The 56,210-nt window shown below is 54.2% G+C and carries 54 protein-coding genes, 12 tRNA genes and 1 riboswitch (1 of these 67 running past the window's edge); of the genes, 56 read left to right on the forward strand and 10 right to left on the reverse strand.

Going from position 1 to position 56,210, the window contains the following annotated elements; translation table 11 throughout:
* Positions 1 to 17 precede the first annotated feature (17 nt).
* The 20 genes from J2X61_RS31155 (at position 18) to J2X61_RS31250 (ending at position 7,377) form a co-directional block, all read left to right on the forward strand.
* Positions 18 to 93 (forward strand) — tRNA-Asn (locus J2X61_RS31155).
* Between the two features lie 27 nt (positions 94 to 120).
* A tRNA-Ser gene (locus J2X61_RS31160) sits at positions 121 to 212 on the forward strand.
* Between the two features lie 39 nt (positions 213 to 251).
* A tRNA-Glu gene (locus J2X61_RS31165) sits at positions 252 to 326 on the forward strand.
* Positions 327 to 354: 28 nt separating this feature from the next.
* Positions 355 to 427: transfer RNA gene (locus J2X61_RS31170), tRNA-Val, on the forward strand.
* A gap of 16 nt (positions 428 to 443) precedes the next feature.
* A tRNA-Met gene (locus J2X61_RS31175) sits at positions 444 to 520 on the forward strand.
* A 29-nt stretch (positions 521 to 549) separates the two neighbouring features.
* Positions 550 to 626 (forward strand) — tRNA-Asp (locus J2X61_RS31180).
* A 15-nt stretch (positions 627 to 641) separates the two neighbouring features.
* Positions 642 to 714, forward strand: a tRNA-Lys gene (locus J2X61_RS31185).
* A 12-nt stretch (positions 715 to 726) separates the two neighbouring features.
* Positions 727 to 811: transfer RNA gene (locus J2X61_RS31190), tRNA-Leu, on the forward strand.
* A gap of 146 nt (positions 812 to 957) precedes the next feature.
* Entirely contained in the window at positions 958 to 1,209 is a 252-nt protein-coding gene (locus J2X61_RS31195) for a DUF1450 domain-containing protein (protein WP_274473429.1), read from the forward strand.
* A 118-nt stretch (positions 1,210 to 1,327) separates the two neighbouring features.
* Complete coding sequence (locus tag J2X61_RS31200; RefSeq protein WP_274473427.1) at positions 1,328 to 1,837, forward strand: ferritin; 510 nt, start codon at positions 1,328 to 1,330, stop codon at positions 1,835 to 1,837.
* 138 nt (positions 1,838 to 1,975) lie between these two features.
* A complete protein-coding gene (locus J2X61_RS31205; protein ID WP_310193743.1) occupies positions 1,976 to 2,605 on the forward strand; it encodes a GyrI-like domain-containing protein in 630 nt (209 codons plus the stop codon).
* A gap of 35 nt (positions 2,606 to 2,640) precedes the next feature.
* On the forward strand, positions 2,641 to 3,093 hold the full coding sequence (locus tag J2X61_RS31210; RefSeq protein ID WP_274473425.1) for a hypothetical protein: 453 nt from the start codon (positions 2,641 to 2,643) through the stop codon (positions 3,091 to 3,093).
* Between the two features lie 11 nt (positions 3,094 to 3,104).
* A complete protein-coding gene (locus J2X61_RS31215; RefSeq protein WP_310193745.1) occupies positions 3,105 to 3,803 on the forward strand; it encodes an AIM24 family protein in 699 nt (232 codons plus the stop codon).
* Positions 3,804 to 3,906: 103 nt separating this feature from the next.
* Positions 3,907 to 3,981 (forward strand) — tRNA-Gly (locus J2X61_RS31220).
* A gap of 6 nt (positions 3,982 to 3,987) precedes the next feature.
* A tRNA-Arg gene (locus J2X61_RS31225) sits at positions 3,988 to 4,064 on the forward strand.
* Positions 4,065 to 4,088: 24 nt separating this feature from the next.
* Positions 4,089 to 4,162 (forward strand) — tRNA-Pro (locus J2X61_RS31230).
* 9 nt (positions 4,163 to 4,171) lie between these two features.
* Positions 4,172 to 4,242 (forward strand) — tRNA-Gly (locus J2X61_RS31235).
* A gap of 200 nt (positions 4,243 to 4,442) precedes the next feature.
* A complete protein-coding gene (locus J2X61_RS31240; RefSeq protein ID WP_310193747.1) occupies positions 4,443 to 5,375 on the forward strand; it encodes an aldo/keto reductase in 933 nt (310 codons plus the stop codon).
* A gap of 121 nt (positions 5,376 to 5,496) precedes the next feature.
* Positions 5,497 to 5,644, forward strand: a riboswitch (cyclic di-AMP (ydaO/yuaA leader).
* A gap of 1 nt (position 5,645) precedes the next feature.
* Complete coding sequence (locus tag J2X61_RS31245) at positions 5,646 to 6,548, forward strand: C40 family peptidase (RefSeq protein WP_310193749.1); 903 nt, start codon at positions 5,646 to 5,648, stop codon at positions 6,546 to 6,548.
* A 169-nt stretch (positions 6,549 to 6,717) separates the two neighbouring features.
* Positions 6,718 to 7,377 (forward strand): hypothetical protein, encoded by a 660-nt coding sequence (locus tag J2X61_RS31250; protein ID WP_274473419.1) that lies wholly within the window; start codon positions 6,718 to 6,720, stop codon positions 7,375 to 7,377.
* A 64-nt stretch (positions 7,378 to 7,441) separates the two neighbouring features.
* On the opposite strand, the gene J2X61_RS31255 is transcribed toward J2X61_RS31250, so the two are convergent.
* A complete protein-coding gene (locus J2X61_RS31255) occupies positions 7,442 to 8,626 on the reverse strand; it encodes a glycosyltransferase family 2 protein (protein WP_274473418.1) in 1,185 nt (394 codons plus the stop codon).
* Between the two features lie 144 nt (positions 8,627 to 8,770).
* Between J2X61_RS31255 and yyaC the strand changes: the two genes are divergently transcribed.
* The 3 genes from yyaC to J2X61_RS31270 all read left to right on the forward strand — a co-directional run bounded on the left by yyaC (position 8,771) and on the right by J2X61_RS31270 (position 12,730).
* Positions 8,771 to 9,262: a spore protease YyaC gene (gene yyaC / locus J2X61_RS31260; RefSeq protein ID WP_396135526.1), complete on the forward strand. Its 492-nt coding sequence runs from the start codon at positions 8,771 to 8,773 to the stop codon at positions 9,260 to 9,262.
* 12 nt (positions 9,263 to 9,274) lie between these two features.
* Positions 9,275 to 11,083, forward strand: a complete 1,809-nt coding sequence (locus J2X61_RS31265; protein ID WP_379241340.1) for an ABC transporter ATP-binding protein — start codon at positions 9,275 to 9,277, stop codon at positions 11,081 to 11,083.
* Between the two features lie 669 nt (positions 11,084 to 11,752).
* Positions 11,753 to 12,730: a phosphotransferase enzyme family protein gene (locus J2X61_RS31270; RefSeq protein WP_310193756.1), complete on the forward strand. Its 978-nt coding sequence runs from the start codon at positions 11,753 to 11,755 to the stop codon at positions 12,728 to 12,730.
* Between the two features lie 40 nt (positions 12,731 to 12,770).
* On the opposite strand, the gene J2X61_RS31275 is transcribed toward J2X61_RS31270, so the two are convergent.
* On the reverse strand, positions 12,771 to 12,914 hold the full coding sequence (locus J2X61_RS31275; RefSeq protein WP_310193758.1) for a hypothetical protein: 144 nt from the start codon (positions 12,912 to 12,914) through the stop codon (positions 12,771 to 12,773).
* A 225-nt stretch (positions 12,915 to 13,139) separates the two neighbouring features.
* On the opposite strand from J2X61_RS31275, the gene J2X61_RS31280 reads away from it, so the two are divergent.
* The 11 genes from J2X61_RS31280 (at position 13,140) to J2X61_RS31330 (ending at position 27,808) form a co-directional block, all read left to right on the forward strand.
* Positions 13,140 to 14,027 (forward strand): LysR family transcriptional regulator, encoded by an 888-nt coding sequence (locus J2X61_RS31280; RefSeq protein WP_310193761.1) that lies wholly within the window; start codon positions 13,140 to 13,142, stop codon positions 14,025 to 14,027.
* A 107-nt stretch (positions 14,028 to 14,134) separates the two neighbouring features.
* Positions 14,135 to 14,572: a rhodanese-like domain-containing protein gene (locus tag J2X61_RS31285; RefSeq protein WP_310193763.1), complete on the forward strand. Its 438-nt coding sequence runs from the start codon at positions 14,135 to 14,137 to the stop codon at positions 14,570 to 14,572.
* A gap of 429 nt (positions 14,573 to 15,001) precedes the next feature.
* Positions 15,002 to 16,951 (forward strand): helix-turn-helix domain-containing protein, encoded by a 1,950-nt coding sequence (locus tag J2X61_RS31290; protein WP_310193767.1) that lies wholly within the window; start codon positions 15,002 to 15,004, stop codon positions 16,949 to 16,951.
* A gap of 33 nt (positions 16,952 to 16,984) precedes the next feature.
* Positions 16,985 to 17,461 carry a helix-turn-helix transcriptional regulator gene (locus J2X61_RS31295; protein ID WP_310193768.1) on the forward strand — a complete coding sequence of 159 codons (477 nt, stop codon included), beginning with the start codon at positions 16,985 to 16,987 and terminating at the stop codon, positions 17,459 to 17,461.
* A gap of 141 nt (positions 17,462 to 17,602) precedes the next feature.
* Positions 17,603 to 18,970 (forward strand): aspartate aminotransferase family protein, encoded by a 1,368-nt coding sequence (locus tag J2X61_RS31300; protein ID WP_274473407.1) that lies wholly within the window; start codon positions 17,603 to 17,605, stop codon positions 18,968 to 18,970.
* A gap of 20 nt (positions 18,971 to 18,990) precedes the next feature.
* Positions 18,991 to 20,754 carry an IucA/IucC family protein gene (locus tag J2X61_RS31305; RefSeq protein ID WP_274473406.1) on the forward strand — a complete coding sequence of 588 codons (1,764 nt, stop codon included), beginning with the start codon at positions 18,991 to 18,993 and terminating at the stop codon, positions 20,752 to 20,754.
* 10 nt (positions 20,755 to 20,764) lie between these two features.
* Entirely contained in the window at positions 20,765 to 22,003 is a 1,239-nt protein-coding gene (locus tag J2X61_RS31310) for an MFS transporter (RefSeq protein ID WP_274473404.1), read from the forward strand.
* Positions 22,004 to 22,013: 10 nt separating this feature from the next.
* Positions 22,014 to 23,837 (forward strand): IucA/IucC family protein, encoded by a 1,824-nt coding sequence (locus J2X61_RS31315; protein WP_310193774.1) that lies wholly within the window; start codon positions 22,014 to 22,016, stop codon positions 23,835 to 23,837.
* Positions 23,834 to 25,783 (forward strand): IucA/IucC family protein, encoded by a 1,950-nt coding sequence (locus J2X61_RS31320; RefSeq protein ID WP_310193776.1) that lies wholly within the window; start codon positions 23,834 to 23,836, stop codon positions 25,781 to 25,783. The genes J2X61_RS31315 and J2X61_RS31320 overlap by 4 nt, the downstream gene beginning before the upstream one ends.
* Before the next feature lie 45 nt (positions 25,784 to 25,828).
* Complete coding sequence (locus J2X61_RS31325; RefSeq protein WP_274473399.1) at positions 25,829 to 26,443, forward strand: RraA family protein; 615 nt, start codon at positions 25,829 to 25,831, stop codon at positions 26,441 to 26,443.
* Between the two features lie 27 nt (positions 26,444 to 26,470).
* Complete coding sequence (locus J2X61_RS31330; RefSeq protein WP_379241334.1) at positions 26,471 to 27,808, forward strand: LLM class flavin-dependent oxidoreductase; 1,338 nt, start codon at positions 26,471 to 26,473, stop codon at positions 27,806 to 27,808.
* Positions 27,809 to 27,930: 122 nt separating this feature from the next.
* On the opposite strand, the gene J2X61_RS31335 is transcribed toward J2X61_RS31330, so the two are convergent.
* Positions 27,931 to 28,203, reverse strand: a complete 273-nt coding sequence (locus tag J2X61_RS31335) for a hypothetical protein (RefSeq protein WP_274473397.1) — start codon at positions 28,201 to 28,203, stop codon at positions 27,931 to 27,933.
* A gap of 161 nt (positions 28,204 to 28,364) precedes the next feature.
* Complete coding sequence (locus tag J2X61_RS31340; protein WP_310193778.1) at positions 28,365 to 28,922, reverse strand: CcdC protein domain-containing protein; 558 nt, start codon at positions 28,920 to 28,922, stop codon at positions 28,365 to 28,367.
* Between the two features lie 162 nt (positions 28,923 to 29,084).
* On the opposite strand from J2X61_RS31340, the gene J2X61_RS31345 reads away from it, so the two are divergent.
* The 4 genes from J2X61_RS31345 to J2X61_RS31360 all read left to right on the forward strand — a co-directional run bounded on the left by J2X61_RS31345 (position 29,085) and on the right by J2X61_RS31360 (position 31,103).
* Positions 29,085 to 29,381 (forward strand): hypothetical protein, encoded by a 297-nt coding sequence (locus tag J2X61_RS31345; protein WP_274473395.1) that lies wholly within the window; start codon positions 29,085 to 29,087, stop codon positions 29,379 to 29,381.
* The gene (locus J2X61_RS31350) at positions 29,375 to 30,007 is read left to right on the forward strand and encodes an HAD hydrolase-like protein (RefSeq protein ID WP_274473393.1); all 633 of its coding nucleotides are present in this window, start codon (positions 29,375 to 29,377) and stop codon (positions 30,005 to 30,007) included. Before J2X61_RS31345 ends, J2X61_RS31350 begins: the two co-directional genes overlap by 7 nt.
* 161 nt (positions 30,008 to 30,168) lie before the next feature.
* Positions 30,169 to 30,639 carry a signal peptidase II gene (lspA, locus tag J2X61_RS31355; RefSeq protein ID WP_274473391.1) on the forward strand — a complete coding sequence of 157 codons (471 nt, stop codon included), beginning with the start codon at positions 30,169 to 30,171 and terminating at the stop codon, positions 30,637 to 30,639.
* 104 nt (positions 30,640 to 30,743) lie between these two features.
* Positions 30,744 to 31,103, forward strand: coding sequence for a hypothetical protein (locus tag J2X61_RS31360; RefSeq protein ID WP_274473390.1), 360 nt, complete (start codon positions 30,744 to 30,746; stop codon positions 31,101 to 31,103).
* A 684-nt stretch (positions 31,104 to 31,787) separates the two neighbouring features.
* Here the strand turns inward: J2X61_RS31360 and J2X61_RS31365 are convergent.
* The gene (locus J2X61_RS31365; RefSeq protein ID WP_310193781.1) at positions 31,788 to 33,938 is read right to left on the reverse strand and encodes a DNA topoisomerase III; all 2,151 of its coding nucleotides are present in this window, start codon (positions 33,936 to 33,938) and stop codon (positions 31,788 to 31,790) included.
* Positions 33,939 to 34,125: 187 nt separating this feature from the next.
* On the opposite strand from J2X61_RS31365, the gene J2X61_RS31370 reads away from it, so the two are divergent.
* From J2X61_RS31370 to J2X61_RS31395, 6 genes are all read left to right on the forward strand, one after another.
* Positions 34,126 to 35,730, forward strand: coding sequence for a sensor domain-containing diguanylate cyclase (locus J2X61_RS31370; RefSeq protein WP_310193783.1), 1,605 nt, complete (start codon positions 34,126 to 34,128; stop codon positions 35,728 to 35,730).
* Positions 35,731 to 35,842: 112 nt separating this feature from the next.
* A complete protein-coding gene (locus J2X61_RS31375) occupies positions 35,843 to 36,877 on the forward strand; it encodes a hypothetical protein (protein WP_310193786.1) in 1,035 nt (344 codons plus the stop codon).
* Positions 36,870 to 37,526 (forward strand): DUF4129 domain-containing protein, encoded by a 657-nt coding sequence (locus J2X61_RS31380; protein ID WP_310193789.1) that lies wholly within the window; start codon positions 36,870 to 36,872, stop codon positions 37,524 to 37,526. The genes J2X61_RS31375 and J2X61_RS31380 overlap by 8 nt, the downstream gene beginning before the upstream one ends.
* Positions 37,507 to 38,682 (forward strand): DUF4350 domain-containing protein, encoded by a 1,176-nt coding sequence (locus tag J2X61_RS31385; protein ID WP_310193792.1) that lies wholly within the window; start codon positions 37,507 to 37,509, stop codon positions 38,680 to 38,682. The genes J2X61_RS31380 and J2X61_RS31385 overlap by 20 nt, the downstream gene beginning before the upstream one ends.
* A gap of 6 nt (positions 38,683 to 38,688) precedes the next feature.
* Complete coding sequence (locus tag J2X61_RS31390) at positions 38,689 to 39,612, forward strand: AAA family ATPase (protein ID WP_310193794.1); 924 nt, start codon at positions 38,689 to 38,691, stop codon at positions 39,610 to 39,612.
* The gene (locus J2X61_RS31395; RefSeq protein ID WP_310193797.1) at positions 39,563 to 40,942 is read left to right on the forward strand and encodes a DUF58 domain-containing protein; all 1,380 of its coding nucleotides are present in this window, start codon (positions 39,563 to 39,565) and stop codon (positions 40,940 to 40,942) included. The genes J2X61_RS31390 and J2X61_RS31395 overlap by 50 nt, the downstream gene beginning before the upstream one ends.
* Here J2X61_RS31395 and J2X61_RS31400 read toward each other — a convergent pair.
* Positions 40,902 to 41,921, reverse strand: coding sequence for a stage II sporulation protein M (locus tag J2X61_RS31400; protein ID WP_274473380.1), 1,020 nt, complete (start codon positions 41,919 to 41,921; stop codon positions 40,902 to 40,904). The two genes, J2X61_RS31395 and J2X61_RS31400, sit on opposite strands and share 41 nt — an antisense overlap.
* A gap of 98 nt (positions 41,922 to 42,019) precedes the next feature.
* Between J2X61_RS31400 and J2X61_RS31405 the strand changes: the two genes are divergently transcribed.
* The 3 genes from J2X61_RS31405 to J2X61_RS31415 all read left to right on the forward strand — a co-directional run bounded on the left by J2X61_RS31405 (position 42,020) and on the right by J2X61_RS31415 (position 43,979).
* Positions 42,020 to 42,814 (forward strand): RDD family protein, encoded by a 795-nt coding sequence (locus J2X61_RS31405; RefSeq protein ID WP_310193801.1) that lies wholly within the window; start codon positions 42,020 to 42,022, stop codon positions 42,812 to 42,814.
* 20 nt (positions 42,815 to 42,834) lie between these two features.
* On the forward strand, positions 42,835 to 43,515 hold the full coding sequence (locus J2X61_RS31410; protein ID WP_310193803.1) for an NAD(P)H-binding protein: 681 nt from the start codon (positions 42,835 to 42,837) through the stop codon (positions 43,513 to 43,515).
* A gap of 170 nt (positions 43,516 to 43,685) precedes the next feature.
* Positions 43,686 to 43,979 carry a Dabb family protein gene (locus J2X61_RS31415; protein ID WP_310193806.1) on the forward strand — a complete coding sequence of 98 codons (294 nt, stop codon included), beginning with the start codon at positions 43,686 to 43,688 and terminating at the stop codon, positions 43,977 to 43,979.
* Positions 43,980 to 44,070: 91 nt separating this feature from the next.
* Here the strand turns inward: J2X61_RS31415 and J2X61_RS31420 are convergent, their stop codons facing one another.
* Positions 44,071 to 44,922 (reverse strand): AraC family transcriptional regulator, encoded by an 852-nt coding sequence (locus J2X61_RS31420; RefSeq protein WP_274473375.1) that lies wholly within the window; start codon positions 44,920 to 44,922, stop codon positions 44,071 to 44,073.
* Between the two features lie 145 nt (positions 44,923 to 45,067).
* Between J2X61_RS31420 and melA the strand changes: the two genes are divergently transcribed.
* On the forward strand, positions 45,068 to 46,366 hold the full coding sequence (gene melA / locus J2X61_RS31425) for an alpha-glucosidase/alpha-galactosidase (protein WP_274473374.1): 1,299 nt from the start codon (positions 45,068 to 45,070) through the stop codon (positions 46,364 to 46,366).
* A gap of 1,253 nt (positions 46,367 to 47,619) precedes the next feature.
* Here the strand turns inward: melA and J2X61_RS31430 are convergent.
* The 3 genes from J2X61_RS31430 to J2X61_RS36605 form a co-directional block, all read right to left on the reverse strand.
* The gene (locus tag J2X61_RS31430) at positions 47,620 to 47,937 is read right to left on the reverse strand and encodes a dehydrogenase (RefSeq protein WP_274472822.1); all 318 of its coding nucleotides are present in this window, start codon (positions 47,935 to 47,937) and stop codon (positions 47,620 to 47,622) included.
* A 127-nt stretch (positions 47,938 to 48,064) separates the two neighbouring features.
* Entirely contained in the window at positions 48,065 to 48,400 is a 336-nt protein-coding gene (locus tag J2X61_RS31435; RefSeq protein ID WP_396135527.1) for a cupredoxin domain-containing protein, read from the reverse strand.
* Between the two features lie 178 nt (positions 48,401 to 48,578).
* Complete coding sequence (locus J2X61_RS36605) at positions 48,579 to 49,139, reverse strand: HPP family protein (RefSeq protein WP_483861670.1); 561 nt, start codon at positions 49,137 to 49,139, stop codon at positions 48,579 to 48,581.
* Positions 49,140 to 49,255: 116 nt separating this feature from the next.
* Here J2X61_RS36605 and J2X61_RS31450 point away from each other — a divergent pair, with 116 nt between their 5' ends.
* From J2X61_RS31450 to J2X61_RS31485, 8 genes are all read left to right on the forward strand, one after another.
* Entirely contained in the window at positions 49,256 to 50,164 is a 909-nt protein-coding gene (locus tag J2X61_RS31450; protein WP_310193813.1) for a LysR family transcriptional regulator, read from the forward strand.
* A gap of 65 nt (positions 50,165 to 50,229) precedes the next feature.
* Positions 50,230 to 50,832, forward strand: coding sequence for an undecaprenyl phosphate transporter UptA (gene uptA / locus J2X61_RS31455; protein ID WP_274472824.1), 603 nt, complete (start codon positions 50,230 to 50,232; stop codon positions 50,830 to 50,832).
* Positions 50,833 to 50,908: 76 nt separating this feature from the next.
* Positions 50,909 to 51,475, forward strand: coding sequence for a thioredoxin family protein (locus tag J2X61_RS31460; RefSeq protein ID WP_274472825.1), 567 nt, complete (start codon positions 50,909 to 50,911; stop codon positions 51,473 to 51,475).
* A 29-nt stretch (positions 51,476 to 51,504) separates the two neighbouring features.
* Positions 51,505 to 52,128: an MBL fold metallo-hydrolase gene (locus tag J2X61_RS31465; protein ID WP_274472826.1), complete on the forward strand. Its 624-nt coding sequence runs from the start codon at positions 51,505 to 51,507 to the stop codon at positions 52,126 to 52,128.
* A 321-nt stretch (positions 52,129 to 52,449) separates the two neighbouring features.
* The gene (locus tag J2X61_RS31470; RefSeq protein ID WP_274472827.1) at positions 52,450 to 52,764 is read left to right on the forward strand and encodes a hypothetical protein; all 315 of its coding nucleotides are present in this window, start codon (positions 52,450 to 52,452) and stop codon (positions 52,762 to 52,764) included.
* Between the two features lie 287 nt (positions 52,765 to 53,051).
* On the forward strand, positions 53,052 to 55,019 hold the full coding sequence (locus J2X61_RS31475; protein ID WP_310193816.1) for an ABC transporter substrate-binding protein: 1,968 nt from the start codon (positions 53,052 to 53,054) through the stop codon (positions 55,017 to 55,019).
* Between the two features lie 205 nt (positions 55,020 to 55,224).
* A complete protein-coding gene (locus J2X61_RS31480; RefSeq protein ID WP_274472829.1) occupies positions 55,225 to 55,893 on the forward strand; it encodes a hypothetical protein in 669 nt (222 codons plus the stop codon).
* Between the two features lie 18 nt (positions 55,894 to 55,911).
* On the forward strand, positions 55,912 to 56,210 hold the start of the coding sequence (locus J2X61_RS31485) for a toxic anion resistance protein (protein ID WP_274472830.1). Its footprint extends 790 nt past the window's final position; only the first 299 of its 1,089 coding nucleotides appear in the window; the start codon lies at positions 55,912 to 55,914; the stop codon falls past the right edge of the window.

A 56,210-nucleotide genomic window follows, 5' to 3' on the forward strand; every position in this document is an offset into this window, starting at 1 on the left:
ACGTTGCCAAGCCGTATTCCCTGATAGCTCAGTTGGTAGAGCACTCGACTGTTAATCGAGTTGTCACAGGTTCGAGTCCTGTTCGGGGAGCCATTTTTTATCCTATACCAGGCTTTTCATGGAGAGGTGTCCGAGCTGGCCGAAGGAGCACGATTGGAAATCGTGTAGGCGTCACAAGCGTCTCGAGGGTTCGAATCCCTCTCTCTCCGCCACTTAAAGTCACGTATACATAAGAAAAGCCTGTTTTTCGGGGCCCGTTGGTCAAGTGGTTAAGACACCTCCCTTTCACGGAGGTAACAGGGGTTCGAGTCCCCTACGGGTCACCATGATTACCATAGAAGTTTTTGTTCCCATGGAGGCTTAGCTCAGCTGGGAGAGCATCTGCCTTACAAGCAGAGGGTCGGCGGTTCGATCCCGTCAGCCTCCATTTTCTATTATAACGACGCGGGGTGGAGCAGCCCGGTAGCTCGTCGGGCTCATAACCCGAAGGCCGCAGGTTCAAATCCTGCCCCCGCAACCAACCTCCTTCGTTGAGGTCATACCTAGTGTGGAGCCGTGGTGTAGAGGCCTAACATGCCTGCCTGTCACGCAGGAGACCGCGGGTTCGAATCCCGTCGGCTCCGCCATTTTTTAAGCAGTGAGAGCCATTAGCTCAGTTGGTAGAGCACCTGACTTTTAATCAGGGTGTCGTAGGTTCGAGTCCTACATGGCTCACTTTTGTAATTCGCGGTCATGGCGGAATTGGCAGACGCGCACGGTTCAGGTCCGTGTGGGCTAACCCCCCGTGGAGGTTCGAGTCCTCTTGACCGCATCGCGAAGAACCTTCTCTTTTCCTTAAAGGAAGAGGGAAGGTTCTTCTTTTTTGTACATTTCTCACCATTTAACTGTTGACATTGATTATTATTATCACTAATATCAGGTGTAGCGATAGAATTCAGCTGTGGGGGTAGAGCGAACATGAAAACGATTAAATACTGCTGTCGGAATGAGAAGTTCGGCTCCAAGCAAATATATAAATCCTTGAAGAATGAATATCCGGATTTGAAACAGAAGAAGAAGGACTGCTTAGGCAACTGCAAGCATTGCAAGAAGGAATGCATTGCCATGATCGGTAAGAAAGAGTTATTATGCGCGGCTTCGCCCGACTTACTATATGCACAGCTTAAGCAAATTATTGCTGAATCCAAGGCCGAGACGGTTATGGCCTGAACCCTTCATCCGTGAAAATTGTTGCTTTCTGTTTGTATTTGTACATGGAGTTCTGGTAATCTTGTATGTATGGGGATTGCGCAAATGATAACCATACAGAAAGGATGTGCCGATTACCATGTTGAAAGATGAACTGACAGCAGCTCTGAACGAGCAGATGAACTACGAATTTTACTCCGCGCACGTCTATTTGGCGATTGCTGGTTATTGTGCCGCAGAGAGCTTGGATGGATTCTCGAACTTTTTCATCGTGCAAGCGGAAGAAGAGAAGTTCCATGCCATGAAGATTTTCAAATTCATTAATGATCGCGGGAAGAAGGTAACTTTCGCCGGCATGGATACGCCAGTGAACGAGTACAAGTCGATCCTCGATGCCTTCGAGCATGCATATAAGCATGAGCAAGAAGTAACTAGACGGATTTACCATCTGTCAGACTTGGCGCTTAATGATCGTGAGCATGCTACGATGCAATTTCTCAAATGGTTCATCGACGAACAGGTTGAGGAAGAAGCGATGTTCGACAGCATTATCAATAAGCTGAAGCGCATTGACAAAGACAGCAACGCCTTCTTCATGTTGGATGCTGAATTTGCACAGCGCACCTTCACTCCGCCAGCAGGGGAATAATTACATACGATATTCATGAGGCAAAAGCTTACCTTTTTCGCGAAAATTAGCGATGGGTAAGTTTTTTTCTATTATGCTGACGGATAGCTGTCAGGGTTTATCCGGTATACTGACAGAAAAACAAGAAGGATGTGTCTTATGGATAAATTGGATTTGGCCAAAGCGGACATAGCTTACTACGGGGCTCTAAGGAAGCCTCAGGTTATCGATTGTGAGCCTTTATGGTATGTTTCGATTACGGGCAAAGGCGATCCGGACGGAGAAACCTTCGCACGGGCCACAGAGGCGCTTTACACGGTTTCCTATGGCGTTAAGGGGATTTATAAGGCCGAGCTGAAAGACTTCACCGTAGCGAAGCTGGAAGGCTTGTGGTGGGTCCTTGGAGATATCACGCAAGCATTAAAGGTCCCAAGGGAGGAGTGGCACTGGAAGCTGCTCATCCGGATGCCCGCATTCGTGACGGAGCAGAAGGTCGCAGAGGCCCGCGCAGCGGCAATGAGGAAGAAGAAAGAGCTGAAGATCATCGCATCCGTTGAGTTCGAAAGATTGCATGAAGGCAGATGTGTACAGATGCTGCATGTCGGACCTTATGCGACGGAACCGGAGACGCTCGATGAAATGGACCGATTCATGGAAGCCAATCATCTGAAGAAGAGCGGGCTCCATCATGAAATCTATTTGTCCGATCCGAGAAAGGTAGACACGTCGAAGTTACGGACGATTTTGCGATATCCGGTAGAGGTGGTGGAAGGGGGACTTTTGCGGTAAAATAAAAGAATATTGTCGAATTGGAGGGGAAGTCTATGCGAATGCGCAGTACGATGGCGACCGGTCGAGTGCTCGTAACTCTGTTCATATGCATAGGGCTAATGAACCCTTCTTCGGCGGAAGCTTCTTGGCTGGATCGCGTGAAAGACATTTACCAGATGCCAGAGAATATCGAGCAGATTCAGAAAGAATATGAGACTACCAAACAGCAGTTAGAAGAACAGAAAGATCAGCTGGCTGAAACGATTCGCCGGTCTGAAGAAACGGAAGCCAAGCTGTTGGAGCAAAATGAGCAGCTCGTTAATGAAAATAAACAGCTGCAAGAACGATTACGAGTCATGGAGCAAGCAGCGCTCGATAAAGAGCGGCGGAATCGTAAAATCACGAACATGGCCGTTGCTGCCGCGGCGCTGGTAGTGCTTTATTTCGTGCTGGGGCGCGTGTTTCGATACATGGTATGGCGGAGGCAGAAGCGTCAGATGAAATAGGAGGCTGGGGCATGGAAGTGGCTATGGAACATGCAAACTCGCAGGCCAGAATGGCCACCTTGCGCTTGGATCAGGGGGAAGTTGTTCATGTGCTGCATCCGAATCAGATCGCAGCGTTCCAAGGGAGGTCCGAGCAGCGCGAGGATTCCTTGATGAAGCTGCCTGGCATGTACCGGAAGAAACGGTTGATTCAATCGCGGCTGCAGGGTCCCGCTCAGCTTCTGCTGGGGCTGCCTGACGGCTACAGCATGTCTGTCGTGCCGATCGGGGCGGAAGACGATTTGTTATACGAATTCCGGCATGTGTTGTTCTATACCGAAGGCGTCAGCTTCTCCTCTCACCTGCAAAATGTGAAACATACGCTCATCACGCAGGATCTGGTGAAAATGCAGTTCAAAGGTCCGGGATCATTGGGACTGTTGACGGCGGGGCCGCTGTACCAGATGGCTTTAGATCCGGAGCAGCCTTTATATGTGGACACCACCTGTCTTGTCGCATATCCGCGAAATGCGCAGCTTCGTCTGTGCGTATACGGCAACACGCTGGCGAGTCAACATATGAACTACCACTGGGAAATGACCGGGAACGGACGGGTTTTGCTGCAGCCATGCAAGCCGGACCGCAAGTTGGACGAGCATATGAGGAGCGATAGTTTGCTGCGGCGTATTGCCAAAGAGGTGATACCTTTTGGCGGTATTTTTATTAAATAAGCGTTGGGAATAAAAAACATTTGCATTTGTCTTCGATTCCTGATATATTATTCCTTGTCGCCTCTGAGATAAAGTTGCTCGGGCGAGAAGCAAGACATACCGTGCGGAAGTGGCTCAGCGGTAGAGCATCGCCTTGCCAAGGCGAGGGTCGCGGGTTCGATCCCCGTCTTCCGCTCCATTATTTGCGCCCTTAGCTCAGCTGGATAGAGTATTTGACTACGAATCAAAAGGTCGGGAGTTCGAATCTCTCAGGGCGCGCCATTTCTATCAAGCTTCACACATTATCGGGACGTAGCTCAGCTTGGTAGAGCACCTGCTTTGGGAGCAGGGGGTCGCATGTTCAAATCGTGTCGTCCCGATAAATATTCGCGGGTGTAGTTCAATGGTAGAACTTCAGCCTTCCAAGCTGGTAGCGTGGGTTCGATTCCCATCACCCGCTTCACAAGAGAAAGATCACCTTCGGGTGGTCTTTTTTCGTTTCCAGCGGAGAACGAAGTGAATGCCGCCGGGGTTCAACCACCCATGATGAGGTTTCTTGGCAAATGGTGGCCATAAGCGTTATACTAAATATGTTAACGTGTGCAAAGGCAGACATATTTTCATACCGCAAATTTATTTCAAAGAAATGAGGTCGGCAACGTGAAAGCGAAAAAGCTAGGAAATGCCGGATTTGACATCTCAACCATCACCTTCGGATGCTGGGAATTGGGCGGCGGCCCATGGGAGTTCACGAACGATCAGAACAACATAGCACTCATCCGCCAAGCGTTCGAGCAGGGAGTTACGACGTTCGATACCGCTGAAGGCTACGGGAACGGACACTCGGAAGAAATCGTCGGAGCCGCATTGGCCGATATACGCAAGGATTGTATCATCACGACTAAGGTGAGCAGAAGCAACTTGAGTCCTCAAGATGTGCGCAAATCCGCTGAGAACAGTCTCTCGCGCTTGAAAACAGACTACATAGATATTTATTACATTCACTGGCCATCTTTTGAAATCCCGGTACAGGACACGCTCTCAGAATTCGTTAAGCTGAAAGAAGAAGGCTTGATTCGCGCGATCGGAGTGTCCAATTTCTCCTTGGAGCAGCTGAAGGAAGCGGTAAGCTATGCGCAGATCGATGTGATCCAGCCGGAATACAGCTTGCTGCACAGAGCCATCGAACCGGAAATTGTACCGTTCTGCGAGGAACACAGCATCGGCATTATGAGCTACAGCTCGATCGCGAAGGGGATTCTAACCGGTGCCTTCCATCTTCAAGGCAAAACGCTCAAGGCGGATGATTTCCGTAGTACAAGACGGTTATTCTTGCCCGAGCACATGGAGGCGGAGAAGGAGCTTCTGTCCCTGATGAAAGAGCTGGCCGATGCGAAGCAGGCAACCGTATCGCAAATCGCTATCGCATGGCTGCTTCATCAAGAGGCGCTGACTTCCGCCATTATCGGCACGCAGGATGAGCATCATCTCCGTAACAATGTTGCCGCGGCAGCGCTCGAGCTATCCGCATCCGAGCTGGAGCAGCTGAGCGCAGTCAGCAACCGCGCATTATCGGTGATCGGCTATAACTAATGGCAAGGGGTTAAGCGATTCTGCTTAACTCCTTTTTGCTGTTCTGGGTGTGCTTTTCATTGGTAAAACTTACCTCACCATAAAAGTTGTACCTCTCTAGGAAACTATGCTAGTCTAACATAGACAAAAAATGCCGAATCCTGGAGCAGCAAAAGCTCCGGTACGGGGGACTTCTTTACTTGGGGTGAATGAGCGCTGCCCATGGCGCACTAGGGAAAACCTCTTCCCGAACCCGTCAACTAACCTCGGAGGCTTCAAGGAGGCAAAGCTTTGAAATCTTTTTCATCACGTCTTATTTGTTCATGCGCTCTGCTCTGCGCCGCTGTTCCTCTGTTTGCAGCTCCAGCCGCCGAGGCTTCGCAAGCCGCTCCGTCCGACCGTACTGTCAAGGTACAGGTCAATGACGAGCTGCTGAAGTTCCCGGAAGTGCAGCCTTACATCGATGCCCAAGGCATCATGCAAGTGCCGCTCCGGGTGTTGTCCGAGAAGCTGGGCTATCAGGTAAGCTGGGAGAAGCTGGCCAATGAGATCGAAGTCACGCTGGTCAATAAGCAGCAGTCGATCATGCTGGTTACCGATCAGCAGCAGGCGATCGTGAACAGTAAGAAGATCAGCATGGAAAGCGCTCCAACCGTTTACGAAGGCAACACCTACGTTCCGCTGCGTTTCATCACCGAAACGTTCGGTTCGCCGATTGAGTGGAATGAACCTAACCAGATTGCGATTGTAGAAACGGACGGACAATCGCACAAGCCGGCCTGGATAGCGCCGCCGCCGGCTCCGAAAGCGGCTCCGAAAGCCGCGCCTGCCGCCGTACCCGTAAATGAGCAAATCATCCAAACGGCTAACGCTTATATGGGTGTGCCTTATGTATGGGGAGGAACGACGCCGAACGGATTCGATTGCTCCGGTTTCGTAAGGTTTGTATATCAAGCCAAAGGCATTGAGCTTCCGCGTACATCCGCGGAGATGCACAGTGAAGCAGGCACCCAGGTGACCGATTTGAAGGTCGGAGATTTGGTGTTTTTCGCTTCCAAAACCGTGAATCACGTAGGCATTTACTTGGGCAATGGCCGCTTCATCTCAGCGACTAGCTCCAGAGGCGTGGCCGTGGACAGCTTATCCAGCTCGTACTGGAAAGCAAGGTACGTCGGAGCGAAAAGAGTTCTATAAGGTAAGAACGACACGAACACCTGTTTCCCATGCGTCTTTCGCAAGAAAGCCATCGGGAGCAGGTGTTTCTTTTTATGCAAAAAAATGCGATTTTTATCGAAATTTTATGATTTTTAGCCTATAATGAAGAAATGTTTGGAAGTCAGAGAGAGCGGGTGAACACGCACGCATGCAACTAAGTGTCTGGAAAAGCTGGTTTCACAAAATAAGACATTCGAATAAGACCGACAGCATGTATACCGTGGATAAGGGGCCTGCCATTCCAGAGGAGATCCGGGGGGTCATTCAACAGTTTTTCCGCACGTATAACCATTTCAAGGGAGCCAGAAGCCTGCAAACGGATACGTTTATTAGAGAAGTATTTTATGCGACGAGACAGGATCCCCGGGATCAAAGAACGATCGAAGAGATGGAAGCCTATATTCAACACAAAAATGTGCAGCGGCTGCGTCTGAAATCCTACGTGATCGATGAATATTTGCGCTTGGGCGAGAAGGTTTGCATGATTGGGGTTACGCGGGAATTCAGCAACAGCTTCAAGAATCGCGTGCTTTATTTTCTAACGAAAGAAGAAGGTTCCTGGAAATTTCACCATATCGCCAGATCCCATCACGGGACGGTGCTGGATAAGTTTCAGATCAAAGAACAAACAGGCTTTGTAATAGGCAATGAGAAGGCCGCTCTCCTCTTTATGACACACACCAGTTCCGCCGATGCCTCGACCTACATGACGGGCGATTATGTCCATGTAGAAGGATATCTGGAAGTGGAGCACGAGATAGGCAGCCCTCTGTACTATCGGGTCGTTCGGATGAATCGCGTTCATTAGAAGCCGTCAAAACCGTCTAAGCCGGGTAAGCACTGATTCGTAAGCTTTGCTCATAGAGTAACGCTTATTTGGCGTTTCGTTTCAATTCGCGTAAGGCGTAGAAGGTTCCTCGCCAGTAGATGCCGCCTTGCCGCCAAGTCAGCCATACGGAGCGAACGATGGTGTACAGCAGCAGCGACGCACTGACCGGAAGCAGATAAGCTTCCTCCCCGTTACTGCTCATCAGACGGCTCATTAACTTACGGTACATCCATATCTGCAAAATGACGGTGGCCGCATAAACCGCTCCGCGCCAGTCCCACAAGAAGAGCAGGCCCAACCACGGCCAGATGAAGAAGACGAGCTGTCCGAGGCAGGCCAGCAGGGCGATGAAGTAGCTGTAGCGAAAGCCGGAGAACAGGTTTTTCTCCAAGCCGATAACCGCCTCTCTCAAGGAGCGATACCATTCCACCTGAAGATGGTGTCTGGCGGACAGCACTCTTTGCCGGAAACCGGCTTTCTTCAGCGAAATGCCTAATTGCAGGTCGTCATCGGGTCTAAGCGCGATAGCTTGATGGGTGCCAACCGCTTCATAGGCGCTGCGGCTTACCATATTGAAGGCGCCGATGCCGATACCCGGTTCCCGCGGGTTATCGAGATTAGCCCGCCAAGGCCGGACGAATAAGGAGAAAGAGAACAGAAAGAAATGGACGAAGCCCTTCAGCAGCCGGCCCCTGGCTATCATATGCGGGGTCAGTGTGAGATGGTGGACATCGTGTTCTTTCATATAAGCGACAGCGTCGGTAATCGTGCCGGGCGCAAACAAAATATCCGCATCGGTAAACAGCAAATACTGGCCTCTGGCCTGCAGGTAGCCTTGGTACAGGGCATGGTTCTTGCCTAACCAGCCTTCGGGCAGATGCGTGATATGGATAATTTGGAGCTTAGTGCGAATCTCGTTCTTGCCCTCCGACCACTTGCGCAGCTCTTCCAGCCGTACGCCGGTAGCATCCTGGGAGCGGTCGTTCACCGCAATGATCTCAAGACGCGGATAATGCTGCGAAAGGAGGTGCTGAACGGTTTCCTTGATCGTGCGTTCCTCCTCCTTGGCGGCAATAATGACGGAAACAAGCGGAGGCTTGTCCGGGATACTGACCGCCCGCGGCAGCGTGCGCAGGAGTTCAAGACCCCTATGCACGTCCAAAGTAACATAGAGCCAATAGAATAAGGTTAAAATGCCCATAATTCCGATAACACCGACAGTGGACACGATAGACCTCCTTGTGAAAGAATAGAAGTTGACCGCATTATATCATTCATCCTTGATGTAGAGGAAATTTTACGAAATGCTTGTAGAGGAGGTAATGATGAAGTGGAACAAAGGCAGCAAATCCAAGAGCAGTTTTGGAAAAAGATGAATGGCGACCAGCTCGCCTTATTCCTTAAAGCCGTAGGGACGGCGTCGAAGCTTGAAACAAGCAGGCTCTCCTTCGTCTGCATAGGAACGGACCGGTCGACGGGCGATGCCCTGGGACCGCTGGTAGGCAGCAAGCTGACGGAGCTTGGGTACCCGCATGTTATAGGGACGCTCGAGCTGCCCTGCGATGCCAGCAACATCATCACGCGGCTGCGGGAAATTCCGCCGGACAGCGTAGTCATTGCGATCGATGCTTGCTTAGGTCAAAAGCTTTCCGTCGGCATGTACCAGGTCTCGAACCAACCGCTGGCTCCCGGGAAGTCGGTCGGCAAAGAGCTGCCGCACGTCGGCGACTTCACGATTGCCGCTATTGTCAATGCGGACGGACCGAGACAATATAGTGTATTGCAAACGACATCGCTTTACAGGGTGATGAACATGGCGGATGAGGTCGTCAGGGCGATCCGTTATGCTTTTCCCCTCAAATAGACAGCAGGGGTGATGATAATGGGACCAGGTGGTCTAGGGCGACTCTCCGATCGGGATCGGCCCAAAGCGAAGCTGAAGGACGTATCCGTCCGCAGAATTCTGACGCTGTTCCGGGGCTATTGGAGCCAACTGCTCGGTATTATCGGGTTGGCTCTGCTTGGGGCTGTGGTCGGATTAGTCCCGCCGCTTGTCATGAAGGAAATCATTGATGTCGCGATTCCGCAAGGGAGCATGCGGCTGCTGGCCTGGATGGCGCTGCTCATGCTGCTGCTTCCCGTCATTAGCGGTGTGCTCGGCGTCTGGCAGAACCATTTGAATACGAAAGTAACCCAAGGCGTAATCCGGGATTTAGGGCTGTCGCTGTTCCAAAATTTGCAGAGACAATCGATGGCGTTCTTCACGGACGCCAGGTCGGGCGAAATCGTGCAGCGAATTACGGGCGACGTACAGGCGGTGCAGGGTGTCGTTACCTCCCTGGTCGTGTCGACGATTACCCAACTGGTTATTGTCGTAACGACGATTGGCATTTTGTTCGCGCTGGATTGGAAGCTGGCGGTGATTTCCGTGTTAATTTTGCCGCTATTCATGGCACCGGTGAAGAAAGTATCCAAGCTGCGCAAAGCGCTGCGTATCGAAACGCAGAAGGTACGCTCGGACATTACCTCTCAGCTTAATGAGAATTTCGGCATCTCCGGTGCCCTTTTGACGCGGATATTCGGCAGAGAGAAGCAGCAGGAGGCCGATTTCAAGGCCATGAACCAGAAGGTCATGGACTTGGAGCTGCGGCTGAATTTGGTCGGGCGCTGGTTCGGCATGGCGACGAGCACGCTCGGACCGCTCGGTACGGCCATTATTTATATGTATGGCGGTTATTCGGTCATCTCCGGGACGATGTCGCTGGGGGCGATCGTGGCATTCGCCGCTTATCTCGGCCGTCTGTACATGCCGGTAGGCACGCTGCTGAACCTGCAGGTGGAGCTGGGGACGGCGCTTGGCGTGTTTCAGCGCATCTTTGAATACCAGGACATGGTGCCCGATGTCAAGGATGCACCCGATGCGCGGCCGATGGGCCAGGTCGCGGGGAAAGTGGCGTATAAGCATGTTTCGTTCGCCTATAAGCCAGGGCAATACGCGCTGCGCGACGTCAGCTTCGAGGCGCAGCCCGGCGAAATGATCGCGCTTGTCGGACCCAGCGGCGCCGGCAAATCGACGCTGATCGGCATGATCGCGCGGCTGTACGACCCGACGGAGGGCGTCGTCGAGGTCGACGATGTGAACGTCCGCGGCGTAGGGCTTGCCTCGCTGCGCGCGCAAATCGCGTACGTGACGCAGGAATCGTTCCTGTTCCACGCGACGATTGAGGACAACCTGCGCTTCGCGCGGGAGGACGCTACGCGTGAAGAGCTGGAGGCCGCTTGCCGGCAGGCTTACATCCACGACTTCATCGTGTCGCTTCCCGAAGGGTACGGCACGATGGTCGGCGAGCGCGGGCACCGGCTCTCCGGCGGCGAGCGCCAGCGGATCGCGATCGCTCGCGCGATCCTGAAGCGCCCGCGCATCCTCATCCTCGATGAGGCGACCTCGCACTTGGACTCGGAATCCGAGTCCTATGTGCAGGCGGCGCTCGAGGAGCTGATGCAGGGGCGCACGACGCTCGTGATCGCGCACCGGCTCTCCACGGTGCTCGCCGCCGATCACATTCTGGTGATCGAGGCGGGCAGCGTCGTGGAGCGGGGCTCGCACCGCGAGCTGCTGGCCCTCGACGGGCTGTACGCGCGGCTGTACAGCACGCAGTTCGCCAAGGCGGAAGGCGAAGCGTAGATGAAGGCGGTCCCCGTATTGTGCGGGGGCCGTTGTTTTGTTGGCCGGAGCCGGGCGCGGCGGTGGCGCAGGCTGCGTGCACGGTTGCGTGCCAGAGGCTGCGCACAGGTTGCGTGTATGGGCTGCGTGCCCGTAGGCTGTGCACAGGTTGCGTGCACGGATTTCGTGCCCATAGGCTGCGTGCACAAGTTACGCCCATAGGCTACGTGCTCAGGTTGAGTGGCGCAGATGCATGCATATGCCTGAGTGATACAGGCTGCTTGAATAAGCTGCGTGCATAGGCTGAGTGAATGGGATGGAATGCGTGCATTGGCTAGTGAACAGGCTGCGGAAGCTGATGGAGTGGCGGGCACAGGGATCGTCCAAGGCGGCCGGAAATATGATGCGCTATTTATGCCAAAATCACGATTTTGGCAGATGAAAGGGAAATTGAAGCCTTTATTTCGACGAATAGCCTAGTTTCAGTGGAGGATTCGTTGAGATAGCGGCCTGTATTTCCGCTTCATGGGCGAAAGTGCGCGATTTTGCACAAATAGCGGATTGTATTTCCTCCTGCGCGGGCGCTCGTATAGAAAGCGTATGCGTTCGCGCAATCAACGGGGTTATCGCGGTGTGATTTTGCCGGGCATGCCGGGTTTTGAGATGATTAGAGGGAGATGAGCCGGTAGGATGACAGCCAATCATCAAGTGCTTGAGGAAATCGCAAGCCATCTTCATGCGAATTTCGGTTTGAACGTTTATGATGCCGTAGAGCTGCATAAGGGCTGGCTGAATGTCAAATGGCAGCTGAAGACGGAGCGCGGTTTATTTTTCGTGAAATATTATCATCCGAACCGGTACAGGCTCCACCTGCCAGAGAAAAGGAAAAAAATCGAGCAAACGCTGCAGCTGCAGACACAGCTGTTTAAGGCGGAGCTGCCTTGTCCGCAGGTGCTTGGCCGGGAGGGCCGCTTCATTCAGGAGACTGCCGCAGGCCAGCAGTACGCCCTCATGGAATGGCTGGATGGATGCACAGCGGAGGCGGGAGACATCAGCGAGTTCCATATGTATGAGCTGGGACGAACGACAGGCCGGATGCACTGGCTGCTTCGGGATGTTCGACCGGGGAAGGCTGCATGGAAGCCGGATCAAGCGGCCAGCCTGACAGGGCTGCAGGCGAATCTGGAGCAGGCGCAACAGGCGGGGAACGGGCCGCTTGCGGAGCTGTTGGAGCGGGCCATCGGCAATGTCCGGGCGCTTGATTGTGAACGGCTGGCCGAGAGTCCGACAGGTTGGCTGCATTGGGACCTATGGGTGGATAATTTGCTGCTAAATGAGAAGGGTGTAGCGGGTATCGTTGACTTTGACCGCATGGATGTCGCGTATCCGGAGATCGATGCCGCTCGCGCCGTATTGTCGGGTGCTTGGACAAATAAACGGGTCCGGATCGAGGCGGTACGCGCCTTTCTTGAAGGCTACCGGCAGCATGCTGCCGCGCCTAAGGGCATGCTTCTTCGAGCATTGCGCATGTTGTACTTGATCGAATCCGTCTGGTGGTTGCGTGCGGAGATCCTGGAGGATGCCGGTGTGCCGGCGCGCTTTTACCAAGAGCTCGTGTGGCTGACGGAAGAGTGGGACCGATTGGCTGATTTGCTAGAGGGGCTGTAGCATGAGAATCGGCTTATCGCGGCCAAACGGTTTACGCTTTCTACGGGGCGTACGGATCCTCCCGCACTCGGTTAGCCTGCAGTGGCTTGCTTCCATCGCTGAGCCCGTAGGCTCCATGCAGATTGGGCCGCGAAGCGGGATAGGCATGAAGATCGAGCTTGCTCCATAGGTCATAATTGAGCATCTCTAGAAGGGAACCGCTACTCAGTTGTTTTATTCATCAGTCCCCTAACGACGTACAGCACGAAGCCTCTGATTCCAATTGGTCACCAAGACGCTGCATTATGATATGAATCTGTCTCTACCTGCTCCTAGCTGAACATGTAAAGCCACGGATAAGCAGTAGCTATAAGGACATGCGTAGTATGCTATGATGGAGAAAAGCAAGTTGATGAAAGGAGGGATCGCGTTGGAGCTCACATATTTGAAAACCTTTCGCGAAGTCGCCAAATGGGGAAGCTATACACGCGCAGCGGAGGTGCTTGGCTATGCGCAATCGAGCATAACGACGCAGATCCAAAAGCTCGAGGAAGCTTACGGGGCGGTGCTGATCGAGCGGTTCGGCCGCAGCATGAAGCTGACGCTGGCCGGTGAGGCGCTGCTGACGTACGCCAATGACATCTATAGGCTCCATGAGGAATCCAAAGAAGTTGTCTCGCGGCAGTCCAAAGGGATCCTTTCGATTGGCACGATTGAGACGCTAGCCGCCTTCTTTCTTCCGCCCCATCTGCAGACGTACCGGCAGCGCTTCCCGGAGATCAGTGTGATGATTCAGCCGGGCAACGAGCCGCACATTATCGAAGCGGTGAAAGAGGGAGCGGTCGATGTAGGGATCATTTTAGATCCGCCTTTCACGGATCCTGAGCTGCACTGCACCATTTTGCGTGAAGAGGAGCTGGTCGTGATTGCGAGTCCCGAGCACAGATATGCCGGAATGAGTGTTGTGCAAATCACCGATCTGGAGAAGGAATCTCTGATATTGACCGAGGAGGGCTGCACGTACCGGGCGATGCTGCTTGGGACGCTGAAGAGAGAGCAAGTCAGCTTCACGCTATCCTATGAATTCGGTAATCTGGAAGCGATCAAGCAATGCGTGATGTACGGGTTAGGCGTCGCTCTACTGCCGCGAATTGTCGTTGCGGAAGAGGTTCGGAAGGGGAGGCTGGCCGCCGTGACGCTTGCTCATCCGGAGTTCAAATTCTACACGCAGCTTATTTATGCCAAGAAGAAATGGCAGTCCCACGCGTTCAAAGGCTTCCTGGACACCATCGGCGCATCCAATTATCAAAAAGAATGAAGTATACTATCGATTACTATCGATAACTCCAAAGTTGGGGACTGTGTTATAGTCATCTCAAGTCATTCAGTGCTTGTAAAAAACCAACTTGATGGAGGTTATCGAATATGAATCAACTACCTGTATTTTCGCTCGTCTTGGAAACACCCGCTGCATCCCCGGAAGCTGTTCATCGTCATTATATGAATAAATTGTCAGTCGAAACGGATGTCGCCGATGTGCGATACGACCTGCAGCATGGGCTGAACGATTTCGTGTTGATCGACGTTCGCAGCAGCAAAGCCTACGAGGAATGCCACATTCCGGGTGCGATCAATTTGCCGTCCAACCAGATCAATGAAGCGGCTACGGCCCACTTGTCCAAAGAGCAAGTGATTGTCGTCTACTGCTGGGGACCGGCATGTAACGGTGCTACGAAAGGTGCCGCCCGGCTGTCCGGACTTGGCTTCCGCGTGAAAGAAATGCTCGGAGGTATCGAGTATTGGCGCAAGGAAGGCAACGAAGTGGAGGGCACGTTGGGGCAGGCGGCTCCACTGGTCGGATAACGGCAAGTAACGTTTTAGAAAGATGTCTTCAAGCCATGCTTGGAATGATGACCCATAGGTTAGACACTTTGGTAAAAGTGCCCCTACGTGTCGTCGTTCAGTATGGTTTGGGGCATCTTTTTTTTTGCCCTGTGCAGGAATATCGCCAGTTAAAATAACGATTGACGGCCGAGGGTGCCTTATACATGGAATTTAGCAGGTGACTCTCCAGTTATCACGTCAGAAAGAGGTTCATTCCGCTGTAAGAACAGAAGAAATGCCAGTTAGGCTTGTTATCCCGGACAACAGGTCGTTTCTAGGCGATTGGAAAAGGGTTGGAAATTATAATTGATATTGATTATCACTATCAATATAATAAGGCTATTGAATTGCTTATCATCCAACTTATGCCAGGGGGTGTACGGGAAGTTGTCTTTTCAGGAGCAAATCATGTTGTGGAATCATGCAGCGCTTAAAGTGCTGGATGTGCGCCGCACCATTCTTCAGCCTGGCGAACACGTGCATGGCTACCAGCTTCCGGCCAGCGTATTCGTATATGCGCGGGGGCGTGCCCAAATTCTGCTCGACAATATCGTATATGCAGCCGATAAATGCCATATTTGTCATGCAGGCAAGGGCACTTTCCTGGATATTGTGAATGTCTCGGAGACCTTCGAATACTTTATGGTGTTCTATAAAGCAGTGCTGACGCTGCCGTCCCGCAAGGAGCTGCTGCGCCTGCAGGAGAGAAGCAATCCGTTTAACCAGCAATTCGGGTTCGTACCCCGGCAGCCGCTTGCTTTGTTCTCAAGAATGGAAGACATGCACCGTCTGTGGATGCAGATGGATATGCTGGGTAAGTTCCATGTCAAAGCGATTTTCCATCAGATGATCTATGAATGGCTGGAGCAAGTGCAGGAGCAGGGCGGCGAGATGACCGGCCCGGAGCCGGTCGGCCAAGCCATCCGCTATATGCAGGAGCATTACGCCGAACAGATGACGCTGCAGGGGCTGGCGGAGCTGCTGGACTGCAATGCGCGCCAATTACAGCGGCTGTTCAAGGCCAAGGTCGGCATGGGGCCGATGGATTACTTGATTCAGCTGCGGCTCAGCAGGGCCAAATCGCTATTGCAGCACACGGATGTACCGCTGGCCCAAATCGCAGAGGATATCGGATATATGGACAGCTACTATTTTGGCCGGATATTCAAGAAGCACATCGGCGTCTCCCCTGGCCGCTTCAGGGAGCAGTTCAGCCAAGCGGAGCGCTGTCGTCATAATCCATTGCAACCGTCGCAATTGCCCATTGTTCCCAGTAAATTGCAATCGTATAGTGAGTTGAGTGAGGATGAAAATCATTTTCAAGAGCGTGGTGGAAATCCGCGCTACACCTATTCCGGCACTAGAGCTTCCATAGCGGTCAGCTTCATACTTACACTATCCCTGCTTCTTAGCGTATGCGCGCTGCCGACTTTGGCAAGCGCACGAAGCGTCTATGAGAGCCGGACTTCTCCAACGGATGCGACCTTGAAGGGAAGTGCAGTTGTGCAGGCGGAACGGAAGATTGACCACGCAAGGGGCCAATTGACGCTCGGCCAAACACCGGACCATATTATCGTCCTGGATGCGCAGTACATCGATCAACTGCTGGCACTGGGCAAGCAGCCTTGCGGGAGCGTTATCACAACTAGCGATGCTTCGACATTCCCTGCCTATGTTTCTCATATGCTGGATGATGTCAAAGTTATGGGAACGAAGGAGAAGCCGGATCTGGAGGCCATTCGCCTGGCAGCCCCCGATCTGATCGTCTGTACGGAGTTGCAAGCGGAAGTGTATGACGAGTTGGTCAAGATTGCCCCGACGCTGCAACTGGAACGGAACGCGGATTGGCGTTCTACGCTCCGTACGTTTGGTCAAATTTTGGGCAAGGAGCAGGAGGTGCCGGACGTTCTGGCAGCGTACAATGAGAAAGCTGCCTTGCTGCGGAGGGAGCTTGCCGCCAGATTAGGCAGCGAGACCGTCGCTTTAATCAGACCGCGCGACAATCAGCTTCGGCTGCACACGCAGGCGCATCGTACAGCGGATATTTTGTACGGAGATTTGGGGATGCAGCCTCCGGTTTGCGCCAGTGCCGAGATGCCATCGAGCCGATGGACGACGCTTGAGGAGCTGCAAAATGTGGATCATTTATTCCTTCTGACGGATGACTCCAACTGCGAATTGATTGGCGAATATTGCAAATCCGAAGGTTGGAAAAGGCTGAGAGCCGTACAAGCCAATCATGTCTATACCGTTAATACGACAATGTGGATCGGCTACTATGGGCCGATAGCCATCGACCTTATTGTGGATGAAATCGCTGAAAGCCTGCTGCGTCACGGGCCGCTTCAATCTAGATAACCTCTTACTACATACGGGATGGAGAGATAAGACATGACCATAACCAAAGTGCGAATGACCATTGATTCCAGTGCCACGGATGAACGGGCGCGAGCTAAGTTAGTCGATCTGCATCAAATCGTGGTCGATCAGGTGATGCGGCTCCAAATCAATGATTCGGTGAAAGTGACTATTGAATACGGAGGAGCCAGTCTGGAAGATCGGCTTGTTTCGACGGCAACCTCCGGGGAGAGAAGCGGGCACGGGCATAGTTACGGGCTTCCGCCGGCGGGGACGAAGGATAGGCTGAGCGAGAGGCAGCGCCAAATCGCCGATATGCTGTGCAACCATTATTCAATTAAGCGAATTGCCGATGAGTTGTTCGTTAGTGTGAACACGGTCAAGAAGCATATTCAGAATATGAAAAAGGCGCTGGGCATCGAGGATTCGGGTGCGGATTTCATTTATGCCGTTAAACAAATGATGCAGAGGGGGGACATTCATGACAAGGTCGTACTCCAATCGGAGTAATGACATTATCTAATCGGAGAATTTACTATGCTAGGACTCCTTGGTATTCTTAATGCAGGTTGACTGATAATGATTATCATTATCGTGATAATAAGTCACGATGACGTTGACCTGCAGACAAGATACTAAGGAGTGAAGATCATGGTTCATCTTACTGTCACGGAACAGTCCCAAAATACACGTTATCTGGAAAGCCAATCCAAGCGGGAATCGAATGCAAGAACATACCCGAGAAGGCTGCCGATTGCGATTCAAGAAGCGGAGGGAATTTACGTAAAAGATATGGACGGCAGGGTGTACTACGATTGCCTTGCCGGTGCCGGGACGCTTGCGCTCGGTCATAATCATCCTGTCGTCGTCGAGGCGATCAAACAGATGCTGGACAGCAAGCGGCCGCTGCATACGCTGGATTTGATGACGCCGCTGAAGGAGCAGTTCGTGGATGAGGTGTTCGCCAGCCTGCCGGAGGAGTTCGCGAGAAACGCGCGCATCCAATTCTGCGGTCCCACGGGGGGCGATGCGATTGAAGCGGCGATCAAGCTGGTCAAAACCGCGACAGGCAACCGCAGCATCCTCTCCTTCCAGGGAGGGTATCACGGTTCGACGCACGCGGCGATGAGTTTGAGCGGCACGCTCGGGCAGAAGGAGAAGGTGAACGGGCTCATCCCGGATGTGCACTTCATGCCTTATCCTTATGCGTACCGCTGCCCGTTCGGCGTCGGCGGCGAGCAGACGCACCAGATCAGTTCGCGCTACATCGAGAACTTGCTCGATGATCCCGAGAGCGGCATCGTTACGCCTGCCGGGATGATTTTCGAAGTCGTGCAGGGCGAAGGCGGATCGATACCCGCACCTGTGGAATGGGTTCGCGAGATGCGCAGAATTACGCAGGAGCGGAATATTCCGCTCATCATCGATGAGGTGCAAACCGGACTTGGACGCACCGGGAAGCTGTTTGCTTTCGAACATGCCGGAATCATCCCGGACGTGTTGGTTCTCTCGAAAGCGATCGGCGGTTCTTTGCCGCTGTCGGTCGTTATTTATAATGCCAAGTTAGACGTATGGCAGCCGGGAGCGCACATCGGCACGTTCCGGGGCAATCAGATGGCGATGGCAGCCGGTCTGGCCACATTGAAATATATCAAAGAGCATAATATTCCCGCCAAGGTGGAGCAGCTAGGCCGGCATCTGCGCATGCGGCTGAACGAGCTGAAGCAGGATGTGAACTGCATTGGCGACGTGCGCGGCAGAGGGTTGATGGTCGGCGTTGAAATCGTGCATGCAAGCGGTCAGCCCGATCGATTGGGTCATTATCCGCAGCACCCTAAACTGGCCAGCCAAATTCAGAAGGAATGCCTCAAGCGCGGCGTCATTCTCGAGGTTGGCGGCAGACATTCCGCCGTCATGCGCTTCCTGCCGCCGCTCATCGTGACGCAGGAGCAATTGGATGATATTGCCGGATTGTTCAGCGAGGCTGTCCATGCCGCTTGCGCAGCTTTGGACGCGTAACGGAAAGCGAGGGAGCATAGATGCTACAACAGCAGACGGACGCAGCGGCCAAAAGTATGGAGTTAGCGGAGCGGGCTACCATTCGCGCATTGCTGAACAGCTTCTTGAGGGAAACAGGGATGAAAGATCCGCGGGCCACGCTGCCGGGACTCCGGCATTACGATTCCTTCCCGAAGAACGGTGAGTCGTTCATCCTTCATTTGCCTATGATCGACAAGACGATCACGGGCGCCATTACCTACTATTCGGCCATAGGCCAGCACGTGTACGGTGCTTTTTTCTACGAAGCCTCGCCAGCCGGATTCTTTCGTGAACTCGGGGTTGAGCGTTTGATCGCGCTGCTGCTGGAAGAACTGAGTCTCCGCGAGAAGGGAGCTGCGAGCGAAGCCAACAAGCGCATCGTCAAGACTAGAATCGAGAACAGCTTGAAGAAGATGAGCTTGTACATCGAGCATTACCTGAATCTGAATCAGCCGCAAGCGTTGGAGGTGGGGCAAGCGGAATGCGTCCGTTCGGAGCAGTCGCTCTATAACGGACATCCGTTTCATCCCTACCCGAAATGTACGGAAGGCTTCGATTTCAGCGAGCTTGCCGCATACAGCCCCGAGCTAGGGGCTTCCTTCCAGCTGCATTATTTCGCGGTGCGCAAAGCGCTCGTCTACGAGGAGTGGCTGGACGGGGAAGCCGGGGCGGTTCCGCCATCCGTTATCCTGCATGCCCGTCAGCAGTTAGGCGACGCCGCCGGCGGCTATCGTTTGCTGCCCATGCATCCGTGGCAAGCGGATTATATGATGCAGCAGCCGGAGCTCCATCCGATGTTCGCTCAAAGGAAGATCGTCTCACTGGGCTTATGTGGTCCTGTCGTATACCCCACTTCTTCAGTAAGAACCGTGTGGGAGCCATCGGGAGGATACGGTTACAAGCTGCCCTTGCACGTTCGAATCACGAATCTGCTGCGTGTGAATACGCATGAGCAGGCTGAGCGGACGATGGATGCGGCACGGGTGCTGCACCATATCAGGCACGAATGGCAACCGGGCCCCTTCCGGATCCTATCCGAGACAGGCTACAGCCGGGTAACGATGGATGGGATCGCCGAGGAATGGGCTTCCAGCCTCACGGTCATCTACAGGCCGATGGATTTGCCCAATCCATTCACGTATGTGCTGGCCTCCTTGCTGGAGAGCTTGCCCGAACAAGCCGAGCCGAAGCTGATCCAAGCGATACGGCGAAGCGGATCGGGGCAGCTGCCTGATCTGCGTGAGTGGCTGGCGGGTTATTTGCGCATTTCCATGCTGCCTCTGCTGCATATGTTGGCGGAGTACGGCATTGCATTCGAGGCGCATTTGCAGAACTCGCTGGTATCTCTCAAAGGCGGTATGCCCGACTGCTTCTATGTGCGCGATCTGGAAGGCGTCAGTATCGACCGCCGCAAGGCCGCAGAAGCCGATTGGATCCATACGCTGGTCGCAGCGGGCTCCCCGGTGTTATATGAGGAATCCGCAACGTGGATGAGGACGAAATACTATTTCTTCGTGAACCACCTGGGCTCGCTGATTCATACGCTGGCGGCTTACAACCGCGAAGAGGAGGAGCTCTATTGGCGCGTCGTTCAAACGGTGCTGCGGCAGGAGCGTTCCGCTGCCGACGCCCGGCTGACGACTTATATCGATGATTTGCTGCATGGGGAAAGCTTGCCGGCCAAGGCGAACTTGACGAGCTGCTTCTTGGCAAGAGGAGAAACACCGCTGTTTGTCGATATTCCCAATCCCATAAGAGAGTAAGGTCTTTACCTTGGATAAATGGAAACGCAACCTGTTCATTCTATATGTCGGGCAATTTCTGGCGATGGCGTCCACAAGCTCCATTACCCCTTTTTTACCGCTGTACTTGCAAGAGCTTGGGCTTACCGATCCGAAAAAAGTGCTGTTCTGGTCCGGGATGATCTATGGCGCGAACCTGCTCACGGCGTTCCTGTTTTCACCCCTGTGGGGGAGGCTGGCTGACAAGTACGGGCGCAAAATGATGCTGGTGCGCTCCGGCCTCGGGATGGCCGTCACGATCACGCTGATGGGCGTCGCCACCAGCCCCTTGCAGCTGCTCCTGCTGCGCCTTGTCAATGGCGTGCTGTCCGGATTCGGACCGGCGGCCGTCGCGCTGACCGCGACCAATACGCCCAAAGAGCGCAGCGGGTATGCGCTGGGCATCCTGCATTCGGGAGCTGTGGCCGGCACCATATGCGGGCCGCTGCTAGGCGGGCTATTGGCGGACCATTTCGGTCTGCGGGAGGTATTCTTCTATACCGGAATCAGTATTTTCGCAGCGGCGCTGATCGTCATTTTCGGCGTGAGGGAGACGTTCGAGAAGAAGGAGAAATCGGCGGAGAGGACGGATATGCTGCAGGATTTCAAGCTGATCGTAGCCAGGAAGCCGATGGCCTCGATGTTCGTCTCCTCGGCCATTCTGCGGGCGGCCATGATCGGCACGCTGCCGCTTATTCCGCTGTATGTCCAGCAATTGGCGACAGGTTCGGACAATGTGGTTGTGCTTGCCGGCATTACTTCGGCGGCGATGGGGATTGCGAATATGATCACCGCCCCGCATCTCGGCAAGCTCGGTGATCGAATCGGCTCGCACCGGGTTTTCGTCTATGCCGTATTCGGCGCGATCATTTTCGCCGTTCCGCAGGCGTTCGTCCATCAATTATGGCAGTTAATCGCCCTAAGGTTCTTTACGGGCGCTTGTATTGGCGGCATGATGCCGTCGATGAACGTGCTCGTTCGTCAATACGCGCCGGCAGGCATGGAGAGCCGGACTTACAGCTATGTCAACTGCGCTGTGCTGTTGGGCGGTTTGGCCGGCTCGCTCGGCATGGGAGCGGTAGCGTCGGGCTTCGGCCTGCCGATGATTTTCATTATGATGGCGGCTCTGCTGCTAATCTCGATTATTTGGATGCGCGTGAAAGTGTTTCCGCACATCGCGCAGCGCGAAGATCCGGCCGCCTTGGCGGGCGGTCAGGAATTAATCAAATGAGGTGTATAGGATGAACACGATACATAAAGCCCCGGTCCATTCGGCAGCCTATGAAGCCAACGTGCAGGAAAGGGTGCTCGGACAGTTAATTGAAGCTGTGATCTATGAGGAAATTGCCGTACCGCTCAGCGGTGTCCCGGGGGCTAAGTTCGACGGGGAGCTCATTCTGGGAGGCAAGACAGCCGAAGGCGAAGAGGTTTCCTACCGCTTCAAGGCCAAACGTAAATTTACGTTCGGGCGCGTTCGTCTGGCCAGAGAAACGATCAGGCGCCGGCAGGGAAGCGGCGAATGGGGGCCAGCGGCTTTGGCCCAATTCGTGGCAGAAGTGCTCGGCCAAGCGCAGCGTGACCAAGAGCGGCTCGGCATGCTGCTAGAGGAGCTGCTGAGCACGCTCGCCAAGGATGTTCAGGCACAAGCGTACCGGGCGTCGCTGCCTCCGAGCGGACAGGAACGCAGCTATGACGAGCTGGAAAGCTTGTTGGACGGACATCCGTATCACCCGTGCTACAAGTCGCGAATCGGCTTCAGCATGGAGGAGAACGCCCGGTACGGCCCTGAGTTCGGCCAGCGGCTGCAGCCGGTTTGGCTTGCGGTTGCCAAAGGCCAGAGCCTGCTCTCCGTAATGGAGGGGGAGGACTACCGGGCCATTATCGCGTATGAGCTGGGCAGTGAAACCTTGCGCCAGTTTGAAGCTATTTTGACTGAGAAAGGGCTCCAGGCTGCAGATTACAGGTTTATGCCGGTGCATCCCTGGCAGTGGGAGCACGTCATTACTTCAGCCTTCCGGGAGCAGCTGGAAGACGCATCGATCGTCAAGCTCGGCAGCGGCACGGACGTTTATTATGCGCAGCAGTCTATTCGCAGTTGGGCGAATGCGTCCAATCGGGAGAAAGCCTACATGAAGATGGCGCTGAACATCACCAATACGTCAACGCGCCGCATGCTCGCGAAGCATACGGTACTGAATGCCCCGCTCGTTTCCCGCTGGCTGCTGACTTTGACGGAGAAGGATGAAACGGCCAAGAAGCTGGGATTCGTATTCTTGGCGGAATTCGCCGGCATCACCTTCGAATACGACAAGCTTCCCGCCGACTCCCAGCCGCAAGCTTATGGAAACTTAGGCGTCGTGTGGAGACAAAGCGTGCACCGCTTCCTGAAGGAAGGGGAATCGGCCATTCCATTAAGCTCGGTCACCTATCTGGACGGCGAGAAGCCGTTCATCGATCCCTGGATCTCCCGGTACGGACTTCAAGCGTGGACGCGCCAGCTGCTCGAAACGGCGATCACGCCGCTGATTCACATGTTGTTCGCGCACGGGCTGGCGATGGAATCCCATGCTCAGAATATCGTGCTCATTCATCAAGACGGCCTGCCTGTCAGACTGGCGCTGAAGGATTTCCACGACGGCCTGCGTTTCTCCAAGGCTCAGCTGCCGCAGCCGGAGGCTTGCCCGGAGCTGAACCTGGAGCCGGCCGCTCACCGGGCCATCAACCGCCATTCCTATATGCAGACCGACGATCTGGATGCGGTGAAGGATTTTCTGCACAGCGCCTTTTTCTTCGTGTGCTTAGGCGATATCGGCATCTTCATGCACGAGCGTTATGGACTGAAGGAAACGGAGTTTTGGCAAATGGTTGCGGATGTCATTCGGCAGTACGAGCAGGAGCATCCGGAGCATGCAGCTAACTTTGCGAAATACGATCTGTTCTCTGATACGATTCAGATCGAACAATTAGCAAGAAGAAGGCTGTGGAAGGACATGGAGGTCGATCCGAAGCATGTTCCGAATCCGCTGGCCCATTATCGAATGCCACAAGGAGGCCGTACGCAATGAAGAAGGACAATACCGGCTATATAGCTGAGCAGCGGATGATGGAAGATCTGGTGAACACCCTGCTGGCCGAACAATTTCTGGAGGGCCATGCAGGTGTGGAGCTGTTGACCAAGGAGCAATGGGATGCACTTGCGGCACAGGATTCGCAGATGAAGGCCGTTCAAGAGCGGCTCGAATCGGAGGGCGGGCTGGCAACGCATATGTTTCGTTGGCAGCTCCCGGATGCTGTCATCGTGTTTCCCGTAAGATCAGCCATCGTGCAGTCTTACCGTTACTCCGCCGAGGATGGCGTGTTTCAAGTGAAGCTTCACGAACAGACCATCCGCGTAGTCGAAATGGGTCCTATGAAGCTGATGGAGAATGCATATACGCTGTATGCGAACGATCCCGTAACCGTTGATCCTTACGGCGCTGTGAAACTGCTGCACATGATGGAGCAGACGCTGCTGCAAACGTCCTTCGCGCTTGAGAACGAACAGCCGGCGGCACCTATTCTGGAGCTTCCGCAGGCGGCTGCCTTGCTGGAAGCGGAACGGAAAGCAGCTTACCGTGACAGACCCTTCCACCCGGTCTCGAAGGTGAAGCAGGGCTGGGGTTATGAAGAATGCCGCAGCTATACGGCTGAATTCGGTCGTCCGATTGCGCTTAACTGGATGGCGGTGAAACAGGATTATGTCGTATCCGGTCTGGATGATCGTGCGGAGCTGGTCCCGGCCGACCTGCTGCTCTCCAAGGAAGAGCGTGCGCAGCTTAGCGATGAAATGAACCGGCGTGGTCTTGGCGATGGCGCCTATACAGCCATCCCTGTTCACCCATGGCAGATGTCGGCGATATTGCCCGAGCAGATCAAGCGAGAGCTGGAAGAGGGGATATGCATTCCGCTGGAGACGCAGACCGGGACCTTCTACGCGACCTCGTCCGTTCGATCGTTGATGCCAGAGAAGGAAGGCCCTTACCATGTCAAGCTGCCGCTGGGCATCTACTCGCTGGGTGGTCTTCGCTATTTGTCTGCCATCAAGCTGATGAACGGACAGCAGGCGGAAGGGGTCATGCGGCAAGCGTTGGAGCGCGATGCCGTGCTGAAGCACAAGCTGTTTCTATGCGACGAAACGAAATGGTGGGCGTACTTGCCGGAAGACCGCGATCTGTTCGCCGATTATCCGAGGCATCTGTCGACGATGATTCGCGAATATCCGGCTGAGCTCGTGCAGGATGCCGACGTCCGTTTGCTGCCGATGTCGGCGTTGTCGGTTCACGAATCCAAGGAGAACGGCCATCTTTATGACGAATGGCTGAGGCTGGTTGGATCGGACGTAAGCGAGGCGGCGGTCGTGCGGCTATTCCGCGAATCGCTCACCACCTATTTCGAAATCTGCTTCCGCTTGTTCAAGCTGGGCATGATGCCGGAAGTTCACGGTCAGAACTGCGTGCTCGTGTGGAAGCATGGGCATATCGCGGGGCTGCTGCTCCGCGACCATGATGCTCTGCGCGTTCATGTGCCTTGGCTCCAAGCGAACGGTCTTGAGGATCCTGCATACACCTTGCGCAAAGGGTATCCGAATTCCCTGTATCACGACAAGCCGGAAAAGCTGCTGACGTTCTTCCAGATGCTCGGCATTCAGGTGAACGGCTACGCGATTTTGCGAAGCGTCTCCCAATATTATGGAGTTAGCGAAACGAGCTTGTGGCAGGAGCTGCAGAGCTGCCTGGAGGAAGCGATGGCTAAGGCGGAGCTGCCTGCCGAGGTTGCGGAGGTTCTGCATAACGCCTTATTTGCAGCGGCCCAATGGCCATGGAAGCAGCTTGTGCGCCCGCTGCTGAAGAAGCAGACGATGCGGGTGCCGGGCAGCATGCCTTTCGGTCAGGGCGAAGCGGCAAACCCGTTCCACTTACTGCCTGGAAAACCGGGGGCGGTGAAGGAAGCGCAGTTGACGAGCCGGAGTTAGTTAAGCCGGTTAAGTAAAGGAGAGAAGGAGAGGAGAGATCTCACTATGTTTCGTATTCAACCGAGAGTGCAAGGCGTTACTCCAGAGCTTCTGGAGTTATATCGCGATATTAGTCCGTCCACCATCGGCCACTTGACGGATTTCGGGTTCCTGCATGGCGCCCAGCCGCTGTTCCGGCCGATTCGGCTGCTGGGGAACGCGGTAACGGTACGCACACCGCATATTGACTCCAGCGCCATCACCCAAGCGATGGAGCTGGTGCAGCCCGGCGATGTGCTCGTCATCGATATGTCCGGCGACGAGCAGCGGGCGTGCTGGGGCGAATTCAGGACGTATGCGGCCATCGCCAAGAAGGTGGCGGGCGTCATTGTGTCCGGCTGCGCAGCGGATGTTCGCGCGATTACGGGGCTGGGCTTCCCCGTCTATTCCAAAGGGATCAGCGCGCTGACCACAAGGACGCTCAAGCTGGAAGGCGAAGTGAATACGCCGGTCAGTGTGTTCGGCGTCAGCGTTCAGCCCGGGGACTTGGTCGTGGGAGACGATGACGGGGTGTTCGTCATAGACCCGCAGGAAGCAACGGAGATCGGGCTCAAGGCGCTGGAGAAGCAGCAGAAAGAAGAGCGGAGAAGACAAGAGTACGGCTATATACTGCCGTCATAGATCAATGGGAGCGATGAGGTGACAGGAGTGAAAGAGGGAAAACAGCTGCACTTGAACTTATTTATTTTGAGCACCGGTCATCATGAGGCCTCGTGGCGGCATCCGGATGCGCAGCCGCAGCTTGCCACCAGCCTGAGCTACTACCAGGAGCTGGCCAAAACCGCCGAGCGCGGGAAGATGGACTCGATCTTCCTGGCGGAGAAATATCGTTTAACCCCGTTAATTAAATATCGCGTCATTCCCCAGCTGGAGGCATTCACGCTGCTGTCCGCCATCGCTTCGGTAACGAAGCATATCGGTCTGACAGCGACAGCTTCGACCACCTACAACGAGCCGTACCATATCGCCAGGAAGTTTGCCTCGCTCGATCACATTAGCGGGGGTCGTGCCGGATGGAACATTGTGACTTCGACAGGCGACGCCACAGCGCACAATTTCGGCAAAGAGCAGCATCTGGACCACAAAGTCCGCTATGATCGGGGGAAGGAGTTCGTCGAGGTGGCCAAACGGCTGTGGGCCGGCTGGGCGGAGGATGCGCTGCTCGCCGATAAGCCCTCCGGCATCTATGCGGATGTAAGCCGGATTCAGGGCGCTGAATTCAACGGCGACTTTTTCTCCGTTAAAGGAGCTCTCAACATTCCGCGTTCGCCGCAAACGCATCCTGTTCTTGTGCAGGCCGGCTCCTCGGAAGACGGGAAGCAGTTTGCCGCCGAACTCGCGGAAGTGATCTTCACGGCGCAAAATACGATGGAGGACGCCGCAGCGTTCTATACCGATGTCAAAAGCAGAATGCGCCAATTCGGACGCTCGGAGAATGAGGTTATCATTCTTCCCGGCTTCATTCCTTTTGTCGGAGACACGGAAGCGGAGGCCAGGGACAAGGAGCGGGAGCTGAATGAATTGGCCGTTTCCGAATATGGCGTGCGCAGTTTGTCGGACCTGCTCAAAGTGAACTTGTTTGACTATCCGTTGGACGGTCCTCTGCCTCTGGCGGCGCTTCCGTCTATCGATCAGATTCAAGGGCAGAAGGCACGGTTCCAGCTCTATGTGGATCTGGCACGCCGGGAGCATCTGACGATTCGCGAGCTCATTATCCGTACGGCCGGCGGGAGAGGGCATTTTACTTTTGCAGGTACTGCTGTGCAGATTGCGGATGTGATGGAGCGTTGGCTGAAGAATGGAGCAGCGGACGGATTTAATTTGATGCCGCCCCTGCTGCCGTGCGGTTTGGATGATTTCGTGGACAAGGTCATTCCCGAGCTGCAGAATAGGGGGATTTACCGGACGGAGTACAGCGGCACGACGCTTCGCGAACATCTCGGGCTGGCATCCCGCCGTGAGCTTGCAACCCCAACCGGCAGTTAGGGGAAAGAAGGTTTAAGTGAAGGCGCTCCAAGATGGGGCGTCTCTTCAGGTTCAGTACAAAAAGAATGACGCAAGGCGCGCAGCCTTCCGTCATTCTTGGTCATTCTTAAGTGAAAAGCCCGTCAGCAAGCGGGCGGTTGTACAGGCTGCGGCACGTTGCGGCTGCAATCGATATACATCGGATAGACGACCTCTTTCAACCCTGCAGCAGGCACCAATTCCTCCGGTTCTTCCAATCCCTCGAATACTTCAATGACTCTCACGGCATTCTCGGTTTCAGATTGATTCTGATAGGAGAGCATCATCGTTCTATTCCTCTTGAATACGTCGATACACAGACACAACATGAGACCAACAACGAACAAGCCTAAGGCAATGAACTCCAAATCTCTCATTATGGTTGCCCTCCTATGAATCCTTTTTCATAGGTTAGCTCACTCCGGATGCAATGTCGCTCGAAAACCGTTGTCGGATTCTAGCTTATTTGCGCGAGCGGCATGCCGGGACATAAAGAGCTGTCCGCAGGGTCGCGATGGACCCTGCAGACAGCTCTCTGTTATTTGGCGGCTTGCGGACCGGCTGCTTCATCGGCGGATACGGATGCTGCGCCTGCATCCAGCTTGATTTCTTCGCGAAGCAAGTAGGTGAAGTACAGCACATAGTAAGAGACGAGGACGAAGAAGACGCCTGCAGTCAAAGGGTCCTCGGTGAATTGCATCGGATCTGCCGGGTTCATCCTGGCCGGGTCCGGGGACAGCGCGATGAAGGCCAACCGGTAAACGATGCGGCTGAGGAACAGCACGAGGACGGCGATTTCGATCCAGAGGTGCGTCCGGTAATACCAGCCGTCCGTCCGATATTCGAAGCGGGTGTGGCGGATGGCGGTCATTCCCAGACCTGCGCCGGCAGCAAGGCCGATGACATAGCCGATGAAATGACTGGGATGGACGAAGCCTAGCAGGAAAATCACGATTCCGAGCAGGCTGAACAGGGTGAGACGGAATTTGAGCCGCCGTTTGGCCAGCCTCTGAAAGCCGATCGTACGTTTCGTTCGACGATAAATGATAAAGCCGATGATAAGAAAAGGGAAGGCTAGATGCATCCAATCCTGCATGAAGGATCCTCCAATCGGGTTATTCCATTTTCATATTGTAGCAAATTTAGGCAGCTTGTCATGAGAAATGTTATTCCGTTTACAAAAAACTGTCATACACTTAATAGTAGTGCGATAAACTTACTTTACACACAAAATGTGCCGCAAGGGAGTTGACTGACAATGGCTCTAATCACTCACGTTAATGTATGTAATGCAGACAATGAAATTTACTGCTGTCTCCGAAATAAAATCGTCAAGTTGGATGCCCATCAGCAAGAGCAGTTCTGTCAAGGCTGTAAAATGTATGCCGGCAATGCGGATGCTTATGGACGCGGTATAACTTGTGTTTGGGAAGATCTGCGGGACGTCAGCAATCCGCATATCGTCAAAGATCCGCTTGAGGAATTTGCCCATAATCAAATCAAAGAAGTGCCGACTGAGGGTCCGGCCTTATTTGTATATACAACCGAATGGTGAAACATATCCTCTTTGATTTCGATGGCACACTCGTCGACTCCAGAGCTTTGCTCGTCAAGCTGTATAATGAAATGGCAGAGCAGCACCAGTTTCGCAGGATTCGAGATACGGATCTGGCGCTGCTCCGGTCGCTTTCCATCGCAGAGCGGGTCGACCGGCTGGGTGTGCCGGCACTGCAGATTCCCAAGCTCATCGTCGCGGGCAGACAGCTCTATCAAGAGAATATCAAAACGCTTCATATCGTTCCGGGTATGAAAGATGTCATCGCGAAGCTTTCTTCACAGGGTGTGAAGTGCTCCATTCTTTCCTCCAATTCGGAGGCTAACATTCGTACGTTTCTGAAAAATAACAAAATGGACGGCGCCTTCAAAGAAATTATTTCGGCGAAACTGCTGTTCGGCAAGCATCACTCCATTCGCAAAGTTATGAAGCAGTGGGGGACCACGCCTTCCCGCATGATTTATGTCGGAGACGAGCTGCGAGACATCGAGGCATGCAAGAAGCTGGGCGTGCCCATTGTTGCGGTCACATGGGGGTATGACGCGCCGCGTCTGCTGCTCAGAGGGGGACCGGATTATTTGGTTCATACGCCAGGAGAGCTGCTGAGAACCTTGCTGGGAGTATGAGAACATGAAGTAGCTGCCTGGGCAGGTCCGGGGCGGCTATTTGTATTGCATTTGGATGGAGGGGGGCGGTAAGCGGCGGCGCTAGTCGCAACATTCGCAGTTCCCACGTCCTGTCATGTAGAATAGAGGAGAAGGAGCACATTGCCAATAGGGGGAGTCTTATGCTTTTCTATCTCATCATTATCGTCGTTGCAGCTATTGATCAATTATCGAAAGTCTGGGTCCGCTCCATGCTGAGTGTGGGGGAATCCATGCCGTTCTATAAAGACATCGTTTCCTTCACGTATTACCAAAATACGGGGGCGGCGGGGAGCTCGCTTCAGGGCTGGGCACCCTATCTGGGCGTTGTTTCCGTTGTCGTCGTCGCGGTGATCATTTATTACCGGCACAAGGGGCGCATGCAGAGCATCCTCCAGCAGTGCGGGGCAGCGTTCTTCGTTGGCGGGGCCATCGGGAATGGTATTGAGCGGCTGTTGTTCGGGAAGGTGACGGATTTTATCGTCTTCCGTTCAGGAGATGGCATTATGAATATTGCGGACTTGGCGATTAACCTGGGCGTGGTGCTGTATGTGGTGGATATGTTTCTCTCCATTCGGCACAGAGGTTTTGGCAAGGAAAAACCGATTCCTTAATATAGGACTTATAAACTATTTTTGTAGATCAAAGGTACTATAATGTGATATGCTTTCCATAGACGGTTACAGACCGGGTTGAAGTTAAACTGGGAGATGGTAGCATGAGTGATGGGAGCATGAGGCCGGAGAGACAGGCTTTAATCGATGAATTTTTTGTCATGATCCGCAAGTTGAACCGGACCGGCGCAGACATTATCCACGTGAGGGAGTTTTTCTGGAAAGCGTCGGAAATTCGCGGCTTCATTCCGCCGACGGTGGAATTCATGACGGTGCTCAAAGCGTATAATGCCGTTCTATTTCACGAATTTCGCAAATCACTTGTACCGAATACAAGCATGCATATACTGGCGAACGTTAATATGGAAGCAGGGGAAGCGCTGATCAGTCTCGGCATAACGAGTCTGGAGCAGCTTCAGCTTGCGGTCAAAGGAAAGATCATGGAACAGGCTGCAGAGGGATAAAAAAAGCCAAGCGAGAGCTGCCGGGGGGCAGATTTCGCTTGGTTTTTTTGTGCTCCGCCTGCATGGCGGATGAACGCGAGGGGGTGGGCCTCGCTAACGGACAGGGAAGCCCTTATTGCAAGCAATAGGGCTTCATCGGAATTGTAACGGACACGGGGGCCGTTATTTGCTCATTTGGGCGGGAAAACGCCCTGAAAATCGGCAAATATGGTCTCTGGTGTCCGTTAGCGGCGAAATGCCGCGCTATTCGCAGGAATAGCGTCCTCTGAGTCCGTTAGACTCGGCGGACGAGCACCGGGCGCAGCGTGGAGAGGCAGGTTCCGCTTATCCCGTGCGGGGCCAATGCCAATTCGCGCGGGGGGCGGGCCTCGCTAACGGACAGGGAAGCCCTTATTGCAAGCAATAGGGCTTCATCGGAAAAGTAACGGACACCGCGGCCGTTATTTGCTCATTTGGGCGGGAAAACGCCCTGAAATCGGCAAATAAGGTCTCTGGTGTCCGTAAGCGGCGAAATGCCGCGCTATTCGCAGGAATAGCGTTCGCTGAGTCCGTTAGACTCGGCGGACGAGCGCCGGGCGCATCGTGCGGAGAGGCTTATGCGGAGGTCGATGCCATCCGCGCGTGGCGGAGAGGCTAGGTCCGCTCACCCCCTGCCGGGGAGACGATATCCCCGCCTGGCGAGCGCTATTCGTCCTTCTTCTGGCCCATAGCAGCCATCAGCTTCTCGGCGAGCGAACTGCCAAGCTGGGTCTGATCGGAGTACTGCTCGATCAGTTGGCGGTTCGCCTTGGCCGAGGCGCGGCGGCCGCCTCCGCCTGAGCCGTCTTTGTCAACCTTCTCGACGACGTTGCATGGACGGCATTGGAAATACTTACCGGACTTCCCGTTATGGATTTCCATCTTCTTATGGCATTGCGGACAACGATGGTTCGTCAGCTGTCCGTCGGCCTCGCGCTTGTAGGAGCATTCGCGGCTGGAGCAGACGAGATAACGCCCGCGCTTGCCCTTGACTTCCTGCAGGAACTCCCCGCAATCCGGGCACTTGCTGCCCGTAAGGTTATGCGGCTTGTAAGCCGCGTCGCTTTTCTTCACTTCACTAACCAATTCCACCGTTTTCTTGCGAATGCCGCTCAAAAACTGCTCCATGCTGCCTTTGCCTTTGGCAATCCGCTCGAGCTCCTGCTCCCACTTGGCCGTCAGCTCCGGCGACCGCAGCTCCTCCGAGGCCAGCTCAATCAGCTGCTTGCCCTTGCCTGTCGGGATCAGCTGCGAGCCTTGGCGCTCGATCGTGTCCGAGGACACGAGCTTCTCGATAATATCCGCGCGCGTTGCCGGCGTGCCAAGCCCCCATTTCTCCATCTGCGCGAGCAAGGACGCTTCCGTATAGCGGCCCGGCGGCTTCGTCTGCCGGTTGAGCTGGCGGGCCTGCTTGACGGTGACGGCATCCTGCTCCTTCGCCTGTGGCAGCAGCTGGGACGGATCGTCATCACTGTCCGTCTCATCGCGGTCCGGATCGCTGAAGTCGCTCGCGCCGTAAACTTCTTTCCAGCCGCCGTCTTTGACGACTTTGCCTGAGGCATGCAGCTTCTCCCCGGCGACCTCGACCGTTAGCTTCGTTTCATCGTACCGGCAAGGCCCGTAGAACAAGGACAGGAAGCGGCGCACGATCAAATCGTACAGCCTGCGCTCATCCGCGCTTAAGCTCGCCAGCGCAACCGGTTCGCCGGTCGGAATAATCGCATGATGGTCGGAAACCTTGCTGTCGTCGACAATACGCTTCGAAATCGCCAGCGGCTTGCGCAGCAGCGGGGCGGCAAGCGGCGCATAAGGGCCGATGGCTGCGCCCTTGATTCTGCCGGCGAGCGTCGGCGCCATATCCGAGGTGAGATAGCGGGAATCCGTCCGCGGGTACGTGACGATCTTGTATTGTTCGTACAGCCGCTGAAGCACGTTCGACGTCTGTTTGGCCGAGAAGCCGAATTTGCGGTTGGCGTCGCGCTGCAGCTCGGTCAAGTCGTAGGCGAGCGGGTGCGGTATTTGTTTCTCCGTCTTCGCAATGCTCACGATGCGGCCGCTCTGCCCTTGCAGCTTCGCTTTCAGGCCGTCGGCGCGCTCGCGGTCGAAGATACGCGTGTCGCCGGTTTTGGGATCCCGCCACACCGCGCGGAAAGAGCCCAAATCCGCCTCGATCGACCAGTAGTCAACAGACCGGAAATCCCGGATTTCCTTCTCACGGTCGATCATCATAGCCAGCGTGGGCGTCTGTACACGCCCGGCGGACAAGGACGCGCCGAACTTGCTCGTCAGCGCGCGCGTCACATTAAGGCCGATCAGCCAATCGGCCTCGGAACGGCAGACGGCGGCCTGGTACAGCCGGTTGTAATCCGTGCCCGGCTTCAGCTGCGCGAAGCCGTCGCGAATCGCCTGATCCGTCTGCGACGAAATCCAAAGCCGTTTGAACGGCTTCTTCCAGCGGATCAGCTCCATAATCCAGCGGGCGACGAGCTCGCCTTCCCGCCCGGCATCCGTGGCGATGATCAGCTCGGCGAGATCGCCGCGGCGGCTCAATTGCTCGATGCCGCGGTATTGATGCGAGGTTTCCTTCAATACCTTGAGCTTCATGCGCTCAGGGAGGATAGGCAGATCTTCCAGATTCCACGTTTTGTATTTGGCATCGTAATCATCAGGCTCAGCAAGCGTAACCAGGTGCCCCAGCGCCCAGGTAACGACATATTTGGGGCCCTCATAATGATGCTTCTGCTTCTGCGTGCAGCCGAGGACGCGGGCAATTTCCTTAGCGACACTCGGTTTTTCGGTGAGTACAAGAGTTTTCATAGCAATAACGACCTCATTTCTAATTACAAATTAGCATAAGCCAAACCGGAGCTCTTTTCAAATGATAGAAGCGGGGCGGAAAAATGGGAATAAAAAAATTGTCGTCTTATAAGAGATAATGTCTTTTTTTGACTGGGATAAAAGGTATAATAAGAAGATAGAAGGTAGGAAAGGAGCTGATGCCGAAGTGGGACGCGTTTCCTCGTATTTCTCCAACCAAACGCTTAAAATGCGGTTTCAATTATGGGCGGGTGGCGCCATAGTGGCATTGGCCGTTTCAATTCTTGTTCCTTTTTATTACATCGAGCAAAACGACCGTGTGAATGAAGCACAGCTTCAGCTCAAACAGGTTATTACCCTGCAGGGTTTATATATAGAAAGATGGGCACAGGAAAAATTGGATGCGATCAAGCGTTTCGCACTCTCGGACAATGCCAAGTTTCACCGGATCGGCGATTTGAAGAGGGAGTTTCAAAATTACGGCAAGGTCAATTCGGAGTTCGAATCCATTCAATTCGTCGAAAAGGACGGCTATATACGGATTGCTCCTGATGTAAGCGTGTACGTCGGGGCCAAACCTTTCTTCGCGCAGGTTAAGGATCAGAAGAAAAGCTACATCTCCAGCGTGGATATTTCCCCTGAATCCGGGAAGCCGATGATTATGTTTGCCGCTCCGGTGCTCGGAGATGCCGATGATTTCCAGGGGGCTGTTCTGGGCGTCGTGACTTTGGATACGCTGAACACATTGATGAAGCAGCTCAGCTTCGGAGAGACGGGAGAAGTGTATGTGCTGGATGCGGATGGACAAATCGTGACCCGTTCCATGCGCAATCTGGACATGCGGAACGCAAACGCCGCTCTGGCGACGTCGGAGATCGTCGAGATGGCCAGGAAGGAAGTCCCGTCTAATGAGGCGTATGCCGGCTTTCACGGGGAGCAGGTATACGGGCAGTACTTATGGTCCAAAGAGAAGAACTGGATTGTTGTCGGGGAAGTCACCAAGAAAGAGGTACTGGGGAAATTGTATCAGATGAGCATCACGATCATTCTGATCTCCTTAGTTGCCCTTATATGCAGCATACTTGCTGTTTTTATGGTAGCTTCGCGAATTGAGAAGCCGGTGCGTTCGCTGCTGCGCGCTACGAAAATCATTCAAAAAGGGAGTTATGATTATCAGATCGATGCCGGCGAAATCCGAAACGCTCCCATTGAGCTCCGGCAATTGGTCAACACGTTCAATATGATGGCGGAGAAGCTGAAGAGGACGATTTCCCTATTGGAGCACTATGCCAGAATGGACCCGCTCACCGAGATTCACAACCGGCGATATATGATGTCCGTCGGCAATGACAGGCTGCATGCTTGTCTATCGGCAGGACAGACTAGTTCCGTCATCATGATGGATATCGACCATTTCAAAAAAATTAACGACACGTACGGCCATCAAGTCGGGGACAGCGTGCTCTCTCATGTCGCATCCATTCTGAAAGAGCAGGCGGATGCGAATACGATCGTCGCACGCTACGGAGGGGAAGAGTTCATCATCCTCTGCCTCCGGCAAAGTGCGCAGCAGTGTGCAAGCTTGGCAGAAACGATTCTGGAGCATATCCGGCAAACGGCTTATCGGGATGAGAAAGTGGCGGTGCCCCTGACGGCGAGTATCGGCATCGCTGAATTTTCACCGAAGCTGGAATACGGCACCATGATTCTCGAGGATATGGTTTCCAGAGCGGATCATGCGCTGTACCGCGCGAAATCGGCCGGGCGCAACCGGGTGGAGCTGGACAGATAATGACTTATCGGTCCGGCTTTTTTGCTATGCCAATTTAATTGGTCAGAAATTCCAACGTTTGGTGTATAATAGTCGATGGGTATTCGAATTACCAACATTTAGGGGGTTAACCATGCAAAACACAGCTTTAAGACCGATGGGAATCGGGAGAATTCTGGATCGGAGCTTTCATTTGTACCGTAAACATTTTATGGTATTAACGACGGTTATGCTGATTCTTTACGGTCCGTTCTATCTTCTGCAGCATTTGCTTACATACCAGGAAACAGCCGTTACTTCAAATACGGTGCTTGATTATATCCGCAATGGCGGTTCATTGGAAGAGATGTTCGGACCCGGATCGCCTCTGCTGCAAAATAACCCTGAGCAGTACGATCCTGCCTACATAGGGAAAATGCTTTTGTTCGTACTGATCTTGCTGCCGATCATGCTGCTGGGTCTTATGCCGGCTTCGATCGCATCGGTCGTACATCTGGTGAAAGCCAACCTGTATGGCGAAGAGACGCCTACGCTGGGACAGCTCTTGAAGAAGTCGTTCGCTCGTTTCTGGCCGCTGGCCGGCAGTACGTTCCTGGACGGACTCATCTTGGTCGGCATTTATATGGGATTAGCTATTATTCTTATTATTTTTGCGGTTGTTTTTGCGCTTGGCAGCGGCTTTTCGAATGCGGTCGGCGGATTCGGCGGGGGCGCGCTGGTGTTCTCGATTATATTTTTTATCGCAGTAGGGTTAGGATCGCTTATCACATTCGCTTACTTCTTCATTCGCTGGTGCTACTATTTGCCTTTCGTAGCGCTGGGAGAGGATTCGATCGGCATCGGTCTCAGCTGGAACTTAACGCGGCGCAGCTTCTGGCGGTTATTCGGCATGTACGTGGTGCTTACACTCATTCTGTATGTGTTCCTGATCGTCATTCAGCTCGTTATCGGAGCTCTGCTTGGCACAGGGCTAGGCGCTCAGCTGCTGCAAAGTTTAATTACCATCCTGACGATGGCGCTGTGGTACCTGCCTTATGCGGTTAGCTTTTTCGATTTGCGGATACGCAATGAAGGTTTGGGTCTGCAATCGCTCATCGACAGCACGATTCCTGCGGGTACGGAGGATTCGGAACCGTTCCAGATCGATTTGGATAAAAAGAATGACTAAGACCGGCTTCGTACTCTCTGTGCAAGACGACAAGGAGCAGCTGCTGCAAATTTTGCAGAAGGATGAATACACGGCTTATGAAGCCAAGCAGAACGGATCGATCTGGACATGGCTGGAGCCTCTGCTCCGTAAAATAAAAAGTTGGCTGCCCGACTTCAAGATGTCCGATTCCGTGACCGATTGGCTGACCGTAGGCGTTGCGATCGTGCTGCTCGGCGTGGCCGGATTTGCGATCTATTGGTTCATGAAGCAAATCGTGCGGCAGAAGCGGATCCGTTCGCAGGCGTTCTTGCCGGAAGGCGAAATCAGCCGTTCCTACCGCTTTTACTGGGAACAATCGGCAGGGCTAAGGAACGAGGGAGCATGGAGAGAAGGCGTGCGAGCCGTCTTCTTATCCCTGCTGTTCTATATGGAAGATGCGCGTATGATTCGGGTAGAGAAATGGAAGACGAACTGGGAATATGCGGAGGAGCTGGAACGGTCGGCTTCATCGCTTGTTCCGTTATTTCAAGAGAGCTCGCTGCTCTTCGAGCGGATTTGGTATGGCCAAGAAGCGGTTAGCGAGGGGCAATTTGCATGGCTGTACGAACAGGTTGCCGGGGCGATAGGCGGAAAGGGGGGCGGCGCGGATGCGGAAGGGGCTGAATAAGCTTCATGTGGGACTTGCTCTCAGCATTGTCGTGTTTCTCTGCCTGGGCTATTGGCTGGTGAAACCCAAGCTCCCCGATCAGGCACCTTATTTGTCTTTCTCCACCGATGTCGACGGCACCAAAGCTTGGAGGGAGCTGCTTGGCACGAAGCAGCACGCCGTTAAGGAATGGCGGCTGAGTTGGAAGAATCTGCCCAGCGGTGCTTCTGCGCTGCTGGTTGTCGTTCAGCCGTCGGGCGTGACTAAGGCGGATCGCGAGCAGCTGCTTCAGTGGGTACAAGCCGGCCATGATGTCATCCTGTTCGACCGGAATCCGGCCGGCTGGGCGTCATGGGGAACGGTTCCGATTAGCGGTGCCGATGTTCACGAAGAGGGCGGAGCGGCTGCAACGCAAGGCGGTGCGGAACCGGAAGCGGAGCTCTCGGCGATACGGGTCTCGCCGGATTATGTCCCGGGCGCCGGCACACTGACGGGTGTCGTCGACACGTCCTACCGGCTCAACCCGAACGGTAACGCCGAGGTGCTGTTCGAGGATGAGCATGGCGTGCTCGCCAGCCGCATCCGGGAGGGTGCAGGCACCATCACCGTCGTGCTGGCACCGCAGTGGCTGCAGAATGGGAACGTCGATCAAGCGTCCCATTTCGAATTGATCTGGCCGCTGTTCGCGAAGTCCTGGGACGCCGTGTGGATCGATGAGACGCACCACGGCTACGGGACGAAGCCCGGACTGCTGGCCGTCTATCCGGCGTGGCTCGTCATCGCCAGCGTCCAGCTCGGCCTGGCGCTGGCGCTGTGGCTCTGGCTGCGCGGCAAGCGCTTCGGCCCCGTCCACACGCCGCGGGCGTGGACGGTCCGCCGCGGCGACGAAGGCGTACACGCCGTCGCCGCCTGGTATGAACGCCTCGGCGCAAGGCGCGAGGCGCTCGGGCACCAGCAGCTGTTCCTGCGGCAGCTGCTGCACCGGCGCTGGGGGCTCAGCCCCAGCGCCGATGCTTCAGAGGCCGCGGAGGCTGCGCGCGGCCGCATGTCTTCCGCGCAAGCGGCGCAGCTGGCGCGCTTGCTGGAGGAGCCGCCGGCTGAGGGCGGCGGCGCGAAGGCGTTCGTGCAGCGAACGCGGGAGATGGGCGAAATGATCGCCTACTTGGAGAAGGAGTGAACGCAAGTGAATGAACTTATACAAGCGATGGAGCAGCACGTGTTCGGCCAGAAGCTGAACACCCGGCTGCTCGTTACCGCCCTGCTGGCGGGCGGACATGTTCTGTTGGAAGGCGTGCCGGGTCTCGGGAAGACGAAGATGGCGCGCACGCTCGCGCAGTTAACGGGCGGCGAATACCGCCGTATCCAGTTTACGCCGGATTTGATGCCGGGCGATATTACAGGCAGTGTGATCTATCAGATGCAGGACCAGACATTTGCCACTGTCAAGGGTCCCGTCTTCACTCATATTTTGCTGGCTGATGAAATTAATCGTTCCGGTCCCAAAACGCAAGCGGCTCTGCTGGAAGCGATGGAGGAGCGGCAGGTGACGATTCAGGGCCATACGTACAGACTGCCGGATCCATTTTTTGTCGTAGCTACCCAGAACCCCGTCGAATACGAAGGGACGTATCCGCTGCCGGAGGCTCAACTCGACCGGTTCATGTTCAAGCTTCAGCTGGACTACCCGGGCGAAGAGGCCGAAGTGGCGATCCTTCGGGGGCATGTGCCGTTTCATGAGCAGCAGGAGGAGCGGGCGCTTGCCGCCGTGCTGACGCCCGAGCGGATCATCCAGCTGCAGCGAAAGCTGGCGGAAGTGGTGGTAGAGGATTCGCTGTACACCTACATGGCTACGATTATTCGCAAAACCCGCGAATCCAAACGGGTTCAACTGGGCGCAAGTCCGCGCGCCGGGATTGCCGTGCTCATGGCCAGCAAAGCTTGGGCTTTGCTGGATGGACGGGCATACGTCACGCCGGACGATATCAAGCTTGTCGCGCGGCCTGCGCTGCGGCACCGGCTGCTGTTGACCCCGCAAGCGGAACTGGAGGGCGGGACAAGTGACCACATCATCCAAGAAACGCTCGGCTCTATTCCGGTTCCTCGATAAATTCGTATTCCAGGAATTCATCGTGCCGACACGCCGCTTCATTCTGCTCGTTGCCGTCGGCGCAGCCGTCATGGTCGCTGCCGCTTTCGCGGATGCGGTTATGCCTGTTTTCTGGAGCTGCAATGCGCTGTTAATCGTCCTCAGCGGCGTCGACTTGGCCTTGCTGCCCAAGCGCAGCGCTTGGCGGGTTCGCCGGTCACTGCCGGAGCAAGCGGATGTGAGGAGCTCTGTGGAGATTCGACTGGAGCTTGAGTATGCGGAGCGCGGGTCAGCGAACGTTGAAGTTGAGCTTATCGATCATTTGCCGGCTGCGTTTCGTACGCCGAACGGGATATTAAGCGGCACCTTTCGCGGAATGACGGCGGTTTACCGCTATACGGCGATGGCCATGGAACGAGGCAGGTACGATTTGGAACATATCGATCTGCGTTATTGGGGCGGCTTAGGCCTGTGGAAGAAGCAGGCGAGGCTCCGCTCGGCCGACGTCATCGAGATTTATCCCGACTTATCGCAGGTAAGGGGCGTGCTTGGGGCTGCCCAGGACACGTTGATTCTGGAAGGCCACCGCTTGTTCAAGAAGCAGCGGAGCGGGTCGGAGTTCCACTATATCCGCGATTATGTGCAGGGGGATGATGTCCGGCATATCAATTGGCAGGCGTCGGCGCGGACGACGAAGCTGATGACGAACCTGTACCAGCCGGAGAAAGGCAAGATTGTCACGATCGTCCTTGACTGCGGCAGACAGATGGCCATTGAGCTGGAGGGTCAGGTCAAGCTGGACCGGACGTTGGAAGCCGCCTTAACGTTAGCCGCCGTGGCACTCAAACAGGGGGACCAGGTCGCGCTCGTCGCTTACTCGAATCAGGTGAAGGTGTATGTACCACCGGGGAAAGGGCTTGCGCATCTGCAGGCAGTAACGAAGGCTGTGTTCGATCTGCGTACCGATTTCGTGGAATCGAGCCCGCAGGTCGCTTTCTCCCATGTGCTGCGCTTCCTGAGGAAGCGTTCGTTAATCGCTCTGTTCTCCGATATGGAAAGCTATCTGCACAACGAGGAAATGCTGCCTTATGTGCAGCGGCTCCGCAGAAGCCATCATGTGCTGCTCCTGTCCTTGCAGGATCCGCTGCTGCATCAATGGGCGCGCATTCGCGCCGAGGACAGCCGTCAGGCTTACCTGCAGAGCGTGGCGCAGCGGATGGCGACTGACCGCTACGGCTATGTAAGCGAAATGGCCGGCAGAGGCATCCCTGTGATGGATGTCCCCGCCGACCGGTTGACGCTGAGCGCCGTTAATGCGTATTTGGATTTGAAAGCTCGCGATCGCTTATAGGAGGGCCTGCGAATGTGTTGGCGCGGATATTCGCTCTATGACGAATGCCGTACGCATAGTAGACGGCCAGCAGCAGTAACGTGACGCCGGCTATGAGATATTTCATCTCCAGCGACAGAGTTGAGGGCGTAATGTAGCCTTCAATGATCCCCGCGATGACGAACAAGGGAATCGTGCCGATCAGCAGTTGGGCCGATTCCTTGGCTGACTCCAGGAAAAGCAGCTTGCGCGGATAAGGTCCCGGCACGAAGAAGCGATAGCCCATATACAAGCCGGCTCCGCCGGCGATGAAAATAGCCGTAAGCTCGATAATCCCATGCGGCAAAATGTAGGCCCAGAATACATAGCTCTTCCCAGCATGCATGAACACGGCGGCTAACGCACCAACGAGAAGCCCATTGCTGATCATGAGATAGACGGTTCCGATGCCAAGCGTCACGCCGCTGATGAAGGCGAGGACGGCGACCCGGATGTTATTCGTCATAATGGCGGTTGACACAAGCGGCGAATGTAAGTCGCCGCGGGGATTCGCCGTTTTGGAAGGATCGATGTTATCGGCGATCGCGCCTGGCATAATCAGGGACAGATTGAGCGGGTCGTGCCAAACGGACAGGAAGCCGAGCAGCCCTCCAAGCAGGAAAAGAACGAGCGCGAAGAGTATGAAGGCGGCCCTGGCTTGGATCAGTGAAGGAAAGTATTGCAGGAAGAATTGTTTGAGCTGGGTGCCGCTTCGGTTGCTTTCCCGGTACAAGGCATTGTGCGCCTGGGAGACGAGATGGTTCAAATATACAGTTGTTTCGCCTGCAGGCGAGTGGGTCTGCAGCGTGGCCAAGTGAACGGAGACCGCTTGGTAAAGTTTCGTGAAACGGTTCACATGGCTGGCGCTTAGACCGCGTTTCCTTCGGTTCAGCTGCAGCAGCAGCTCTTCAAGCTCTGTCCATTGCGATTTGTGCTCGCGGATGAAGCGCGTGATGTCCATGAATGCCTCCTAGGGTCCGGTACGTTGGAAAAGTTATTGTTCATTTTATCATAGGCAAGAGCGTGATTACCATAATTTTGAAATGTTAAGGAGATGCTATGACGGAGTCTCTGGATAAAGAAGTAACGATCATTACCCCCGAACAGGTGAAACTGCAGTTTCAGACGGCCGGGATCGGCAGCCGAGCGGTGGCGCACCTGTTGGATGGCCTTATTTTACTTGTGGTTAATTGCATATTGTTTCTGTTCGTATTGTTAGTGAGCAGGCTGTATTCGGGAGATTGGCTGCCGGGCGCCGCCGATTATATGATCGCCATTACCATCGTCTTATGGATTGTGTTGAACCTGGGCTACTTCGTCGGCACGGAAGCGTTCATGGGCGGACAGACGCCGGGGAAAAGATGGCGGGGACTGCGCGTGCTGCAAAATAACGGACAATCGGCTACGCTCTTATCGATTATCATCCGCAACCTGTTTCGCTTGCTGGATATGCTGCCGTCCCTATATTTCCTAGGCGCGCTAAGCATTGTGCTGAGCCCGAAGGATAAGCGGATCGGTGATATGGTTGCCGGTACGATCGTTGTGATCGAAGCCCGGTTTGAACGGATGAAGCGGCGAAAGCAGCTCGATAAAGCCATAGCCCACAAAAAATATCCGGATCTGCTGCTGGATATCGATGAATCGCTGAGGCCGGACATCACGGCAAGCGATTGGCAGCTGCTGCAGGCATGGGTGGAGCGGGTGCCTACGATGGCCGATAGGAAGCTGGCTGAGCTGGCGGCGCCGATTGCGCACTATTTGGCCAAGAAATTAGGGCTGAAGGTTGGAGACGGAGAGGCTGCCGCTTTCCTGGCTCAGCTGTATGCGAAGCTGCGGGAAGATTGGGAAGTATAAATGCAGGGAGGCGCGGAATAGTGGGAACGACAGCGATTGTAGCGGGAGGTACGGGGTTGGTAGGGCGTGAGCTGCTCCGGCTGCTGCTGGAGGATTCGGCATATGACAAAGTCATCGCATTGGTGCGCAGAGACTTCGGCGCGGGTCATCTTCGGGGACATGAGAAGCTTGTTCCATTCATGACGGACTTCAGCCGTTTAGATGCCGTCATGGAGCCTGCTGTCATGGCGGGTGCACATGTCTTCTGCACGCTGGGAACGACGATTAAGAAGGCCGGCTCCCAAGAGCAGTTCCGCCGGGTTGACTTCGACTACCCGATGCAGCTCGGGGAGATCGCCAGCCGGGGCGGGGCGCAGGTGTTCGCGATTGTCACGGCGATGGGGGCGAACAGCGCCTCGTCCATCTTCTACAATCGGGTCAAAGGGGACGTCGAGCACGGACTCCGGGGGCTGAATCTGCGCTCCCTCTATATGCTGCGCCCCTCACTGATTCTGGGAGACCGGGACGAGACGCGCGTCGGCGAGCAGTTGGGCGGCTTGGCTTCACGGGCGATCTCGCCGCTGATGATTGGCGGACTTCGCACATACCGGCCCATTCACGCCACCACGATCGCCGCCGGGTTGATAGCTTCGGCCAAGCTGGGGGAGGCCGGTGACCATGTTATTTTATCATCCCGGATTGCCGAGCTGGCGAGGATGTAGCTTGCGGCTGAAGCTGCGCGTGTTCGGGGGCTGGACAGGTTGCTGGCAGTCAGCGCGTGTGCACCGGATTAACGGCTCCTCTCCTGTCGACGGGCGTACAACTTCCTGCTATAGTTAGTAGCGTTAATGTTTAACACGCCAAATCGTAGAAGGAAAGTAGGTTGTCTTGAATGATCGATCATATTGTACTTGTGAAATTCGCCGACACAACGACGCAGGAGCAGCTGCAGGAAGTGTGCGACCGATTCAAAGCGCTGCGCGCTCATTTGACGGGCATCGTCGATATTCAGGCGGGAATTAACTTTTCCGAGAAAAACAAAGGGTATCAAGTCGTGCTGTCGGTTCGATTCGAGGATCGGGCTGCGCTAGAGGCATATGGTCCTAACCCTGAGCACCAAGCGGTTGCTGCGTATATTCGCGAAGTCGGCCGAGAGGATAGCTTGATTGTTGATATTGAGATTTAGATTACGCTACGCTACGCACAGCATGGCTCTCTGCCCCTTGGGGCGGGGGGCTTTTTTTTATGTGGTGTTAAGGGACGCTAGAGGCGCCGTTTCACTTCCGCTCCTTCCGGTATACCGAAGGTGCATAGCCGCTCCACTTATGAAACTGCTTGGAGAAATACAGCGCATCGTTAAAGCCGACCGAAGAGGCAACCTGGTCGATGGTCATGGGCGTCTCCAGCAATTGTTTGGCGCGTTCCATGCGGATTTTGAGCAGATACTGCATGGGGGACAGCCCTGTAGCTTGCTTGAACATTTTGCACAGATACGTGCGGTGATAGCCCAGCGTGCGAGCCAGTTGCTCTATGGAGACGGCTTGTGTGTACTGCAGCTCCAAATAGCGGACTGCCTGGCTGACCTGCCGATCGATTTCCGTTACGGTTGAAGGCCTCGCCTTCAGCAGAGGATCGTTGGCCCGCCCTAGCTCGCGAAGCAGCAGTCGAAGCCAGCCGGCGGCCTCGATGTCTTCCAGCGCCGGATGCGGCGAATGCTGGAAGGAGGAGCGGATGCGGCGGTATAGATGCCGAATGCGGCGGGGCGAGCCGCCCGAGATGACGGCATCGTGCGGGGAAGCCCCGATCTGCGAGAGCGTCATGCCGGCGGCACGGCCTGTGAAGGCAACCCAGGAGTAATGCCAGGGGGTCTCGCTGTCGGCCGTGTACCTGAACAGCTCCCCGGGATAGATGATGAAGGTGTCGCCTGCCTTGCAGGCGTAGGTGCGGCCTCGCAGCTCGAACGTCCCGAATCCGGCATGCACGGTATGGACGAGATAGTAATCGTGCACCCCGGGACCTGTGTTATGTAAGGGGAGGGGCTTGCCCTCGCCGCTGAAGAGCACGGACAGCTCGCTGTTGCTTTCATGAGGATTGATGCCGACGGTGAAATAGGTATGATCCGGATTCATGGGAACCTCGACTGGTTTTTGTTTTAGGGTACATCAATAAACTACAAATGTCCATATAAGGGTTCGTTCAATCCATATGATTTTCAGTCGCCCTGGGCTATAGTGAAGATGTTGAAAACGATAACAAATTGGAGGGTATCCACACATGTCCAAGATTACATTTATCGGTGCCGGTAGTACGGTTTTCGCAAAGAACGTACTTGGGGACTGCCTGCAAACTCCCGCCCTGCAAGGCTTTGAGCTCGCTCTTTTTGATATCGATCATGAACGGCTGCAGGATTCGGCCAACATGCTCAATAATATCAAGAAAACGTCCGGCAGCACATCGGTCATCACAACGTATACAGACCGCAAGGAAGCTCTTAGAGGAGCGAAGTATGTGGTCAACGCGATTCAAGTAGGTGGATATGATCCATGTACGATTACGGATTTCGAGATTCCGAAAAAGTACGGCTTGCGCCAAACGATCGCCGATACGGTTGGGATCGGGGGCATTTTCCGCAATTTGCGCACGATTCCGGTTATGCTTGATTTTGCAGCCGATATTCGCGAGGTGTGTCCGGATGCCCTTTTCCTCAACTATACGAATCCAATGGCCGTGCTGACGAATGTGATGAACACGTATGGCGGCGTGAATACGGTTGGTTTGTGCCACAGCGTACAGGTTTGCGTGCCGCACATGTTCAAGCACCTGGGCATTGATACGGCAGGCGTTAAGTCCAAAATCGCGGGCATCAACCACATGGCGTGGCTGCTTGAAGTGACGAAGGACGGAGTCGACCTGTACCCGGAAATCAAGAGACGCGCCGCAGAGAAGCAAAAAGAGAAGCACAATGACATGGTGCGCTACGAAATGATGCTGAAATTCGGCTATTACATTACGGAGTCCTCCGAGCATAATGCGGAATACCATCCGTATTTCATCAAACGGAACTATCCGGAGCTGATCGACCGGTTCAATATTCCGCTCGACGAGTACCCGCGCCGCTGCGTGAACCAGATCAGCAGATGGAAACAAATGCGCGAGGATCTCGTGAACGATGCGAACTTGAAGCATGAGCGCTCGCATGAGTATGCTTCCTACATTTTCGAGGCGATTGAAACGGATGTTCCGTTCAAAATCGGCGGCAATGTGATGAACACCGGCCTGATCACGAACCTGCCGCGCGAGGCGTGCGTGGAGGTGCCTTGTCTGGTTGACCGCAACGGCGTGACACCAACCTATGTGGGAGACCTGCCGCCGCAGCTTGCGGCGCTTAACCGCACGAATATCAATACGCAGCTCCTGACGATCGAAGCAGCTATCACCGGCAAGCGCGAGCATATTTACCATGCTGCTATGCTGGATCCGCATACTTCGGCAGAGCTGTCGATGGACGATATCGTGGCGATGTGCGACGAGCTTATTGAAGCGCACGGAAGCTGGCTGCCTGAGTATAAGTAAGCATTAACAAAGGGGTAACCGGGAGGTTACCCCTTTGTTTTTGTGCGAGAGATGGGCGGAGCGGAAGGCCTTTGTCGGGGCGACGCCGTTGTTGGCCGGGGGTAATGTTTGGCCACGGAGGCTGTGCAGCAGACGCCATGTTGTAGGCGTCATGTCGTAGACTGCATGCCGCAAACATCAAGTTGTAGATGTAAGTCGTAGACGCGATGCCACAGTCACCAAGTCGTAGACTGCATGCCGCAAACATCAAGTTGTAGACGAGATGCCACAGCCATCAAGTCACAGACACCATGCCATAGACACCAAGTCGTAGGCGCACTCGGCCGCAACCTCCTGATTGCTGACGCCTATGTGAATGTATACGATTTTTCGAGTAGAATCTTCGAGTTAACGGTAAAAATCAAAAATGTATTCTATTTTTCAAATAGAATTACCGATTTCCCGTCAAAATCGAAGAATGTATATGATTTTTCAAATAGAATGAATCAGGCGGGCAGGTGGAGGGCAAATTCGTCTAGTGCAGACATGGTCAAAACCTAAAGAAACCACAGGTTCGCCTGGTAGTTTCTAAGACTGCTCTGTTTCCCTGATGCTTTCCACCGCTCCTTAATCGCGTCACCGTCTTTCCCGTCCATAACAGGAAAATCTCCCGCTAAATGCCCCCTTTTACAACGCCGTAGCCCTGTTAAGAGGAAAAACTACCGTTAATTAGCTTGAGTTTACTGATTTTTGTTAAAAAGTGTGCGGATTAACTGGAGAATTTCCCTCTATTCGTTCAATTGGGAATATATTCATGCGATTAGCGGGAGAAATTCCCGTTACGGTATAAGGGCCGAAGCTGCAAAGTCGCTAGGTCACAAGTTAACAGGTCTCCAAAGCTCCAAAGTTGCAAAGTCCAAGGTTACAAGTGCAGAAGTCCACAGGGTTACAAGGTACAGATCTCCAAAGTGACAAAGTCGCAGTGTCTAAGGTTACAAGTTACAGATCTCTAAAGTTACAAAGCTGCAAAGTCGCTAGGTTACTACAGTTCTCCAAAGCTCCAAAGTCGCAGTGTCCAAGGTTACAAGTTACAGACCTCTATAACTCCAAAGCCACAGTATCCAAGGTTCCAAAGCTACACGGCCCCAAAGCTCCAAAGTTGCGCGCACCATCCCCCCGGATTCACAGAACCACACAGTCACTTAACTAACCCGCCCATAAAAAATGAACGCCCCCATTGTTAAACAAGTTTAACAACAGGGGCATTTCAATAGTTAGCCCCCGAACGCATCGCGGAAGGCATGATTCAATGCGGCAAGCTCGACGTTCCAGATCGGAGCGATCTCGGGCCCGACGTTGACGTCGAACCAGTCGGACAGCGCTTTGCGGTTGGAACCGTTCTCCACGATGAAGGAGAGATTGAGCATCACCTTTTTGACATAAAGCTCCTCGGCCTCTTTGATTTGTTCGGGGGTGAGCCATACCTTCAACCGTTTGACGGTCCGGTACAGCTCTTTGCTGCATGCTCTTCGAATGCTGCGTGCGTTGGGGAATTGCTGTTTATGTTTTTCATTCTGCTTGTTGTTGATCATGACGGCATCCACACTCCTCTATGCTATGTGTATGCAGAGAGTAGGCGTTGAGCCACTCTTGGGCGCCAACCTACGGAGCCCAAGTTCGGTGCGGATGCCTTGCCGCATTTGCTTCTTCACAGTTCGTTTAATCCACGACCAGGTACCCGATCATCGGCCCGTTGTGGGCAATATCCGCATGCGACATGCAAATAATCCGGTACGTGCCTTCCTGATCGGCGGTGAAGTGGACGACGGTTTCTTTCCCCTTTTTGACTTCGCCGCTAATGTTCAGCCCTTCGATGAGGAAAGGGTGGCTCTCCCCGTTGACGCCGTAGATGCTCAACTTGATCCGCTCGCCCTTCTGGATCGGGACGGTGCCCGGATCCCAGCGGTACGATTCGATCGTTTTGCCGTCTTTGGTCGTCGATTTGAACTCGCCGACAACCATATGAATCGTTCTCTCCGCTGCCGGCTCCGCCATCGTCGGAACGATCTTGCTCCGGTTCAGGTAGAGGACCCCGGAGAGGACGAGCAGCAGGGCAAGGGCTGCCAGATAAAGATGCTTGCGCTTAATAATCCATACTTGGGACATCGAAGCCCGCCTCCTGTACAAACATACTTGTACATCCTATGCGGGAGCTTGTCACCGTATGAATAAGCTACCACCACGCGTTGGGATAGCGGGTGCCGGTTGCCCGGTGATACAGGAGGGCAACGAGGACGAGCAGCGCAGCGCCGAGCAGGACCGGCGTGAGCAGGAAGCCCCAGCTCGCGCCGCTGAGCATCACGAGCAACGGGTCGGCGCCAGCGGGCGGATGCAGCGTACGCGTCAGCTGCATCAGGGTGATGGCGGCGCCGACGGCGAGAGCGAGGCTCCACGCGTGCACGCCGAAGGCGGCGAGGGCGAGGAGCCCGACGAGCGTGCTCAGCACGTGGCCGCCGATGAGGCTGCGGGGCTGCGCGAGCGGGCTATGCGGCAGCGCGAAGGCGATGACGCAGGATGCGCCGAAGGGCGCCATGAGCAGCGGGACGCGCGCGAGGTCGCCGGCTGCGCTGCAGAGCAGGATGGCGAGAAAGCCGCCGATGCCGGGGAGGAAGAAGCCCAACCGCCGGGCGATGGTGAAAGGGACGGTGGCGGTAGAGGCTGAGACTGGTGCGGAAGCTGATGCTGATGCTGATGTTGATGTAGATGCGGAAGCGATGTGCTCCGAAGTTGACATTGGGTTTCACTCCTCTTTTCTAATCGTTGTTCCGATGCTATCATGATTATAGGTATTTGAGAAACGAATAATTACGATAAGAGGTATTCGAGTTACCGATGGATAGGGGGAGCACCATGATCGAGCAGTTGGACGGACGCAGTCTGAAGACATTTATTACGGTGATGGAGGAGAAGAGCTTCAGCAAGGCTGCGCTTAAGCTGGGTTATGTGCAATCGACGGTAACGATGCATATCCATCAGCTGGAGCAGATACTGGGGCAGACATTGTTCGAACGATTGCCGCGAGGCGTGGAGCTGACGGCTGCAGGCCGTGAAGTGGCGCCTTTTGCATACCGGTACATGCAGCTCGGCGAGTCGCTGCAAGATAAGCTCAGCGGCTTGCAGGAGCCGAAAGGGATCGTGCGCCTTCGTGCGCTGGAGTCGTTCTGCGTGCCGCACCTGCCGCAATGGCTGCCGTCTCTGTTCGAGCACTATCCGCAGATTCAGCTGCAGCTGGAAACCGGCTTTCACCGCGATATTACGCAGGAGGTGGCGGCTTACCGCGTGGACTTAGGCATCGTGCCGCGCGATCCGGAACAACGCCAGCTCACCTTCATCCCGCTTATAGAGGATGAGTTGATTTGGGTCGGAGCGCCTCCGTTGGTGCGTTTGCTCGAGCGGGACGGGTGGGAAGCGGCTGCGCACTTGCCTGTTATCGGCTTCGGCGGGCGCTGCATCTACCAGACGATGGCCGACCAGTGCCTGACGGACAAAGGGCATAGCGCATGGCCCTCGCTCGAATTCGACAGCTCCGAGATGGTCAAGCAAACGCTGATGCACGGAATGGGGCTCTCAATGCTGCCGCTGACGGCTGTGCGGGAGGAGTTGCGGGCCGGGAAGCTGCTGCGGCTGGCAAGCGAGTCGGCCGTTCCGCTCCGGCATGGGTTAATTCATCGCGCAGGCAAAGATTTGAGCGCGCCGGTGAAAGCTTGCAAAGAGCATTTGATCGCTTGCTTCGCCGATGTTCAGCATGAAAGTGGTTGATTGGAGCCTGTCTGTGATAGAATGAGATAGATTAGGATTTGGATAATTTAGGGGAAAGAGGGTTCATGATGGGTGAGTTGATTCACAATGTTTTGCTCTACTTGGAAGGGCTAGGGTACTGGGGAATATTCCTTGGATTAATGCTGGAAGTGATTCCGAACGAGCTGCTTCTTGCTTATGCCGGCTATCTGGTTTCCAAAGGCGAAATTAATTTTGTCGGAGCCATCGTTTGTGCGGTTATTGGCGGGACGCTAGCCCAAATAGTGCTGTATTGGATCGGACGCTACGGAGGCAGACCTTTCCTGGAGAAGTACGGCAAGTACTTGCTAATCAGCAAGCATCATCTGGACGTTGCAGAATCATGGTTCAATCGCTACGGTATGGGCATGATGTTCACGGCCAGATTCATTCCCATCGTTCGCCATGCTATCTCCCTGCCGGGGGGAATGGCGAGAATGCCGCTTGGCAAATTTACTTTGTATACGGCTCTTGCTTTAGTACCTTATTCAATAATTTATGTTTATCTGGGCATGAAGCTCAAAGACAACTGGGAAAAGATTGACGAAATCGCGGGTCCTTATATTAAACCTCTTATCATTGCAGCAGTGATTTTGACAGTTCTATATGTAGGCTACCAACTTTATTTGAAAAGAAAGGGCAGAACGTAATTTCCTGCATTTGCGCTTTCGATTCAATTTGTTACAATAACGATGAAGAATCACGATCTTAGGAGGCTGAGTAACGATGAGTACGAATCTCGCGAGCAAGCTGCGTACAGGCTTAAAGCCGCAACAATTCATTGACAGCATGGAGAAAAATAAAGAGCAATTCCTGGCCTATTACAATGGATTCGAATGGGATAATGAAAGCGACAAGGAATACTTCGATTCCCTTAATAACCGCGACGATTTGCGCTGTGTCATTATTGCTGCCGACTGGTGCGGAGACGTTGTCCGCAACGTGCCTGTCGTATTCAAAGCGCTGGAGAACAGCGGAGTGCCGGTAGAAGTGCTCATTATGGAGCAAAACTACGATGTGATCGATCAGTTCCTGACAGGCGGCGGCCGTGCCATCCCGGTCGTTGTGTTCACGGATACGGGCGGTTTCGTACTTGGCCATTGGGGACCTCGTCCGAAGCATGTGCAAGCGGTGATGACGCAGTTCAAGAAAGAGAATCCGGATCGTGAAGCACCTGACTATAATGAGAAAATTCAAGTCGCCAGAGCCGAAATGGGACGTCAATACGGCGAAGGCAACGGCTATCACGCCGTTATCGTGAAAGAACTACGCGACCTAATCGAGTCGTTCTAAGCGAATGAAAGAATGTAGGGTGAGGACATATGATTAACATAGAAACTTTTGTTTTGGGTCCGGTTAGCACCAACGCGTACTTACTTTCGAATCCGGAAACGAAGAAAGGCATTATTATTGATCCCGGGATGAACCCTAAGGCGCTGCTCAAAAAAATTGCCGATCTGGATATCGAGGCAATTCTGCTGACGCATGCGCATTTCGATCATATCGGCGGTGTCGACGAGATTCGCAAGCTCAAAAACTGTCCCGTGTATGTGCACGACCTGGAAGCGGACTGGCTGACGAATCCGAAGAAGAACGGCTCCGCGCGCTGGCCTGAGCTAGGCGTTCTCATAGAGACCGAGCCGGCTGAGTACGCGCTGGATGAAGGGCAGACCTTGGAGTTCCTGGGCATCCAGCTCAAGGTGTTCCATACCCCGGGCCACTCGCCGGGAAGCGTCAGTTTCCTGTACGAAAAGCAACTGTTCAGCGGAGACGTGCTGTTCAAGCTGTCGGTAGGCCGGACGGATTTGCCTGGCGGTGACAACAACGAGCTGCTGGATTCCATCCAAGAGAAGCTGTTCCTCCTTGACGACGATGTCGTTGTCTATCCGGGACACGGCGGCAAAACGACGATTGGCTTCGAAAGAGACAATAATCCATATGTATAAGCGCTGGCGGCGTGTCGGGAATCGTTCCTGACCGCCGTTTTTTTGCGCTGTTCGGCAGGGCTCCGCTCGCTAACGGACGCTGATGCCTTTATGTGAGGATAAAGGGGCATCTATGCCTGCAAGGACACCTGTCCTGTACAAGCAGGCGGATGCCGGAGGCTCGTTCGCCCATGATAGGCAACCATTTTCGGGCAAACTGGGTGTTTACCGTGTTCGTTGTAGGTGCTCCCCCATAGACTGATGTTGTAAGCTATTCACCCAACCTAAACGATTACAACCCTGAGGTTAAATGCTTCATTATTCTAAGGAGGTGCTCCAATTATGGAGTTTGTAAAACCAACGTATCCAATTGCCCCAATGCCTGCACCGACCCCGATGCCGGCGCCAATGCCGATGCCGATGCCTGTTCCCATGCCAATGCCCGTTGCACCAGCGCCAGCGCCTATTATTCAGAAACCGGTTCATAACGATATTCACTTGCACGCTTCCTACCAACAGACTTCGTTCGTATTCCCTAAACCGGCGGTCGTTGCCGCAGCACCAGTAGCCAAAGTCAGCTCCTATAACAATGTCGGCAGCATTCTGGTCCTCTTTATTTTGCTTGTCATCATTACACGCGGCATTTGTAAATATTAATATTCAGGAAAAAAGTAACCCGAACCGGGCATCCAGTCCTGTAAGGGTTATTTTTTTGTGATATAAGCGGTACTAGCCGGCTCGTATGAGCCTATTGTTTTGAAGAATGTAAATGCTTTAAAAGTTGGGGATAGCGAAAGCACGGTAGCGGCGGATCAGCCCCGCCTAAGCATGACTCCATAAACGGCTTCTTCCTCGTTGGCGAACCTGCTTGATTTATAGCATCAGGATAGCTTTCCATTGGCTCCCTATTTTATAATATGGGCATACGATAAGGGGGCAAGAACATGGCGGAGGACATGCAGCTGGAGGAACTATTACAAATATGGTATCAAGCCGCGATCCGAATCATGGATGTCCGGCATGTGAAGATGACATCGGGCGAAGCGCTGCGGGCGTACCGGTTACCGTCCAATGCCTTTGTGTTCGCGCTGCAGGGGCGCACCGTCGTCAGGCTGGATGAGCGCGAACACCTCCTCCGGAAATTCCATCTGCTGCATGGCGGGAAAGGAAGCTACTTGGACATAGAACGGACGGAGGAAGGGTTCGAGTATTATTTCGTGCTCTATAAGGCATCCGTGCCTCTGCCTGCGCTCAAGGATAAATGGAAATCGCCCGATAGTCGAGGCAGCAATCCGTTCAGTCTGCAGTACAGCTTCCTGCCGAAGCTGCCGGTTCTGCTCTACCGGAAGCTGGAACAGCTGGAGCGGGCGTGGAACAGCCCCGGCAAACTGGCGAAGCTGCACGCCAAGACGCTCCTGTACGACTTCATCTATGAACTGATGCAGCAGCTTCACGAGCAGAATGTCCCCATGCATAGCGGGCAGCCTGCCACGCAAGCGCTGCGCTACCTGCATGAGCACTATGCGGAGCCGATTACGCTGGAACGGTTGGCCGACGTGTTGGACTGTTCGCCGAGGCAGGTGACCCGGATGTTCAAGACCTGGCTGAACACGAGCCCGATCGATTATCTGATTCGTTACCGGATGGAGCAAGCTAAGAAGATGCTGTTGGAAACCGACGCTTCGCTGCAGGAGATCGCATCCGGTGTGGGCTATCAGGATGTTTATTTCTTCAGCCGCACGTTCAAGAAGCATACCGGCTATGCGCCGGTTCACTATAAAGAAAATCAGCAGCATGCTGTACAGCGTCTGAATAATCCATTCCCGATGTCTATATCTTCCATTGCATTCGATGCGCCGGAAGGGCATACTATGATTGAGGATAAGAATCATTCTCAATACAGGAGTGAAGGGGTATTACCGATGTTCAGAAGTTCCAAACCGTCCATTGCATTCATTTTACTATTAAGCCTGACCTTGCTTGTAACGGCTTGCGGCAGCTCGCCAAGTCCTGCGGACAGCGGACAAGCGCCGGCATCCACCTCCGCAGCCCAAGAGCAATCGGGAGCGGAACGGGTTCTTAAAGATGCGTTAGGCCATGAAGTGAAGGTACCGGCTAATCCGCAGCGAGTTATTGCTACATACTTGGAGGATCATCTTGTCGCACTGGGCGTTAAGCCGGTTGCGCAATGGTCCATTAATAAAGGGACTACGTCCGTGCAAAATTATTTGCAGAAAGATTTGAACGGCATTCCGCCGATCCCGTTCGATCTGCCTTTTGAAGCGGTCATGAGCTTTAAACCGGATCTGATCATTATGGACAGTGCGGAGACCGTTGCCGGTGACAAATACGCGCAATATGCCAAAATTGCTCCGACCTATACGGTTGGCGGCGAGCAAAACAATGACTGGCGCCAAGAGCTGCTGACGATCGGCGAAGTGCTTAACAAGAGCAAGGAAGCCAAGGAAGCTTTGGATAAGTACGATGCGAAAGTGAAGGATGCCAAAGAAAAGCTTGCGAAAGCGGTTGGCACGCAGAAGGCCGCGGCATTGTGGGTGACGGCCAAAGCCGTTTATGTCGTCAGCGAGAAGCTGTCGAGCGGAGACGTGCTGTATAAGGACTTGGGGCTGAACGTTCCCGACGTCGTGAAAGAAGCCTCCGCAACGGGAACAGCGAACTGGCTGCCTCTCTCTGCGGAGAAGCTGGCTACGCTGGACGCCGACTATCTGTTCATTGTGAACAGCAAGGGCGTGACGAAGGAAGAATTTTTGAAAGAGCCGGTGTGGCAAGGCATTCCAGCTGTCAAAAAAGGGCAAGTCTACGACTTCGATAACAACTCCAGCTGGTTGTATACCGGAACGATCGCTAACAGTCAAATGATTGACGATGTTCTGAAAAGCGTTATGAAATAAACGCCGTTAAATAAGGGAAGAAGGTCATGGATGCAGCCCGGAGCTGCCGCGGTGGCCTTCTTTTTTTCTATATATTTCGGGGCATTAAACATTGAATGTGTAAAGTTCTCATCGGTAAGGTATAATTAGGTTTGATACTCTATGAAAATGAACATGGCAGAAGGATAGAAGGGTTTCAAGTAAATGAATTGGGAGGGAGAGTATCGTGCAACTAAAATTCAAAATCGCTATAGGCGTATCCATTGCCGGATATGTAGCTAGTCTCATAACAGGCCACTATGTGCCCGACGCACTGAATTTATTAGTCCCGACTATATTTGCCATAGGCAGTCTTTACGTTCTAAGCCTCCAGGCAGCCGCGCAGCAGAGGAAGAGCAGGCTGAATGCCGCAGGCGAATCCGCAACGGAGCTGCCGGCTGCTGCGCAAGGTTCCAAGCAAGAGCCCGTGGCGACGGTCGAACCGGTGCGCGAAAGCGATCCGTTCTGGGACCCGATCGCCGAGTATATTCATGTGCTCGAGGAAATGATTATTTCCGAAGGCCAGAAGCATGCGCTGGATAATGAGATCGTCGAGAAGGCGCTCAGCTTGCTCTCGCGAGTAGGCCGGCTCATTCCCCAACTGAAGGAATTGAATGACGCGAACATGAACTACAACATACAACGATTGATTTTCAAAGACCTGAATGGCGCCATCAACCCGTTTCTCAAGCTTGGCGGGGAAGCGAAGCGGTTAAATCGCCGGCTGCTGCTTACCGGAATTAAAGATATTGATTCCAAACTTTCTTCGTATGTAGAAACCATCGAGCAGAAAGATTTAATTGAATTGCAGACGAGAATGGAGCTTATCCAGCAGCGCTATCGTTCAACAGACTAAAGGAGGAACGTACGAACCATGTCAACCCAATTAGTGCAACTGAAGTCGACGGACTTGCAAAAAGTAGAGCAGGAAGCGCAACAACTGCTTCAGAAGGTTTCGACCACCGATACGATGGAGCTGGAGACCCTGATGGATTCCATCGGACGGATGGGGTCCAAAACGATGGAGCAGGCCGGGCAGAACCTGGCGATGCTGGAGCGTCCGGTCAACGAATTGATGTCGGGCAAGCGCTCGGAGGTTCAGAACAATATCGTGAAGCTTCGCACCGAGATCGATGCGCTGAGTAAGAGCAAACAGCTTGGCTTTTTCGATAA

The sequence above is a fragment of the Bacillus sp. 3255 genome, assembly GCF_031456485.1.
In the GTDB taxonomy this organism is placed as follows: domain Bacteria; phylum Bacillota; class Bacilli; order Paenibacillales; family NBRC-103111; genus Paenibacillus_E.

What these genes read in the sequence shown, in the direction of transcription:
- J2X61_RS31195 (WP_274473429.1), top strand. Translation starts at nt 958, where the DNA reads ATGAAAACGATTAAATACTGCTGTCGGAATGAGAAGTTCGGCTCCAAG.
- J2X61_RS31200 (WP_274473427.1), top strand. Translation starts at nt 1,328, where the DNA reads ATGTTGAAAGATGAACTGACAGCAGCTCTGAACGAGCAGATGAACTAC.
- J2X61_RS31205 (WP_310193743.1), top strand. Translation starts at nt 1,976, where the DNA reads ATGGATAAATTGGATTTGGCCAAAGCGGACATAGCTTACTACGGGGCT.
- J2X61_RS31210 (WP_274473425.1), top strand. Translation starts at nt 2,641, where the DNA reads ATGCGAATGCGCAGTACGATGGCGACCGGTCGAGTGCTCGTAACTCTG.
- J2X61_RS31215 (WP_310193745.1), top strand. Translation starts at nt 3,105, where the DNA reads ATGGAAGTGGCTATGGAACATGCAAACTCGCAGGCCAGAATGGCCACC.
- J2X61_RS31250 (WP_274473419.1), top strand. Translation starts at nt 6,718, where the DNA reads ATGCAACTAAGTGTCTGGAAAAGCTGGTTTCACAAAATAAGACATTCG.
- yyaC (WP_396135526.1), top strand. Translation starts at nt 8,771, where the DNA reads ATGAATGGCGACCAGCTCGCCTTATTCCTTAAAGCCGTAGGGACGGCG.
- J2X61_RS31265 (WP_379241340.1), top strand. Translation starts at nt 9,275, where the DNA reads ATGATAATGGGACCAGGTGGTCTAGGGCGACTCTCCGATCGGGATCGG.
- J2X61_RS31270 (WP_310193756.1), top strand. Translation starts at nt 11,753, where the DNA reads ATGACAGCCAATCATCAAGTGCTTGAGGAAATCGCAAGCCATCTTCAT.
- J2X61_RS31275 (WP_310193758.1), bottom strand. Translation starts at nt 12,914, where the DNA reads ATGCTCAATTATGACCTATGGAGCAAGCTCGATCTTCATGCCTATCCC.
- J2X61_RS31285 (WP_310193763.1), top strand. Translation starts at nt 14,135, where the DNA reads ATGAATCAACTACCTGTATTTTCGCTCGTCTTGGAAACACCCGCTGCA.
- J2X61_RS31290 (WP_310193767.1), top strand. Translation starts at nt 15,002, where the DNA reads ATGTTGTGGAATCATGCAGCGCTTAAAGTGCTGGATGTGCGCCGCACC.
- J2X61_RS31295 (WP_310193768.1), top strand. Translation starts at nt 16,985, where the DNA reads ATGACCATAACCAAAGTGCGAATGACCATTGATTCCAGTGCCACGGAT.
- J2X61_RS31300 (WP_274473407.1), top strand. Translation starts at nt 17,603, where the DNA reads ATGGTTCATCTTACTGTCACGGAACAGTCCCAAAATACACGTTATCTG.
- J2X61_RS31305 (WP_274473406.1), top strand. Translation starts at nt 18,991, where the DNA reads ATGCTACAACAGCAGACGGACGCAGCGGCCAAAAGTATGGAGTTAGCG.
- J2X61_RS31315 (WP_310193774.1), top strand. Translation starts at nt 22,014, where the DNA reads ATGAACACGATACATAAAGCCCCGGTCCATTCGGCAGCCTATGAAGCC.
- J2X61_RS31320 (WP_310193776.1), top strand. Translation starts at nt 23,834, where the DNA reads ATGAAGAAGGACAATACCGGCTATATAGCTGAGCAGCGGATGATGGAA.
- J2X61_RS31325 (WP_274473399.1), top strand. Translation starts at nt 25,829, where the DNA reads ATGTTTCGTATTCAACCGAGAGTGCAAGGCGTTACTCCAGAGCTTCTG.
- J2X61_RS31335 (WP_274473397.1), bottom strand. Translation starts at nt 28,203, where the DNA reads ATGAGAGATTTGGAGTTCATTGCCTTAGGCTTGTTCGTTGTTGGTCTC.
- J2X61_RS31340 (WP_310193778.1), bottom strand. Translation starts at nt 28,922, where the DNA reads ATGCAGGATTGGATGCATCTAGCCTTCCCTTTTCTTATCATCGGCTTT.
- J2X61_RS31345 (WP_274473395.1), top strand. Translation starts at nt 29,085, where the DNA reads ATGGCTCTAATCACTCACGTTAATGTATGTAATGCAGACAATGAAATT.
- J2X61_RS31350 (WP_274473393.1), top strand. Translation starts at nt 29,375, where the DNA reads ATGGTGAAACATATCCTCTTTGATTTCGATGGCACACTCGTCGACTCC.
- lspA (WP_274473391.1), top strand. Translation starts at nt 30,169, where the DNA reads ATGCTTTTCTATCTCATCATTATCGTCGTTGCAGCTATTGATCAATTA.
- J2X61_RS31360 (WP_274473390.1), top strand. Translation starts at nt 30,744, where the DNA reads ATGAGTGATGGGAGCATGAGGCCGGAGAGACAGGCTTTAATCGATGAA.
- J2X61_RS31365 (WP_310193781.1), bottom strand. Translation starts at nt 33,938, where the DNA reads ATGAAAACTCTTGTACTCACCGAAAAACCGAGTGTCGCTAAGGAAATT.
- J2X61_RS31375 (WP_310193786.1), top strand. Translation starts at nt 35,843, where the DNA reads ATGCAAAACACAGCTTTAAGACCGATGGGAATCGGGAGAATTCTGGAT.
- J2X61_RS31380 (WP_310193789.1), top strand. Translation starts at nt 36,870, where the DNA reads ATGACTAAGACCGGCTTCGTACTCTCTGTGCAAGACGACAAGGAGCAG.
- J2X61_RS31385 (WP_310193792.1), top strand. Translation starts at nt 37,507, where the DNA reads ATGCGGAAGGGGCTGAATAAGCTTCATGTGGGACTTGCTCTCAGCATT.
- J2X61_RS31400 (WP_274473380.1), bottom strand. Translation starts at nt 41,921, where the DNA reads ATGGACATCACGCGCTTCATCCGCGAGCACAAATCGCAATGGACAGAG.
- J2X61_RS31405 (WP_310193801.1), top strand. Translation starts at nt 42,020, where the DNA reads ATGACGGAGTCTCTGGATAAAGAAGTAACGATCATTACCCCCGAACAG.
- J2X61_RS31415 (WP_310193806.1), top strand. Translation starts at nt 43,686, where the DNA reads ATGATCGATCATATTGTACTTGTGAAATTCGCCGACACAACGACGCAG.
- J2X61_RS31420 (WP_274473375.1), bottom strand. Translation starts at nt 44,922, where the DNA reads ATGAATCCGGATCATACCTATTTCACCGTCGGCATCAATCCTCATGAA.
- melA (WP_274473374.1), top strand. Translation starts at nt 45,068, where the DNA reads ATGTCCAAGATTACATTTATCGGTGCCGGTAGTACGGTTTTCGCAAAG.
- J2X61_RS31430 (WP_274472822.1), bottom strand. Translation starts at nt 47,937, where the DNA reads ATGATCAACAACAAGCAGAATGAAAAACATAAACAGCAATTCCCCAAC.
- J2X61_RS31435 (WP_396135527.1), bottom strand. Translation starts at nt 48,400, where the DNA reads ATGGCGGAGCCGGCAGCGGAGAGAACGATTCATATGGTTGTCGGCGAG.
- J2X61_RS36605 (WP_483861670.1), bottom strand. Translation starts at nt 49,139, where the DNA reads ATGTCAACTTCGGAGCACATCGCTTCCGCATCTACATCAACATCAGCA.
- J2X61_RS31450 (WP_310193813.1), top strand. Translation starts at nt 49,256, where the DNA reads ATGATCGAGCAGTTGGACGGACGCAGTCTGAAGACATTTATTACGGTG.
- uptA (WP_274472824.1), top strand. Translation starts at nt 50,230, where the DNA reads ATGATGGGTGAGTTGATTCACAATGTTTTGCTCTACTTGGAAGGGCTA.
- J2X61_RS31460 (WP_274472825.1), top strand. Translation starts at nt 50,909, where the DNA reads ATGAGTACGAATCTCGCGAGCAAGCTGCGTACAGGCTTAAAGCCGCAA.
- J2X61_RS31465 (WP_274472826.1), top strand. Translation starts at nt 51,505, where the DNA reads ATGATTAACATAGAAACTTTTGTTTTGGGTCCGGTTAGCACCAACGCG.
- J2X61_RS31470 (WP_274472827.1), top strand. Translation starts at nt 52,450, where the DNA reads ATGGAGTTTGTAAAACCAACGTATCCAATTGCCCCAATGCCTGCACCG.
- J2X61_RS31475 (WP_310193816.1), top strand. Translation starts at nt 53,052, where the DNA reads ATGGCGGAGGACATGCAGCTGGAGGAACTATTACAAATATGGTATCAA.